The organism is Streptomyces filipinensis (assembly GCF_014649495.1).
GTDB lineage: Bacteria > Actinomycetota > Actinomycetes > Streptomycetales > Streptomycetaceae > Streptomyces > Streptomyces filipinensis.
Genome location: NZ_BMTD01000007.1, coordinates 282,765 through 339,395, shown reverse-complemented (window position 1 = coordinate 339,395; position 56,631 = coordinate 282,765). Strand labels below are relative to the sequence as shown.

The following is a 56,631-nucleotide window of genomic DNA, read 5'->3' as shown; positions in this document are numbered from 1 at the left end:
GGCGACCGGCTTCGGCGCACATGGCGAACTCACCGATGACCAGCGCAAGTCGCTGGCCTACGTGTCCGCCCACCGCGGTACCGCCGATGACGACTTCGCCGCCTCGGACCGGAGCGGCGCGGCTCCGTACATCCTCGCCACCGGGGCACGTGTGCTGCCGCTCGGCGGCTTCACCGGGCAGGCGCCCTTCCCGAGCACGGCCCAGTTCCGGCGGCTGGTCGGCTCCGGCAGGCTCACGTACGGGGTGCTGGGCGGCACCCGCCGCGGCACGGGCGGTGCACCCGGCGCGACCGGTGCGAGCACGGCCACGGGGCAGACCACCGCGTGGGTCGAGTCGTCCTGCCGTCCCATTCCGGCCGCCACCTACGGCGTCCCCACCTCCACCACGGGGCCCGGCGATGCGCGGGCCCCCGAACAGACGCTGTACCAGTGCCGTCCCGGGCGGTGATTCCGGTCCGAACGGTCCGTCACGGGACGTCGCGGCAGCCGGCACCACACCACGGCCTTCTGCCGCGCGGCCCGTTGATGATTAGCTTGCCCCGCCATGACACGACACCCGGCCCGGGTTCAGGAGGACTCCGCACCATGAGCAGCGGCTACACGTACGAGTACAAGGTCGTCACCTTCCGGGAGTCGCTGATCGGCGACGCGCTGGACAGCGACAAGCTGGAGAAGGTCCTGAACAAGCACGCCGAGGACGGCTGGGGCCTGAAGGCCATCACCTCCGCCGACGTCAAGGGCCGTATAGGCCCCGGGGCCGTGGAGGGGCTGCTGCTGACGTTCGAGCGCCCGCGCGGGTGACCCGTGCGGAGCCGGCCGGGCACGGGCCGCGTGCCCGGCCGGCTCGCCGCCGGACGACACCGGCGGACCGCGCACCGGACCGGGCGGCCGGTCCGAAGACACGCCCGGGTGCATGTGAGACCGTGGTGTGAGAAAAACCGCCTGAGGATGCGGCCGACACCATGGGTCTGAGGAATCCGGACAACAAGCACCAGGACGATCCGTTCGGCATCACCTCTGCCGCCGTCGCCCTCGTGGACGGGCACGGCCTGATCCGCTACTGGAGTCAGCGGGCGGAGGACCTCCTCGGGTATCCGGCGGCCAGTGTGCTGGGGCACCCCGCGGCCTCGGTCCTCATGAGCGAGGACTCACCGGCGTCCGCGCTGTCCGCGGCGCGGCGGCTCAGCGAGGGGTGGGAGGGCGTGATCACCGCGCGTCACCGTGCGGGCCACCCCGTCGAGCTTGCCCTGCGGGCGTGTCCGCTGAGCGCCGAGCAGGGCTCGGCATGGCTCGCCGTGGCCTGTGACGTCTCCGACGCGCGCCGGTGGGAGCTCGACCAGGCAGTCGTGCGCGGTCTTCTGGAGGAGTCCCCGATCGGCATCGCCGTGCTCGACAGTGAGCTGCGCTTCCAGTGGGTGAACCAGGCGCTGGTCACCATGGAGGGTCTGCCGGCCCACCTCGGGGCCGACCGCGCCGTCGCACCGACCGGGCCGGGACAGGTACCGTCGGCCGTGGACTGGCAGGCGCGCCAGGCACTGGTGTCGGGTCGGGTGACGCCGGCCGTGGAGCACGTGCCGCCCCCGCACGGCAGGTTCCGCCGGAACGCGCAGGGACACCTCAGACTCCGCTCCTCGTTCCCTCTGAGGGACGTCGGCGGCAGGACGCTCGGTGTGTGTCACACCGCCGTCGACTTCACCGCCCAGGACCGGGCACGCGAGCGGCTCGCCCTGCTGAACGAGGCGGCGCAGCGCATCGGCACCACCCTGGACCTCGACCGTACGGTGCAGGAGCTGGCCGAGGTCCTCGTACCGCAGCTCGCCGAGTTCGTGGCGATCGACCTCTTCCAGGGCGTCCTCGCGGCCCGTGACCTCACCCCCGGACCGGTCACCGGGGGCACGCTCCAGCGGGCGGTGCACCGGTCGATCCGCGAGGAGGCGCCGGAGGCGATCGTGCCCATCGGCGAGCCCACCCAGTACCCGTCGATGTCCCCGCAGCGACGGTGCCTGGCCACGGGCCGGCCGATCCTGGACCCGGTGCTGGAACCGACCACCTGGTGGCTGGCCGGGGATCCGCAGCGCCTGGCGAAGCTCGTCTCCGTCGGTGTGCACACGCACCTGGTGGTGCCGCTGCGGGCCCGGGGCGTGACCATGGGAGTGGTCACGCTGCTGCGCTGGGAGAACCCCAACCCGTTCGACGAGGACGACCTGCTGCTCGTGGAGGAGCTGGTGGCACGCGCCGCGGTGTGCGTGGACAACGCCCGGCGCTTCGTCCGCGAGCACCACGCGGCCCTCGCCCTCCAGACCAGTCTCCTGCCCCCCGTTCTGCCCGATCACTGCGCCGTCGAGGTCGCCTACCGCTATCTGCCGACCGACGCCGAGGCGGGCGTGGGCGGCGACTGGTTCGACGTCATCCCGCTGTCCGGTGCCCGCGTGGCCCTGGTCGTGGGAGACGTCGTCGGCCACGGCATCCACGCGGCGGCCAGCATGGGCCGGCTGCGTGCGGCCGTACAGACGCTCGCCGATCTCGATCTGCCCCCCGACGAGCTCCTCGCCCGCCTCGACGACCTCGTCCTGCGGCTGGCGGACGAGGCGGAGGCAGCCACGGACGGACCGGTGGTGATCGGCGCGACCTGCGTCTACGTCGTCTACGACCCGATCACGCGAAAACTCAGCGTGGCGCGCGCAGGACACCCCACGCCCGCCATCGCGCACCTCAGCGAGCCGGTCGAACTGCCGGACATCCCCGCCGGTCCCCCGCTGGGACTGGGCGGTCTGCCCTTCGAGTCGGCCGAGATCGAGCTGGAGGAGGGCAGCGTCGTCGCGCTCTACACGGACGGCCTGATCGAGGCCTCGGACCGCGATGTCGATGTCGGTTTCGAGCGACTCTGCTTCGCCCTGGCCCACCCCGACCGGCCGCTGGAGGAGATCTGCGACACCATGGTCCGCATTCTCCTGCCGGACCATCCGCACGACGACGTCGCCTTCCTCATCGCCCGGACACGCGCCCTCGCCCCCGACCGCGTGGCCTCCTGGGAGGTGCCCGCGGATCCCCGGGCGGTGCACGAGGCCCGCGACAAGACCGCCTGTCAGCTGGCTGCTTGGGGGCTGGAGGGCATCGCCTTCACCACCGAGCTCATCGTGAGCGAGCTGGTCACCAACGCCATCACGCATGCGGGCGGGCCGATCGGTCTACGTCTGATCCACGAACGGGCGCTCATCTGTGAGGTGTCGGACTCCAGCAACACCTCCCCCCATCTGCGTCGTGCCCACAGCACCGACGAGGGAGGGCGCGGTCTCTTCCTGGTCGCGCAGGTCGCCCAGCGCTGGGGCACGCGGTACACCGCCACGGGCAAGACCATCTGGGCGGAGCAGCAGTTGCCGAGCGGCGGCTCTCGCTGAGTCGACTCCCCGGGCCGGTGGCCGGGTGCGTGCGGTGCTGCTCCGTCCGACCACCGCGTCCGGATTCCCAAGAATTTCCGGTCAGCGGATGATGACAAGTTCCACTTCGGGGCACCCGCAGGGGTAGGAGTGGTTCTTCAACAGGAGGCGCGTCATGATCGCCCTCGGTATCATCCTGCTCATCGTCGGTTTCGTCACAGGTCTGTCGATCCTGTGGACCATCGGGATCATCCTCGTGATCATCGGCGCGGTCTTCTGGATCCTGGGCTCCATGGGGCACGCGGTCGCCGGCCGGCGGCACTACTGGTAGCCCTCAAGCACTCTCCCGGCCGCCGGGGCGGAACCTCCCGGTTCGCGTCCGAGGAGCCACCGGCGGCACGGCGGCGCGCACAGCCCCGTCGGCCCGCCGGCGGACGCGCCCGAGCCCCGGTGGCCCCTGAAGGGTGCGGCCGTGGTCCATGCTGTGGCCCGCCATCACGACGCGGGGCCGCGGAGCGCAGCGGTTTGGCGTCCACGTAGGCCCGGACGCTCTCCGTACGCGGGGCGGCGGGCTGACGCCCCAGTGGGACCTGCCCTCCGACGGCGGCGCCGCGAAGGTGCACCGGTTGGTGGGCGTCCACGTCCCGCCACCCCTGGCCGAGTCGCTGTGGGACAGCGTGGGTTCACTGCCGCTCGGTCAGGGAACGGGACCCGTCGGACCAGTTGCGGATGCGTTCGGTGTGCTCGCGGTTGTTGCAGGCGTCGTCCACCGACGCGTCGGTCCACGGCGCGGCCAGGGGAACGAGTCCGAGTGCCTGCTTGCAGAGGTTGGCGGCGGTGAACGGCCGGCCGGCGACATTGATCCGGCCGTGGTTGGGGTGACTGCCGTCACCGTCGTCCGCGGCGTGGGCCGGGGTGACGACGGCGAAACCGGCCACGGTGAGCGCGGCGAGCGCACTGATCTTCTTCATAGCCTGGTCAACGAGGTCGGATGGGCCCATGTCACGCCGGTCTTCTCGTTCCATCGGGTGATCCCGGTGCTCGCTCGGCCAGGGCCAGGGCGGCCAGGCGGGCCTGGCCGTCGTCGTCGGCGGTTCCGCGGAACCGCCCCCCGCTCGTCGCCGCCCTGCCATGCTGGGGGTCCCGCCGCGCCGAGAGGACTCCATGCCAAAGGACTCTGCTGCCAGAGTGGTGTTGATCGACGAGCGGCCTTGGTACGTCCTCAACGAACTCCTGGCGTTCCTGCTCGAACTCGCCGCCCTGGCGTGTCTGGGCTGGTGGGGATTCGCGGTGGGCGAAGACGCTGCCCTGCGCGTCCTGCTCGGCGTCGGCACCCCCCTGCTGGCGATCGTGCTGTGGTGGTTGTTCGCGGCCCCGAAGGCCCGGCTGCGGCCGTGGCTGCCTCTTGTGCTCGCCGTCAAGACGGTGGTGCTGGGCGGTGGGGTGGCGGCCCTGTACGGCGTCCGGCATCCCGTCGCCGCCGTGGCCATGGCGGTCGTCGTGGTCGTCAACACCACGCTGGCCGAGGTCTTCCGCCGCAGGCCGCCCGGCCCGCGCACAGGCCGGCCGTCCGCGACCCGCTCCCCGACATCGCCGGTTTCCGGCTGAGCGGCCGCGGACGCCGGCCGCCCCGGCCCCTTCCGCGAAGCCGTCAGCAGGTCTGCTGGTACTTCAGATCGCGGATGTAGCGCGCCCATTGGCCGGCGAGCAGCCCCCCACCGGCCCGGGAGCAGGCGAGGTCGCGGGCGTGGGTGCGCGCGTCGTTGAGCTTCGCCAGGCTGTTCAGGTTGACGGTGCCGTCCGCGGAAGCGGTCAGCAACGTCTTGTTGTCGGCGCTGATCGCCACGGACGTGACCGAGTCGGTGTGGTGGCTGCCGACCACGCCGAGGTCGTACGGGTGGAGGGGGTCGGTGACGTCCCAGAGGATCGACGTCCGGTCGGCACTGCCGGACACCAGCGTGTGTCCGTCAGGGCCGAAGGCCAGTCCCAGGACCCAGCTGCTGTGCCGCACGAGGGGCGGGCCGAGATGGTGGGGGTGGGCCCGGTCGGTCGTGTCCCACAGGATGACGCTGGAGTCCAGGCTGCCGGTCGCCAGGGTGTGACCGTCGGGGCTGAAGGCCACGGAGGAGACCCAGTTGGTGTGGCCGGCGAGGGGCGCGCCCAGGGGGTGGGGCCGTTCCAGGTCGTCGATGTTCCACAGTCTGGCCGTACCGTCCCAGCTTCCGGTCGCCAGCGTGTGACCGTCGGGGCTGAAGGCGACCGCGTCCACGCCTGAGCGGTGGCCCGTCAGGGGCCGGCCGATCGGCCGGGGACGCGAGGGGTCCGACGTGTCCCAGAGCGTGATCGCGGCGTCCCCGCCCGCGGTGGCGAGGGTATGGCCGACGGGACTGAAGGCCAGCGCGTCGACTCCGCCGTCGTCGGCGCGGAACTGTCCTATCTTGCGGAGGTGGTGGAGGTCGCCGGCGTCCCAGAGGATCACGGTACGGTCCAGGCTGCCGCTGGCCAGGATCCGGCCGTCGGGGCTGAAGGCCGTCCCGAACACCCTGCCCGCATGACGATCGGTCTTGGGCGTGACACCACTGGGATGCCGCGGGTCGGCCAGGTCCCAGAGGGTCACCTTGCCGTTGCCGGCGCCGGTGGCCGCCGCACGGCCGTCCGGGCGCAGCGCCATGGTCTGCACACCACTGGGATCGCCCCCGACGCGGGAGAGGAGCGGAACGCTTCCGTTGTCGGCTTCGCTCTGCCACAGGATCACCGTGTTGTCGGCGCTCCCGGTGGCGAGCAGGGTGCCGTGCGGGGCGAACGCCACGGCGCCGGTCCAGTTGGAGGCCCCGGTGATGGAACTGGCGGTCATACGGGGAGCGGCGGGTTTCGAGATCTCCCACACGGTCGTGTAGTGGTCGGCCAGTGCCACGTCGATCTGGTGCCGGAAGACCAGCAGTGCCTTCACCGGGGCGTCCCCGGCGGGGATCTGCCCCACCCACGCGGGACGGCTCGGATCGCCGGCGTTCCACAGGTCGACCTTTCCGTCTCCGCCGCCGACGACGAGCGTACGGCCGTCGGGGGTGAAGCCGAGAGCGCTCACCCCTCCCGCGTGGCTGACCGGGTTCTTCAGCCGCCGGGGGTGAGCGCGATCGGTGATGTCCCACAGGGTTGCGGTGTTGTCGAGGCTGCCGGTGACGAGCACGTGCCCGTCGGGCCGGACCGCCATGGACGCCACGTCGGAGTTCTGGGCCGTCAGGGGCGGTCCTACCGGATGGATGTGTCCCGGGTCGCCGGTGTCCCACAGCCAGACCTTGCCGTCCGCCGCACCGGCCGCCAGCGTGCGCCCGTCCGGTGTGAAGTCGAGGGTGTGGACGTTGCCCGGCCCGGTCAGCGGCTCGCCGAGCCGGCGCGGCCGCCCGGGCGAACTGACGTCCCACAGCTGTACGGCGTGCCCGGTCCGGTCGCCGCCGCCCGCCGCGAGGACACGCCCGTCGGGACTGAAGGCCACGGTGAACACGCCGTAGTCGGGCCCTCGCAGTGGCCGGCCGAGCTCCTTGGCGTGCTGCGGGACGCTGGTGTCCCACAGGATGACGGTGCCGTCCTCGCTCGCGGTGGCCAGTGTCCGGCCGCCGGGCGCGAACGCGGCACCGACCACGGCGGCGGAGTGTCCCGTGAGGGTTCTGGCGTAGGGCGTGAACAGACTGCTGAGGAGGTTCGCGGTGGTCGCGGGGGTGTGGTCCAGTCGGTCGGCCGCGATACCGAGCTGCAGAGCCAGCCTGGGATCGTTGGACCGGGCGGAGTCCGCGTCGCGCACCAAGGCCTCCGCGACGGCCGAACGTTGTTGCCGCTGGGCTTCTCTACGGCCCTGTACGGCGAAGCCGGTCGCGAGCAGTGACGCCACCAGCAGCAGGGTCAGTGTGACGACCGTTCCCGTCCGTATCCGGCGGCGCCGACGGTCGGCTCGTACGCTGGCGGCGAAGAACTCGGCGGCGAGCTCGCCGAGTTGGCCGTCGGGATCGCCGGTGTCGCCGAACTGGCCTCGTGCCAGCTCCAGTTGGCTGCCACGGTAGAGACCGCTCGGGTCGCGTCCGTCTCTCGCCCAGGACTCGGCCGCGTCCAGCAGCCTCTGCTGGACCAGGAGGCCGGCGCGGCTGGTGTCGATCCAGCCGCGCAGCCGGTCCCAGGCGCGCAGCAGCGCCTCGTGGGCGATCTGGGCGCTGTCGCCGTCAACGGTGATCAGGCGCGCACCGGCGAGCGCGTCGCGGGCGGCGGCGATGGCGGCCGCCTCGTCCGGCGGGCGCTGGCCGAGCAGGTCGGTGAGATCGAGCCGTCGACGGGTGTCCTCGGTGCTCTCGCTGATCCGGACCATGCGCAGCAGCATCAGCTTGGCGGCTCGCCGGGCGTCCGGGGTCAAGGCGTCGTAGGTGAGGTCGGCCTGTTGGGTGATCGCGTCCCAGATACCGCCGGTCGCGCCGTACCCGGCGAGCGTCAGGGTGCTGCCCTCGCGGCAGCCCCAGGTCAGCCACAGCGCGTAGGCCAGCAGCGGCAGGGTGCCGCCGGCGAACTCGCGGTCGGCCCGCAGATCACGCAGCAGTGTGTCGGCCAGCCCCGTTTCGAGCTCCAGCCCGGCCACTTCGGCGGGTTTCTCGATCGCCTCGCGCAGCTGTTCCGGCGTCATGGGCTCGATGGGGAACTGGCGGTGCTTGAGCACGTCGACCAGCTCGGGGTGGGCCAGACAGGAGGCGTAGAAGTCCGCGCGGATGCCGAGCACGACCAGGGCCGGTGCATCGGCGCCGGCGTCGTCGCTCGTCGCGGCCGCGCAGATCGCGCTGATGAAGCTCCGGCGCTCCTGCTGGTCCTGACAGGCGGTGAACACTTCCTCGAACTGGTCCACCACGAGCAGCAGTCGGCCGCCCGGTACGTCCCGGCCGCCGTGCCGCCGGTGCAGGGCGCGACGTATCAGGCCGGCCGAGCGGGCCGGGTCCGCGCGCAGTTCCGCGATCAGCTCGGCCTTGGTGTGGCCCGTCGGGCCGGCCAGCCGGCCGGCCAGGCCGTGCAGCGGATGTTCGCCGGGGGTGAGGATGAACTGGGGCCAGGTGCCGGCCCCGGGCAGCGGGAGTTCGCCGCGCTTGACGGCGGGCAGCAGGCCGGCGCGCAGCAGTGAGGACTTCCCGGCGCCGGACAGTCCCACCAGGGCGACCGGGCCGTCGCCCTGCGACCAGTCGGCCAGGCTCGTGAGCAGTTCGGCGGTGACCTGGGCCCGGCCGAAGAAGAACCTCGCGTCGTCGGCGGTGAACGGATCGAGGCCCGGGTACGGGCAGACCTGTTCGTCCGGTCGCCCTGGCGGCACTTCGGAGGGCGGCGGTGTGTGCCGGGGTGCGGCGGCCGGGTTGACGGCCAGCACCAGGTCGCCGGCCCGGCCGCTGAGGTGCCGTTCCGGTGCGGGCAGCTGCCGGAGGGGCAGGACGCGGCGCAGATGCCGGTAGGCGCCCTCAAGGGTGAGGCCCGGCGGGCCGCCCGGGTCGCCCTCGCGCAGAAACCGCAGCAGCTCTCCGGTGAAGGCCGTGTACGGCTCGTCCGGCAGGGCCAGGGCCTGTTCGTCCCGCGAGGCGGATGCCAGCACATAGGTGCCGCTGAGGGAGGCCAGCGCGAACGCGTCGGTCGCGGCCGTACCGAAGGAGCCGTGGGCGCGCCCGGCGAAGCAGCAGTCCAGGACCACGACGATGGAGCGTGCCCGGCAGTTGCTGAACGCGTCGCGGACGGCCTGGTAGGGCAGCGCCTTGAAGGCCAGGCCCTCGGCCAGGTCGTCCGTCGCGGCCGTGGCCAGGTACAGCTCGTTGCCGGGGCTGACCAGTCCATGGCCGACGTAGTAGAGCAGCAGGACGTCCTCGGCCTGTCTGGCGGCCGCGACGACGGCGTTGCCGAACTCGATCGGGTCCCTCGGGTCGAGGACCGGCGGGAGAAGGTTCTCCGGCCGCAGCCCGCAGGTGTCGACCAGGGTCCGGCCGAGCTCGTGGAGGGTGGCCGACACGGCGGGCACGTCCGGCAGTCGGGAACCGGGGCGGTGACGCCCGGTGCCGATGAGCAGGGTGCGTGATCCGGGCGAACCGAGCCCGGTCACCGGGTGCGCACCGGGCGGCTCAGCCTGCGTCACCGGAAGTCCGATCACCGGCGGGGTCGAGGGAACGGGACAGTTCAGCGGCGATCCGCTGGACCTCCGTCGCGTCCAGGCCGCTGACGTTGGTGGTGCTGAACTCCACCGATGTCCCGTCCGGCCGGAGCACCTTGACGGTGACGTCGCCGGTACGGCGGCGCAGCCAGGAGATCAGGACGCTCGCGGCGGCCGTCGCCACGCCGCCGGGGCCGAGCGCGACCGTCAGTGCCGCCACGAGTGAGCCCAGCGCACCCGGCTCCGGCTCGGGCAGTTCCAGCCGCACCCGTCCGCGCAGCTCCTCCTCGGCGACAAGCCAGTCACGCAGCGACCGAAGCTCGTCCGCGGACCGGTCGCCGACGACCTCGACCACTAACCGCTCGTCCACTCGGCCCTCCCGTCAGTCCCACCCGCCTACTTGGTCATCCTGGCAGAGGGACCGGTCACCGGAGGAGCGATTGACGCGACTCGATGCGGACCTGCTGCGGACCTGCTCCGTCGGATCCCGTACGCGGGCGACGACGGCGGTGCGCGGGGTGCGTGGGGACGTGGGTGCGCCGTCGGCTCGGGGTGGTCGTGTGCGGGTGGCGCGTCAGCGCCTGGCGGTGGTCACCTCGTCGCGCACCGGCAGCATCACCGCGTCCACCCGCAAGTCCAGGACGCAGCCGGCGCACCCGCCGAAGCGCACCAGATGACGGGTGGCCATGTCCTGGGCCCGGCCCAGCGACTCGGTGCCGACCGCGGCGGCGGTCGGCTCCAGCCGGTCGGGGTGGCCGGCAGGCCGCAGGTCCCGGCGGCCACGGTGATCGTGCCGCGACCGCCGGGAGTCCGGGCGGTGGTGGCCCACCGCGCAGGTGAACGGGGTCGCTCCCGCTGATCAGCGACCGGACCGGTGCGTCCGATCAGCTGCTCGGCCCCGAGTGGACGCGCCTCACGTCAGCGGGAGTGCCTTGACGCCCGGCAGGATGGGAAGGAGGTCGTAGCCCTGCGTGCCGGCGGCGCAGACCGGGGTCGTCTGGGCCGTCGAGGAGACCTTCGTCCCGGTCGAGAAGGGCCCGGCCCCGCCCAGCACCGTCGTGAGGTGGTCGGTGTGCGTGGCCGAGTAGTACACGCACTGGTGCAGGTTGAGGAAGGCCCCGGTGGTCAGGTCCAGGGCCTTCACCGAGGACAGGTTCGGGACGATGACGTAGTTTCCGTCACCGCTGCCGCACCTGACGCTCGTTTCGGGCGTGCTGGAGATGTCGGTCCCGGCCAGGAAGCGGCCGTCCCTGCTGGGTACCACCGTCGTGAAGTAGTTGACGGCGGATGCCGAGTAGTAGGTGCACTGATGCAGGTTCAGATAGCGGCCGCCGCGCAGGTCCAGCGGCTTGACGCCCGACAGGAGAGCGATGAGGCCGAAGTTTCCGTCGCCGCCGCCGCAGGTGGGCGCGCTGTCCTGGGTGTCGGAGACGTTCGTGCCGGCGAGGAAGCGGTTGTCCTGGCTCGGCACGAAGGTGGTGAAGTGGTCGGCCGCCGACGCCGAGTAGTACAGGCACTGCTGCAGGTTCAGATACCTGCCGGCGCGTTGCGGGGCGTCCTGGGCGGGGGCGGTGGTGACCGCGCTGGCGAGGCTCGGCGCGAGCGCCAGCGCGAGGGCGCCGACGGCGGCGGAGAGCCACTTTCTGACGTGTAACTTCTGGCGCACTCTTGTCCCTTTTCTCTGTGAGGTGAAGCGAGGGAACAGGGTTTCCGCGAGACGACGCGCGTCAGCCGGCCCGGGCCGGCTCCGTCAACTGGGCGACGATCGACGCACCGTCCAGCCAGACGTTCTCCCGTGAGATCCGGCCGGCCCGGAACTCGAAGACGTGCAGGATCCGGAAGGAGATCCGCCGGCCGTTGCCCGGGAGGCCCATGAAGGCGGTCGGGACCGTGCCCGTCATCACGTTCTCGATGGTGACGGCGTCCTCGGCGTAGTACGTGTGGGTGCGCTCCTCCTTCTCGGCGCGGAATTCCTTGCACAGCCGGCGGTAGAACTCCAGCGCCGCCGGGATCCCGTGCTTCGGGCCGCCGGGATCGCCCACCACGTCGTGCTCGATGTCGTCGGTGTACATCGCGACCGACCCTTCCGGGTCGCCGCGCTCCTCGGCGGCCATGTGCTGCCGGATGAGAGCTTCCATTTCCTCGGGTGTGGCGGAGCCCATGAGGGCCCCCTCTCTTCTCGCGCCGCACGCCTGACGGCCCGCGGCCCCCGTAGTGAGACAGTGCTACCGTAATGAGAAAGAATTCTCACAACAAGAGGGTATTCTCATGACGCATGGGGGCGCGCGAAGCACGGAGGGCGCGAAGCGCCACGGGGACGGTCGCCGGAACCAGAAGCTGCGCACCCGGCGCGCGCTCATCGACGCCGCGGTCGCCCTGCTGCGGGAAGGCCGGACGGTCACGATCGCGGAGGCCGCGGAGACCGCCCAGGTGTCCACCGCCACGGCGTACCGCTACTTCTCCCGCCCCTCGGACCTGCTGCTGGAAGCCCGCACGCTCATGCGGGCGCCGGACGTCCTGGCCGATCTTCCGGAGGAACCGGCCGAGCGGCTCGACGCGGTCGTCTCCCGGATCGCGGATGTGCAGCTCGGTGACGAGGTCATGTGGCGGGCGTTGCTGCGGGCGAGCATGGACCGCTGGGAGCAGGTCGAGAAGGGCGAGCCGGCCGACGACATCCCCATCCGCAACCGCACCCGCCTGGACCTGACCCGCACCGCCCTGGAACCCCTCGCCGGCGTCCTCCCGCCCGCCGAGCACCGTCGGCTTACCATGGCGGTCAACCTGGTGTACGGGGTGGAGGCGCTGATATCGACCCGCGACGCGTGCGGACTCGACACGGACGAGGCGAAGGAGGTCATGCGCTGGGCGGCCGGCGCGCTCCTGGAGTCCGCACTGCGGCACACGGAGGCATAAGGGGCAGCGGCACCAGCCCCGTGCGGGACCCGCGGCGGCTCTACCCGATCGGCCGGTGCGTCCCTGGTCGCCTCGGCGGACGCGGCGTCTAGGATCCGTGCCCGTGGCAGAGGTCCCGGATGATTTGATCAAGCTGGAACGATCCGCCGAGGAAGAGCGCGCGAAGCTCGCGGGCCTGACCGGTGACGAGTACGACGCCCAGCTGCGCCGCTGGCGCGAGGCGTCCGACGCCGTCCAGGCGGCCATCACCGCACACGCCGAAACCACCGGGGCCAGCCGCTTCGACGTGGAGCAGGCCGTGAAGAAGGCCGTCCGGCATGCCCAGGAGGACCCGGCCGTCGAGTAGCGGCGCGTGACCCGCCGCCGGTCGGGCGGACTCGGGCGGCCGGTGCACGCGTATTCGGCCATACTGGCCCAGAGTGGCACCCCTCCCGGCGACAAGGAGCACGGTATGCCGACGGACCCGGTAGGACGATTCCTGGCAGCCCTCGACCCGGATCACCGGGAGGCGGTCGGCGCCAAGCCGCGCGAGGAGCAGGAAATGCTCGCGGCGGCCTGGGAACGGGAACTGGAAGCGGACGACGAGCTCGACACCCTCGACGAGCTGTCCCCGCCGGCGGCGGAGGCCGAGGCCGCCCGCCGCGTCCTGGACCGCGAAGCCGGCTAGCGGCCCGGGGACTCCGCGTTCCGCCGTGCCTCCTCGCCATCCCCCGTCGCCGGTCCGGTGGCAGCCCGGACGGCGTCAAGTGCCTTCGGCTTTCCCGCCGTTCCCGCGCACGCGCAGGGGTGCCGCGAGCGGGGAGCGCTCGCCGGGGCCGTCGGTGAGGCGGAGGACCTGGCGGTCGGCCTCGGCGGTCTCCCTGTCGCGGCCGTGGTCGCGCGGGAGCGGGGCGCGGGTGGCGGGGAACAGGTGGGGGGCCCGGCCGGTCCACGCCTCCCCGGCCCGGGCCGGCGCGGCGGCCGGGCCGCCGGAGTGGCCGCTCACGACGGTACGGTGCGGCCGACCGCGACGGCACGGTGTGGCCGATGACGACGGCCCGGTGCCGGAGGGCGACCGGTGCGTGTGCCCGGGACTCACTCCTCCGGTATGCCGTCGGTCAGGCCCAGCGCCGTGGACACATGGCGCCAGATGGAGGCGAGCGCGCTGTCCAGGGTGACCGCCGGGTCGCGCAGCATGAGGCGGATGCCGTAGCCGTCGCTCAGGGACAGCACGAGTGTGCAGAGTCCGTCCACGTCGGTCGGCTCGAACTCGCCGGAGGCGATGCCGCGCCGAACCGCGTCGGCCACCCAGGTGTGCAGCTGCGCGTACAGGTCCACGGCGTAGGTCCGGGTGGCCTCGTCGCGCAGCGCCCGGACCCACAGTTCCTGCCAGAGCCGCCAGTCCTGGTGCAGTTCGGGATCGGTCGGCAGCAGGTTGCGCACGATGCGGGCCAGGATCACCGCCGCCGGTGCCGTCCCCGCGTCGCGTTCCACATCGGTGGCGGTGTTGGCGAAGGAGTGGGTCATCGCCTCGGTGAACAGCTTCTCGCGCGTGTCGAAGTGGTAGTGCAGCAAGGCCGTCGACACGCCGGCCCGCTCGGCGACCATGCGCATCCGGATCTTCTCGAAACCGATCTCGGCGATGGCCTCGCACGCCGCGGTCAGGATGCGCTCGCGCGTGTCTGCCGTGCGCACCTTGGTGGACACCCTGCCGCTCCCCTCGTTCGGTGGTCGTACGCCATGACCATCTTCCCTCAGCTTTCCCTCACCGCGGCCCCGCCGGCGCCGCCGTCTCACGCTGCGGCGGTCCGTCGTACGTGTGGAAGCCGCGCCCGGACTTCCGCCCCAGCAGTCCGGCCTCCACCATCCGGGACAGCAGGGGCGGCGGCGAGTACTGCGGTTCGCGGAACTCCGCGTACAGCGACTCGGCGATGGCCCGTGTGGTGTCCAGGCCGATCAGGTCCGCCAGGGCCAGCGGTCCCAGGGGGTGCGCGCAGCCGAGGACCATGCCGCGGTCGACGTCCGCCACGCTCGCGCTGCCCGACTCCACCATGCGGACGGCGGCCAGCAGATAGGGCACGAGCAGCGCGTTGACGATGAACCCGGCCCTGTCCCGGGTGCGGACGACCTCCTTGCCGAGGGTGCCGGTCACGAACTGCTCGGCCCGCGTCGCGGTGGTGGGCGAGGTGAGCAGCGACGGGACGAGTTCGACCAGGTTCAGGACCGGTACGGGGTTGAAGAAGTGCACGCCGATGACGCGGTCGGGGCGGCTGGTCGCGGAGGCCAGCCGGATGACCGGGATGGCGGAGGTGTTCGTCGCGAGGACGGTGTTCTCGCCCGTGACCAGGGGGTCGAGGCGGGTGAAGACGTCGGCTTTGAGGCGCTCGTCCTCCGCCACCGCCTCGATCACCAGGTCGCGGTCGTGCAGCGCCGCCAGCTCGTCGACGACGGTGATCAGATCGGCGGCGGCCTCGCGCCGTTCGGCGGTGAGCCGGCCGTGGGCGGTGGCCCGGTCGAGGGAGCGGGTGATACGCAGGCGGCCCGCGCGGGCCGCCTGCGCGTCGCGTTCCACGACCGTGACCGGCAGGCCGGCCCGCGCACAGACCTCGGCGATGCCCGCACCCATCAGGCCGCAGCCGACGACTCCGACGCGTTCGATGCCGCTCATGCGAGGTCCCCTTCGGTCCGTGTCAGCCGTCGTCATCAGGCGGTGGGCAGGTCCAGGACGCCCGAGCCGCGCTTGATCAGCTCGTTGGCGATGATCAGCCGCTGGATCTCGGAGGTGCCCTCCCAGATCCGGTCCACGCGCAGCTCCCGGTAGAGCCGCTCGACGGCGTACGTACGGTCGTAGCCGCGGCCCCCGTGGATCTGCAGGCACCGGTCGATCACGCGGCCCGAGGCCTCGCTCGCGGCGAGCTTGGCGATGGAGGCCTTGGCGTGCAGCGTCTTGCGGTCGTCGGCGGAGGCCTGGCCGACCTCCCAGGCGACCTGGTGGGTGTACGCGCGGTTGACCGCGATGTCCACGGCACAGTCCGCGAGCATGCCCTGGATCAGCTGGAACGAGGCGATCGGCGCCCCGAACTGCTCGCGCTCCACCGCCCAGTCACGGGCCAGTTCCAGCGCGCGCTCGGCGGCGCCCGTGGTGCGTGCCGCGATCATCAGTCGCTCCTCGGTGAACCAGGAGCGGGTGATGTCGTAGCCCTCGCCGATGCCGCCCAGCACCGCGTCCTCGGCGACCTGGACGTCCGTGAAGGTGAACTCGGGGTGCTCGTAGACGAAGGTGTGCATGAAGCGCGGCACGCGTGTCATCTCGATGCCGGGGGTGTCCTTGTCGACGAGGAACAGCGTCGGTGCGCGCTCGGGTCCCGCGGCGGCCAGGACGATCATGAAGTCGGCGTGGTCGCCGACGGTCACGAACCACTTCTCGCCGTTGAGTACCCAGCCCCGGTCGTTCTTCGTCGCCGTGGTGGCCAGGTTCTGCGGGTCCGAGCCGGCGCCGGGTTCGGTGACGGCGTAGCAGTCGCGGCGTTCGCCCCTGATCACCGGGGTGAGGAAGCGTTCGCGCTGCTCGGGGGTGCAGAACCGGAGCGCGTTGGCGGGCCGCCACACCATGTCCCACAGGGCGCCGGTGAGCCGCCCCAGTTCCTCCTGCACGGTGACCTGCTCGGCGATGGTGAGTCCGGCGCCGCCCCATTCGGCCGGCATGTTGACCGCCTGGAGGCCGGAGTCGAGCACCGCGTCGCGGATCTTGGCGTGGGCGTCGGCGGGCAGGCCGTTGTTCTCCTCGCACTGGTTCTCGTAGGCGGCGATGACGTCGGTGAGGGCGCGGGCGTCGGCCTTGAGCTGTGCCTGGCGCGGGGTGAGACGGAAGTCCATGGAGGTCCTCGCTTTGCGGTGAAGGGGTGGGGTCAGTGCGTGGGCAGGGCCAGGGCGCGGGTGCCGCGCTTGATCAGCTCGTTGGCGATGATCAGCCGCTGGATCTCGGAGGTGCCCTCCCAGATCCGGTCGACGCGCAGCTCGCGGTACATGCGCTCGACGGGGTAGGTGCGGTCGTAGCCACGGCCGCCGAAGATCTGCAGGCAGCGGTCGGCGACCCGGCCGGCGGCCTCGCTGGCGGCGAGCTTGGCGGTGGAGGCCTTGGCGTGCAGCGTCTTGCGGTCGGTGTCCGGCTGATCCGCCTCCCAGGCGACCTGGTGGGTGTACGCGCGGTTGACCGCGATGTCCACGGCGCAGTCCGCGAGCATGCCCTGGATCAGCTGGTACGAGGCGATCGGCGCTCCGAACTGCTCGCGCTCCACCGCCCAGTCACGGGCCAGTTGCAGGGCGCGCTCGGCGGCGCCGACGGTGCGCGCGGCGATCATCAGGCGTTCGTCCGTGAACCATTCCTTGGTCAGCTCGTAGCCGTTGCCGACGCCGCCGAGCACGTCCTCGTCGGCCACGAAGACGTCGGTGAAGGTGAACTCGGGGTGCCCGTTGACCGCGGAGTGCATGAAGTGCGGCAGCCGGGTCATCGCGACTCCGGGGGCGGCCTTGTCCACGAAGAAGAGGGTGGGCAGCCGGTCCGGGCCGGCATCGGCCTGCACCAGCAGGAAGTCGGCGATGTCGCCGCAGGTGACGAACCACTTCTCGCCGTTCAGCAGCCAGCCGCCGTCGGTGCGGGTGGCCGTGGAGGTGCCGGAGGAGGGGTCCGAACCCGCGCCCGGCTCGGTGACGGCGAACGCGTCGAACCTCTCCCCGCGGATCACGGGCAGCAGGTACTTCTCCCGCTGCCGTTCATCGCCGTACGCAAGCACGTTGGCGGGCCGCCAGGGGATGTCCCACAGGCAGTTGGTGACCTTGCCGAACTCCTCCTCCACGATGACCTGGTCGAGGAGGCTGAGACCGGCGCCGCCCCACTCGGCGGGCATGTTGATGGCGTAGACGCCGGCGTCCATGGCGGCCCGGGTCAGTTCGGTGACGAGATCCTGCGGCAGGGGGCCGCCGGCCTGCTCGGACTGGTCCTCGTAGCGCATCAGCAGCCCTGCGTAGGCGGCGGCGCGGCACTTGAGGTCGGCCTGTTCGGGGGTGTAGCGCATGTCCATGGGGCCTTCTTCGGTCGGGTCACGGCGGGTGTGGTCAGGCGAGTACGGCGCGGGAGTCGAGGGCGAGGACCCCGTGCGGGCTGACGAGCAGCGGGTTGACCTCGATCTCGGCGATCTCCGGGTGGGCGGCGGCGAACGCGGTGATCGTCTCGATGGCCGCCGCGGCCGCGGCGACGTCGACGGGGGGTCTGCCGCGCACCCCGTCGAGCAGGGCGGCGGTGCGCAGCCCGCGCAGCAGCCGCAGGGCGCGGTCGGCGGTCACAGGGGCCAGGGTGAAGGCGACGTCGTGGAGGGCTTCGGCCAGCACTCCGCCCAGGCCCACCATCGCGACGGGGCCGAAACGGGGGTCGCGGTTGACGCCGACGATCAGCTCGATGCCGTCGGTCAGGTCCGCCATGGCCTCCACGGAGTAGGAGGGGGCGCCGAGGCGGGCGTGCATCTCCCGGAAGGCGGCCAGGAGTTCGTCGGGTCCGGCCAGGCCGAGTGCCACTCCGCCGGCGTCGGACTTGTGCAGCAGGTGGAGGGCCTTGAGGACGTACGGTCCGGTGAACTCCCCCGTGGCGGCCAGCAGTTCGGCCTCGTCGTGGACCTCCCGGGCGGCGGGGAAGGGGAGTCCGGCCGCTTCGAGGGCGCCGCGGGTCTGCAGGTAGCCGCTCTCGCGCAGGGGGGCGGCGGGGCGGGGAAGGGGGCGCACGCCGGTGTGCGCGGCGCGGGGTGCCGTGGCGGCGAGGGCGCGGGCGGCGTCCTCGGTGGCGGAGAAGACCGGGATGCCGGCGGCGGCGAGGGTGCGGCAGCTGGGCGAGGCGGGGTACATGGACTGCACCACGAGCGGCTTGGCGCTGGCGCGGTGGAGGTCGGCGATGCGGCGCGCGGCGGCCTGTTCGCCGTCCGCGAGGACCGTGCCGCCTCCGCCGAGCCCTCCCTCGGCGGCCGCGTACCCGCCGAAGTAGCCGGTCATGAGGACGGCGTCGGCCTCCTCGGCCGCCAGCAGCGCGGCGACGGTCTCGGCGTAGGAGCCCGGGTCCTGCTCGCCCATCCCGGCGAGGTCCACCGGATTGGCGACGGCCGACTGCTCCCACAGGACCGTCCGCAGCCGGTCCCGTGTCGGCGGGTGCAGTTCGGGGACGGTCAGGCCGGCCGACTCGACGGCGTCGGCGGCGATGACGCCGTGGCCGCCGCCGTCGGTGAGGACGGCGACCCGGCGGCCGGCCGCGCGTCGTGCGCCGTGCGACGCGGCGAGGACGACGGTGAGTTCACGCGGGGTGGCGACCAGTTCCGCTCCGGCGTCCCGGCAGGCCGCGCTCACCACGTCGGCGGAGGTGGTCAGCGCCCCGGTGTGGGACCGGGCGCTGCGGGCGGAGGCGTCGCCGCGTCCGGCGGTGAGCAGGACCACGGGTTTGCCCGCCACGGCGGCCGCCTCGGCGAAGGCGCGTCCGTCGGCGAAGTCCTCGGCGTAGACCGCGATGGCGTGGGTGCCCTCGTGCCGGGCGCAGTCGGTGAGCAGGTCGACCAGGGTGACGTCGGCCTGGTTGCCCAGCGAGACGAAGCGGGAGAAGCCGAGACCGTGCGGGCGGAAGCGGAGCTGGAGTTCCAGGGCGAGGTTGCCGCTCTGGCTGAGCAGTGCGACACCGCCGGGCGTGAAGGTGTCGGAGGCCAGGAAGAGATCCGTGGTGTTGTCGGCCAGCCCCAGGCAGTTCGGTCCGACCATCACGGCACCCGCGGCGCGGACGCGTGCGGCGACGGCGCGCTGGCGGGTGCGTCCCGCGTCGCCGGTCTCCGCGAAGCCGGCGGTGATGGCGACGATGGCCCGGGCGCCGCAGGCGAGGGCCTCGTCGACGGCGTCCTCGAAGCCGGCGGCGGGTACGGAGACCACCGCCAGGTCGACGGGTTCGCCGATCGCGCTGAGGCTGGGGGCGGCGGTGCGGCCGAGGACCGTGCCGCCGCGCCGGTTGACCAGGTGGAGGGGGCGGCGGCCGTTCGCGCGCAGGGCTTGTGCGGCGATGGCGTGGCCGTACTTGGCGGGGTCGTCGCTGGCTCCGACGACGGCGACGGAGACGGGGTCGAAGAGTGCCGACAGGTCGCGTCCCATGTCATTTCACCAGTCGCAGCGCGGAGTTGGGGCAGGCTGCCACGGCGGCTTCGGCGGCGCCCGCGCCCTGGGCCGGCACGTCGCTCAGGAGCACCTGGGCATACCCCCACTCGTCGAGGTCGATCAGCTCGGGCGCGGGTTCCTGGCAGAGGCCGTAGCCCTGGCAGCGGGTGGAGTCCAGCAGGAGTTTCACGGTGGGGGTCCTTTCGGGAGCGCGGGCTTCGGGGCGTGACGGGGCGGGGAGTCGAGGGGTCAGGGCACGGTCACCGTGAACCGGCGGCCGTCGTCGGCCACCACGTGGGTGCACGCCGGGCAGCCGGAGCCGTGCCGGGCGCCGATGCGGTCGGGGAAGTGGGTGAGGAGGGTGGCGACGATGCGGGCGGCCGCGTCGAGGAGCCCGCAGGCCCCGCGGCCGGGCAGCTGCCGCGACCAGCGGTCCAGCTTCTCGGCCGGGTCCTCGCCCGCCTCGCCGCGGGCGACGGCCGTGAGGGCGCCGGCCAGCGCACCGGTTCCGGAGACGCACACCCCGCACTGCCGGGCGCTCTGTGCCGCGAGGTAGGCCGTGGCCTCGGCGGCGGTGGCCACCGGGCAGTCCTGTGGGCGCAGGAAGTGCAGCGCCCCGCAGCCGAGCGCCGCGCCGGCGGCCTTCAGCCGGTCGTGGTCGAGCGGCAGGTCCGTCCAGCCGGGGCCGTACAGCCCGCCGAAGAGGCCGCCGAGGAGGACCGCCTCGGCCGTGCCGTGTCCGCACAGGTCGGCGAGGGCCTTCAGACGGGTGCCGGCGGGTGCCTCGACGAGTGCGGCGTCGGTGCCGCCTGGTCCCGAGAGCGTGACCAGATGGGCGGCGGCGACGGCCGCCGCGGCGTCGGGGCACGCGTGCATCAGCGCGATCCGGGCCAGTGTCTCCACGTTGGCGACGAGCGTGGGGGCGCCGCCGACCCCTGCCTCGAAGGGGCGCGGTGGCTTCGCCGTGGGCAGCGCCGGACCGCCGTCGATGCGTCGTACGACCGCGGACTCCTCCCCCGCCACGTAGGCGGGGTGCGTCCTCACGACGTCGACGCGTAGGGCGGTGGGGCGCTCGGCGAGGGCGTTACGGACGGCCTGCTCGGTGAGGGGGTCCGAGAGGTAGACGCAGCCGTGTCCGGCACCGGTCAGGGCCTCGGCCAGCCGCAGGCCGTCCAGGACCAGGTGCGGTCGGTGGCGCAGCAGCCACCGGTCCTTGACCGACCCGGGCTCGCCCTCCTCGCCGTTGGCGACGACGACGGGCCGGCCGGGTGCGTCGCGGACGGCGCGCAGCTTCACGGCGGCGGGGAAGCCGGCACCGCCGCGGCCCCGCAGTCCGAGGCCGGCGATCCGGTCGAGCAGCCGGTCCCGCGAGGAAAGCGGGGTGTACCCGCCTGTGGCGAGGTAGCGGGCGAGGTCCTCGGCCCCTCGGTGCGGCTCGGCGCCGAACACCGGTGAGACGAGCAGGCCGGGCTGTCCTTCGGGGAGGAGGGAGTGGACGCCGGTCATACGGTGCTCCTGGGCTCGGTGTGGCCGCGGTGGGCGGGACGGCCGCGGGCGCTCAGGCGGGCCAGCGCCTCTTCCAGGTCCCGCCGCTGCGCGGCCGTTCGGGCGTAGGCGGTGCCGGGCAGGCCGATCAGCATGCGGTGGTGGTCGAGGACGACCTCGCCGGCCACCAGCGCCGGCCGGGGGTCGGTCGCGGCGGGTCCCGCCGCGGCCTCGACGACCAGGTCGGTGACTTCGCGGAGGTAGCGCAGCCAGCCGCCCTGGGTTCCGCGCAGCACCAGCCGCTGGACGCGGTGGCGCTCGGCGGCGACCAGTGCCGGGGGCGGGTGGCCGTCGGCGGGGGCTCGGAGGGCGGCCACCGCGGCGGGCAGTTCCTGTTCGGGCTCCGGCGTGAGGCCGAGCCATACCAGACTTCGGCGTGCGCTCATGCGTGCCTCCTGGGTCGCACCGTGTCCGGACGGCCCGGAACGGGGTGGCGCGGCGAGGGCGGGATGGGGAGGGAGGTGCTCCGGCGCCCGGGTGAGGGGGGCCGGGAAGCGGGTGCGGGGTGCAGGCGCCGGGGCCGTGCACGCGGGGACAGCGGGTGTCCGGATCGGTGCGAGGTGACTGGCCGGAGCCGTGCACCGCCCGAACCTGGATGTCCGGAATCGGACGCCTAGGGGCGCGGATCGGGATGCGCGGGTGGGTCCGGGAACGCGCTGCGGGTCCGGGCCCTCCGCCTGCCACGACACTAACTAACTAATTAGTCAGCCCACAAGTCTTGACTTGGCACCACCCCGGACGCAATCTGACTAACCAATTAGTCAGCCGGATCCCGGCAGGTCAAAAGGCCTGGACCTGCCCATTTCCCCGGCATTGCCTCACCGCCCATCGCCGCCGCCGCGGCGCGGAGGAGGATCCCATGCACCCCACGCCCACCCGGCCGGCCGCCGGCACCGCCGATACGCCGGAGCCGCCCCCCGAGCATCCCGGGGAAGCGCTGCCGGCCCGCTACTACACGGATCCGGCCATCGCCGAGGCCGAGACCGAGCACATCTTCGCCCGGTCCTGGCAGCTCGTCTGCCACGAGTCCGACCTCCCCGGCCCCGGTGCCCGGCTGACCGCCACGGCCGCGGGCCGGGAGGTCCTGGTGGTCCCGACCGAGGACGGCGGCCTCGCCGCCCACCTCAACGTCTGCCGGCACCGAGGCACCCGCCTGGTCACCGCACCCGAGCCGGCCGGCAAGGCGATCCGCTGCCCGTACCACGGCTGGACCTACAAGCTGGACGGACGCCTCGTCGGCGCGCCCGAGGCACGGCGGATCCCCTGCCTGGACAAGCCCCGGCTCGGCCTGCACCCGGTGAACGTGGAGTCGTTCCTGGGCTTCGTCTTCGTCAACCTCGACATGGAGGCGACGCCACTCGCCGAATCCTGCAAGGGCCTCGCCGAGGCCGTGGGCCGCTACGCCGGGGCGGACCTCGTCCCCGTCGGCAAGCACCGCATCCACGACCTGTCCGGCGGCGAGCAGCAGAACGCCAACTGGAAGGTGATCGTCGACAACTACCTGGAGGGGTACCACGTCCCCGTGGCCCACCCCGCGCTCATGCGGCTGCTCGACTACCAGGCGTACACGGTGGACGTGCAGGAGCACTACGTCCTGTTCGAGTCACCGCTGCGCGACAAGCCCTCCTCGAACTGGACCGAGCGGCTCTACCAGCGGCTGGCGGCCCCGATGCCGGGACTGGCCGAGGCCGACCGGCGGGTGTGGCGGTACGCCGTGATCTACCCGAACACGCTCATCGACTTCTACCCTGACCACGTGCTCGCGTGGACCGCCCTGCCCACCGCCCAGGACCGGGCGGCGATCCCCGGCGCCTTCTACACCAAGCACGGGGAGAGCGTCCGCACCCGGCTGGCCCGGCGGCTGAACATCCACATCGGCTGGGTCACCAACGACGAGGACGCCGAGCTGGTGGAGCGGGTACAGGCCGGGCTGACCACGCCCGGTTTCGAACCGGGGCCGCTGTCGCAGCGCGAGGCCGCCGTGGGCTGGTTCGCCCGCCGGGTCCGGGACGACCTGGAGGGCCGCACGCCGTGACGTGCTCCCGCGCGCCCTACGCCGTACGTCTCCGGACGGGCTTACCCCTCCCCCGCTGACACACGCTCGCACCCTCCCCAGACCGGTCTTCCCTACGGAGTCAGGGCCTCCGTGAGCCGACCAGCCGGTCCAGCCCTGGAGTTGTGCCGTTCCTCGACGGAGAGGACGTTCCGTGTCCCCCGAGGTACCCCCACCCACCCGACGCGCCATGCTGCGGGCCGGCGCCTGCGGACTGCTGGGCGCCGCGGCCGGCGGCTGCGGGTTCATGCCCGCCAGGATGCCCGACGCCAAGCAGCTCGCCCCGGTCCCGGCGCGCGTCGACGGCGATCTCGTCTACTTCAACTGGGCCGACTACGTCGACCCGGCCGTGTTCAAGGGCTTCGAGAAGGAGTACGGCGTCAGGGTCGTCCAGTCGAACTTCGACTCGATGGAGGGCATGGTCGCCAAGCTCAACGCCGGCAACCGCTACGACGTCATCTTCCCCTCCGCCAAGTGGGCGCAGCGCCTGGCCCACGCGGGCCGGCTGCACCGGATAGACCACTCCCAGCTCCCCAACGCGCACGCGATATTCGGCACGTACACCTACTTCGCCGATCCCTGGTACGACCCGGGCTCCGCGCACACCGTCCCGTTCACCGCGTACAAGACCGGCATCGGCTGGCGCCGCGACCGGATCGGCGAACTCGCCGGTTCCTGGCGGGACCTGTGGAGCGACAAGGCCCGCGGCAAGGTCTTCCTGCTGGACGACCGCGACGAGGTGCTCGGCATGGGCGCCCTGGAACTCGGCCTGAACGTCAGCACCGGCGACCCCGGTGACCTCGACCGCATCACCTCCCTGCTGAGCACCCTTCGCCCGCGGCTGCGCGGCTTCTCCAGCGACAGCTACAACAACCTGCTCAACGGCAACGCGGTCATCACCCAGGCGTGGAGCGGCGACATGGCCGCCATGCTCAACCAGGCCAAGGACCCCTCGGTGTTCGGCTTCGCGGCCCCCAAGGAGGGCACGCCGATCAATTCCGACTGCTACGCGATCCCCTGGAACGCCCCGCACCCGGGCACCGCGATGCTGTTCATCGACTACATGCTGCGGCCGGAGAACGTGAAGAAGAACATCGAGTACATCGGCTATCCGATGCCGGTGGCCGGCTCCGAGAAGACCTACGCCGAGCTGGTCAAGCCCTTCCCCGAGTGCCTCGTCACCGAGGAGGAGCTGAAGGGGGACCTGTTCTTCCGCAACGGCAGCCGCACGGCGGAGGACGCCCGCGACACCGCCTGGACCCATGTGAAGGCGGGCTGACATGGCACTGCTCCCCCGTTCCTCGCGCACCCGCCGGCGCGGCGCCGACGGTGACCGCATGTGGACCTGGCTGATGCTGCCCGGCACCCTGTGGATGACCGGGTTCCTGATCGCCTCGCTGGTCCTCGTCGCCGTCCTCGCGGTCGGCACCACCGACGACCTCGGCAACCCGCGCTTCGGCTTCGACCTGGCCGGCGTGCGCGCCCTCGCCGACCCCGCCTACACCGAGGTCCTGGCCCGCTCGCTCGGCTACGCCCTGCTGACCTGTGTGATCTGCCTGCTGATCGCCTACCCGGTGGCGTACACCATCGCCCTGCACGGCGGACGGTACAAACACGCGCTGATCGCGGCCGTCGTCGTCCCGTTCTTCGCCAACTACCTGGTCCGCATGTACGGCTGGTCGGTGGTCCTCTCCGACGACGGACCGGTGCTGCGCGCCCTGCGCGCCGTCGGACTGGCCGACGGCGGCACGAAGATCCTCAACACGGGGGCGGGTGTGGTCGCCGGGCTCGTCTACGGGTTCGTCGTCTTCATGATCATCCCGTTGTACGCGGCCCTGGAACGCCTGGACGTCTCCCTCATCGAGGCCGGCCGCGACCTGTACGGCGGCCCCGTCCGCACCTTCTTCTTCGTCACCCTGCCCGCCACCCGGCAGGGCGCGGCGGCCGGGCTCGTCCTGGTCTTCCTGCCCGCCATGGGCGACTTCGTCAGCGCGCAGCTCATGGGAGGCCCGGACCAGATCATGATCGGCAATCTCATCCAGGACAAGTTCTTCCAGGGCCAGAACTGGCCGCTGGGCTCCGCGCTCACCATGCTGCTGATGCTGGTGCTGCTGGTCGGGATGTTCGGCTATCTGCGGCGCACCCGCAAGGACGAGGCGGAGGCCCGCCGATGACCCTGCTACGCCTGCCCTCCTCCACCGCTCCCGCGCGCCCGGCGGCCCGGACCCGCACCCGTCGCGGGCGCGCCGACCGCAGACCGCGGATCCTGATCGCCCTCACCGGGCTGTTCTTCGCCCTGCTCTACCTGCCCATCGCCGTGGTGGCCCTGTTCTCCTTCAACTCCAAGAAGTCGCTGACCGTGTTCGGCGGGTTCAGCCTGCGCTGGTACCGCGCCTTCGTCCACGACGACGTACTGATCTCGTCCCTGGGGACCAGTCTGCGCATCTCCCTGGTGGCGATGGCCGGTTCGGTCGTCCTCGGCGTGGCGCTCGCGCTCGGTCTGGTGCGCTGCCGCACCCGGCTCGGTTCGCTGGCGGGCCTGATCATGCTGGTGCCGCTGGTCACGCCGGAGATCGTCACGGGCGTGGCCTCGATGCTGCTGTTCAAGGGCCTGGGCGTGGCCCTGTCGACCGGCACGGTGATGCTCTCGGAGATCACCTTCTCCATCTCCTACGTCACCGTCATCCTGCGCTCCCGGGTGGCGGCGCTGAACCCGGAGGTGGAGGAGGCCGCGATGGACCTGGGCGCCACCCGCTGGCAGGCGGTCCGCCTGGTGACCCTGCCGGCCCTGCTGCCCGCCGTGCTCGCCTCGGCCGTGCTGATCTTCGCGCTCGTCTTCGACGACTTCGTCCTCGCCTACTTCACCACCGGTGTCGACCCCCAGCCGCTGTCGGTGCGGATCTACTCCGCGATCCGCTTCGGGCTGCAGCCCACCATCAACGCCGTCGGCACGCTGATGCTCGCGGGATCCATCTGCCTGATCGCGCTGGCCCTGTTCATCCCGCGCCTCTTCGGCCGCCGCGGCGGCCTCGACATCCTCTCCGGAGAGTGATCCATGGACGCGACCCCCGCCGTCCGGCTCGACGGCGTCTCCAAGCAGTTCGGGGACTCCTACGCCGTCCACCGTCTCGACCTCGACATCGAGGCCGGCCACTTCTTCTCCCTGCTGGGCCCCTCCGGCTGCGGCAAGACCACCTCCCTGCGCATGATCGGCGGGTTCAGCGACCCGACCGAGGGTGCGGTGCTGCTCGCCGGTGAGGACGTGACGGCGCTGCCGCCGAACAAGCGCAACGTCAACACCGTCTTCCAGAGCTACGCGCTGTTCGACCATCTGAGCGTCGCCGACAACGTCGGCTTCGGCCTCAAGCGCACGGGCGTCGCCAAGGCCGAGCTCCGCCAGCGGGTCGGCGAGATGCTGGAGCTGGTCCAGCTCTCCGGCCTCGCCGACCGCAAGCCCCGTACCCTCTCCGGCGGCCAGCGCCAGCGCGTCGCCCTCGCCCGAGCGCTCGTCAACCGTCCGGCCGTACTGCTCCTGGACGAGCCGCTGGCCGCCCTGGACCTGAAGCTGCGCCGGCAGATGCAGGTCGAACTCAAGCAGATCCAGCGCGAGGTCGGCATCACGTTCGTCTTCGTCACCCACGACCAGGACGAGGCGCTGACCATGTCCGACCGGATCGCCGTGATGAACGAGGGCCGCATCGAGCAGTGCGGCACCCCCGAGGACGTCTACGAGCATCCGGCCAGCCGGTTCGTGGCGTCCTTCATGGGCACCTCGAACCTGATGGGCGGCACCTACCGGGGCGGTCAGGTCGCCCTGGACGGCGGTCCCGCCCTGCCGGTCGGCGCACGGCCCGGCATCGCGGACGGCACCGCCGTCAGCGTCTCCGTACGCCCCGAGAAGATCTGGCTGTCGGACTTCGAACCGGGCATGTCGATGCTGAGCGGAGTGATCCGCGAGACCGTCTACAGCGGCCCGACCACCACGTACCTGATCGAGCTCGCCCCCGGCGTCACGCTGTCCGTGCTGGAGCAGAACACGGCCCGCGCCCGCATGGAGGACCGCTGGAGCGGTGGCGAGACGGTGGAGTTCGGCTGGCGGCCCGAACACTGCCTGGTCCTGGCCTGACACCCCGTACAGGAGAGCGAAACCGATGCATCACGACGTGATCGTGCTCGGGGCGGGGCTCGCCGGCCTCGCCGCCGCCCGGGACCTCGCCGCCGCGGGCACCGACGTACTCGTCCTGGAGGCGCGGGACCGCGTCGGCGGCCGGGTCGAGCAGACCCGCACCCCCGACGGCCGCACCGTGCAGCTGGGCGGCGAGGTGGTCGGCCACGCCCACACCGCCTATCTGCGGCTGGCCGGGGAGCTCGGCCTGGAACTCGTGCCCAGCTACGTCGCCGAACCCGGCCGCATGACCCGTGCCACCCCGGAGGGTCTCTCGGCGGGCGACCCGCCGCACTGGTTCGGCCCCGGCGACATGGCCCAGCACCAGCAGCTGAGCAAGGAGTTCGGCGAACTCGCCGCCACGGTCGACCCCGACGCCCCCTGGTCGCATCCCGCGGCGGACGCCCTGGACCGGCTGTCCGTGGCCGGCTGGCTGCGCTCCCGCCACGCCGCGCCGGCGGTGGTACGGCTGTGGGACATCGGCCAACTGGCCCTGGCGGGCGGATCGTACGAGCGGATCTCGCTGCTGGCCGCGCTGCGCAAGAGCGCGGCGGTCCCGGGCACCGGCGACTACGACTACGACGCCTGGGAGGGGCTGCGGCTGGCGGCGGGCTCTGCCACCCTCGCCGAGGTCATGGGCCATGAGCTGGGCCCGCGCATCCGCCTCGGCTCGCCTGTCGCCGCGCTGGACGTCCGCCCCGGACACTGCGCCGTGCGGCTGGTCACGGGTGAGGTCCTCACCGCGGCGGCCGTGGTGAGCGCCCTGCCGGTGGGACCGCTGCGGTCGGTCGCCGTCACCGGTGTGAGCGACGCCCGCCTGGCCTCGCTGCACCGGCAGCGGCAGGCGACGGCCGCGAAGTTCGCCGCCGTGTACGACGGTCCCTTCTGGCGCGCCGACGGCCTGAACGGCCTGTCCGAGACGGAAGGGGTCCTGGGCAGCACCTGGCCGCAGAACGAGGGCGTGCTGTCGGCGCTGATCCCGCCCGAGCGCTACGGCGTGCTGCTGGGCACCCCGCCCCATCTGCGCACGCCGGAGCTGCTCGCCGAGATGGCCGCGCTGTTCGGCGACGAGGCACTGCGGCCGGCCGCCTGTCATCTGCGGCTGTGGGGCACCGACCCGTGGACCCAGGGCTATGTCACCCAGTGGCCGCCGGGCGAGGTGATGGCGGTCGGCCCGCTGCACGGCACGCATGAACCACCGTTCTACGTCTGCGGCTCCGACCAGTGGGTCGCCGGATACATGGAAGGCGCGGTCCGCACCGGCCGCGCCGCCGCCGAGGAGGCACTGCGCCGTGGCTGACACCGACCGCCTCACCACGCTGCTGAACCACATCGGCGGCCAGGACGTCCCGGCCGCCTCCGGGGCCACCCTGCGACTGATCGCCCCCGCGAGCGGACTCCAGCACGGGCTGGCCCCGCTCTCCGGGGGCGAGGACGTGGACGCGGCCTGCCGGGCGGCTCAACGGGCCTTCGACGGCTGGTCGGCCACGACGCCCGCACAGCGGCAGACGGCCCTGCTGCGTATCGCCGACTCCCTGGAGCGGCAGGCCGACGCGGTGGCGGACGCCGAGGTGACCGACACGGGCAAGCCCCGGGTGCTGTTCCTCATGGACGAACTGCCCGCGGTCGTGGACGTGCTGCGGTACTTCGCCGGGACCGCCCGGAATCTGCCGGGCGCCGCTGCGACCGAGTACACGCCGGGCCGCACCTCCGTGCTGCGCCGCGAGCCGGTCGGTGTCTGCGCCCAGATCACCCCGTGGAACTATCCGCTGATGATGGCCGTGTGGAAGATCGCTCCGGCTCTCGCCGCCGGGAACACGGTCGTGCTCAAACCGTCCGACACCACGCCGACCTCAGCCGTGCTCCTGGCCCGGCTGGCCTCCGAGCACCTGCCGGCCGGTGTGCTCAACGTCGTGTGCGGCGACCGTGACACCGGGCGCTCGCTGGTGTCCCATCCGTTCGTCCGGCTGGTGGCCGTCACGGGCAGTGTGCGCGCCGGGCAGGAGATCGCCACCGCGGCGGCGGCCGATCTCAAGCGGCTGCACCTGGAACTCGGCGGCAACGCACCGGTGCTGGTCCACAAGGACGCCGATCTCGACGACGCGGTCGCGCAGTTGTCCTCGCTGGCCTTCTACAACGCGGGGCAGGACTGCACGGCGGCCACCAGGATCCTCGTCGACGGCCGGATCCACGACACCTTTCTGGCCGCCTTCGCCGAACAAGCCGCGGGGCGCCGGCCCGGAGGCCCCGACGACGAACGCGCCGACTTCGGTCCTCTCGCGAGTCCGGCTCAACTCACCTCCGTCACAGACCTGTTGGCCCGCCTTCCGCGTCACGCCGAGGTGGTCGCCGGCGGCAGACCCCTGGAGCGCCCCGGCTGTTTCCACGCCGCGACGGTCATCGCCGGGGTCCGGCAGGAGGACGAGATCGTGCAGAGCGAGGTGTTCGGGCCGGTCGTCACCGTCCAGCCCTTCACCGACGAGGCCGAGGCGTTCCGGCTGGCGAACGGGGTTCCCCAGGGGCTGGCCGCGAGTGTCTGGACCCGCGACCACGACCGGGCCATGCGCGCGAGCCGGGCGCTGCGCACCGGCATCGTCTGGGTCAACACCCACGGCACGACGGTCTCGGAGATGCCGCACGGGGGCGTGGGCCACTCCGGTTACGGCAGCGATCTCTCCCTCGCCGGACTGCTGGACTACACGCAGGTCAAGCACGTCATGCTGTGACGCCTGCCGCGCCGCCCTCCAGGACCTGCTTGAGGGCGGCGAGTTCGGTGTCGACCAGGTCGGTCTGCTGCTTGAACTCGGTGTCGGTGAGCGACGGCGGCCGATGGAAGGTGATCATGAACTCGGCGCCCTCGCCGTTGGGGACCACGCGGGCCGGCACCTGCCAGGAGGCGGTGTCGTCGACGTAGTCGTGATCGAGGATGCCGTACTCCGCACGGGCACGCAGGCGCAGCCTGGCGGGGCCGAGCGGGGTGGACATGAGCCACCAGTCGGGGTCGTCGGTGGGCTCGATGGCGCGGACGTTGCCCACGGCCCACCGGGGCCAGTTCGCGGGGTCGGCGAGGAAGGCGAAGACCTGCCGCCAAGGGCGGTCGATGCCGACGGTCTTGGTCACGGAGGGGCTGATGCTCATGGTGCGCTTCTCTCAGGGTGTGTCGGGCGGCGCCGCGGGGTGGGCCTCGCCGACCAGACGCCGGATCCACTCCTCCAGCTGCCGGCGCTGACGGGGGTCGAGCGAGCCGAAGTAGTGGGCGTCGTTGCGGTCGGCCAGCTCCGCCAGTACCGGGACGAGGGCCTGCCCCCGGCCGGTCAGCACGAGCCGGACCGTGCGCCGGGAGGCGGGGTCGGGTTCGCGGCGGAGGAGGTCCTTGGCCGCGAGGCGGTCGACCAGGCGGGAGACGGCGCCGGGATCGATGTCCATGTGGGCGGCCACGGCCTTGGTGGTGTCATGGCCGTGGAACACGCTGACCATCACCCCCCATTGGGAGACGGTGACGTCATGCCGGCCGAGTTCGGCCTCGAACCGGCTGTGGACCTCGTCGGACAGGCGACGGAGCCAGTAGCCGAGGTGGTCGTGGAGTCCGCTGGGCGTGGTCACTCGTCCATCTTCATTGCCGCGACAACTCTTGTCAAGACAACAATTATGAGCCCCAGGGAGAGGCCGGTCCCGTGACCGCTCCGGCTACCGGACGGCCGCGGCGGGCGGGCGCTCGCGCAGGGCGCCGTAGGCGACGAAGTACGCGGGCAGCCGGCGGACCCATCGCGACCCGGTGAGCAGGCGGGCCACGTGCCGGGCCCGGTCCGCGCTCCCGAGGGGCGGGCGGCCCTGCAGGACAGGTGCGATGAAGCGGGCGTGGGCCGCCCGCTGGAGCGCCTGCGTGGCGACCGTGGTGGGACGGCGACGGCGCTGCACCCGGTGGACGTCACGCGGACTCACGCTTCCCCGCCGCAGCGGCTCGGCGAGGTAGCGGGCGGCGGCGACGGCGTCCTGCACCGCGAGGTTGATCCCGATACCGAAGACCGGGGACATGGCGTGCGCGGCGTCGCCGATGCACAGCAGGCCGGGGCGGTGCCAGCGGCGCAGCCGGTCCAGGCGTACATCGAGCAGTTTCACCTCGTCCCACGAGCGCACGGCGTGCACACGGTCGGCCGCCCATGGCGCGGCGGCGGCGAACTCGGCCAGGAAACGGTCAAGGCCGGCGGCGCGGCGCTGCGCGTTCGTGCCCTTGGGGATGAGTCCGGCGCACTGCCAGTAGTCGCCGCGGTCGATCATCGCCGTCAGGAAGCGGTCACCGGCCGCGCCGACGAGTCCCTGCGGATCGCCTTCCTCGCGCGGCAGCCGGAACCACCAGGCGTCCATCGGGCAGGTGAAGCCGTGCAGCCCCAGTTCCGGGCAGGCACGGGCCAGCGACCCCCGGCCGTCGCAGGCGACGGTGAGGACGGCACGCAACGCGCCGGTGCGGCCGTCACCGGTGCGGTAGCGCACTCCGGTCACCCGGCCGGATTCGACCAGGAAGCCGGTCGCCTCGGTGCTCATGCGCAGATGGAAGCAGGGCTCGCGCCGGGCCTCGTCCGCGAGCAGGTCCAGCAGGTCCCACTGGGGCACCATGGCCACGTAGTCGTAGGGACCGCGCAGCACCGTGAGGTCCGCGACCGTGACCGCAGAGCGACCCCTTCCGATCGGCAGCTGGACGGTGCGTACGCGACGCTGCGGCAGCCGGGCGAAACGCTCCCCCAGACCCAGCTCGTCCAGCAGCGCCAGGGTGGAGGGGTGGACGGTGTCACCGCGGAAGTCACGCAGGAAGTCGCCGTGCTTCTCCAGGACCGTCACATCGACACCGGCCCTGGCCAGCAGCAGGGCGAGCACCATGCCCGCCGGGCCGCCGCCCACCACACAGCAGGTGGTCTCTTCCATGACAGTCCCGCCCTTCACGAGAGCAGTAATTCATCCCCTGGTGAATACTGTACTCCCGCGGGCCTGGCGCCCGGGCAGCCCGGAACGAGACACGTGCCGGGTCAGGCGGCCGTCGCCCCGCCGTCCTCTCCCGCGTCGCGGTGGATCGGCGTCCCGGAGCCGGTCAGCGGCGCGCCCGTGCCGCCCCGCCGGGCGGCGACGATCTCCGCCACGATCGACAGGGCGGTCTCCTCCGGAGTCCGGGCGCCCAGGTCGAGGCCGATCGGCGAGCGCAGGCGGGCCAGTTCCGGTCCGGCCAGGCCCTCCGCCCGCAGCCGCCGGTCGCGGTCCTCGTGGGTGCGGCGCGAGCCCATCGCGCCGATGAACGCCGCCGGCCTGCGCAGGGCCTCCTTCAGCAGGGGAACGTCGAACTTCGCGTCGTGGGTGAGGACGCACAGGACCGTACGGGCGTCGGTCCCGGTACGCCGCAGGTACCGGTGCGGCCAGTCGACCACGATCTCGTCGGCGTCGGGGAAACGCGCCCGCGTGGCGAAGACGGGACGGGCGTCGCACACGGTCACGTGATAGCCGAGGAACTTCCCGGCCCGCGCCAGCGCCGCCGCGAAGTCGACGGCGCCGAAGACGATCATGCGGGGCGGGGGCACGTTCGACTCGACCAGCAGGCTCAGGCCGCCGGGGCAGTGCGGGCCTCCCTGGGACTCCGTCGGCGGGGACCCCCGTCTCGCTCCGCTCGCCGAGATGTCCACCGTGCCCGTACGGCCCACCTCCAGCAGGGCCCGGGCCTCGGCCGCCGCCGTACGGTCCAGGTCCGGATCGCCGCCGAGGCCGCCTTCGTACGTGCCGTCGGGCCTGACCAGCAGCGCGTGCCCGAGGAGTCCGGCCGGACCGCGGGCGACCCGGACGAGGGCCGTCGGCTCGTCCCGCGCGGCGGCCGACAGAGCCGACGCCAGGACGGTACCGGCCGCTGCGGCCACCGGCGTGATCAGCACCTCGATCGTCCCGCCGCAGGTCAGCCCCACGGCGAAGGCATCCTCGTCGCTGTAGCCGAACCGTTCGAGCACGCTGTGACCGGTCCGCAGCGCCTCGCGGCACAGGTCGTACACCGCGCCCTCGACACAGCCGCCGGACACCGAGCCGATGACGGTGCCCGCGCCGTCCACGGCGAGGGCGGCGCCGGGGCCGCGTGGCGCACTGCCGCCGACGGCCACCACCGTGGCCACGGCGAACTCCCGGCCCTCCGCGGCCCACTGGTGCAGCTCCTCGGCGAGGTCAAGCATCCGGCGCCCCCGCGGCGGCCGACAGGACGCGGTCGGGGCGGATGGGCAGGCCGCGGTGGCGTACGCCGGTCGCGTGCCAGACGGCGTTGGCGACGGCGGCCGCCGCGCCGACGATGCCGATCTCGCCGATGCCCTTGATGCCGACCGGGTCGGCGGGGTCGGCGTCGTCGATCCAGTCGGCCTCGACGCGGGGTACGTCGGCGTGCGTCGCCACGTGGTAGCCCGCGAGGTCGGCGCCGACGTGGCCGCCCGAGGCGCGGTCCCGGACGGCCTCCTCGTGCAGGGCCATGGAGATGCCCCAGATCATGCCGCCCCGGAGCTGGTTGCGTGCGGTGAGCGGGTTGACGATCCGGCCCGCCGCGAAGACGCCGAGCATGCGCCGCACGCGCACCTCGCCGGTGGCCGTGTCCACCGCGACCTCGGCGAACTGCGCGCCGAACGAGTGCCGTTCGGCGGGGGTGAGGGCGCCGATGGCGGCCGTGGTGTCGGACCGTACCGTGATGCCCTCCGGGGGCATGTCGGTATCGAGGGCCAGCCGTTCGCGCAGTTCGCCGGCCGCGGCCGTGACGGCCCAGGACCAGGAGCGGGTACCCATCGAACCGCCCGCGATCATCGCCGGCCCGAAGTCGCTGTCGCCGATGCGCACCCGGACACGCTCCACGGACACCCGGAGCGCGTCCGCGGCGACCAGGGTGAGGGCGGTACGGGCCCCGGTGCCGATGTCGGCCGCGGAGATCCGGACGGTGAACGTGCCGTCCGGGTGGGCGGTCGCCGACGCGGTGGACGGTGCGGCGCCCGAGGGGAAGGAGGCCGCCGCCGTACCCGTGCCGAGCAGCCAGCGGCCGTCCCGGCGCAGTCCGGGGCGCGGGTCCCGGTCCGCCCAGCCGAACCGGCGGGCGCCCTCCCGGAAGCAGGCGGCCAGGTTGCGGCCGGCGAACGGCAGGCCGGAGACCGGGCCCTTGTCGGGTTCGTTGCGCAGGCGCAGCTCGATCGGGTCGATCCCGCACTTCTCGGCGAGTTCGTCGAGGGCCGCCTCCAGCGCGAAGGACCCGGGCGCCTCACCCGGGGCGCGCATCCACGTCGGCGTCGGCACGTCGAGCCGTACGACGCGGTTGGCGGTGTGGTGGGCGTCGGCGTCGTACATCACCCGGGCCACCCCGGCGCTCGGTTCGACGAACTCGTGCACGGTGGAGGTGACGCTGACCGAGCGGTGCTCCAGTGCGCGCAGGCGTCCGTCGGCGTCGGCGCCGAGCCTGACGCGCTGTGCGGTGGGGCTGCGGTAGCCGGCCAGCGAGAACATCTGACGGCGCGTCATGACCACGCGCACGGGCCGCTGCAGCACGGTCGCGGCCATCACCGCGGCCACCTGGTGGGCCCGGACGCCCTTGCTGCCGAAGCCGCCGCCGACGTGTTCGGAGCGTACGCGCACCGAGGCCGGGTCCAGCGAGAAGAGGTTCGCGAGTTCGCCGACGACCCAGGTGGCTCCCTGGTTGGAGTCGATCACCTCCAGCCGGCCGCCGTCCCAGCGGGCGGTCGCCGCGTGCGGTTCCATCGGGTTGTGGTGCTCTTCGGGCGTGGTGTACTCGGCGTCCACGACGACGGCCGAGGAGACCAGTGCGGCGTCGAGATCGCCCTTCTCCGTCACCCCGGGCATGTGGCCGTCCACCGGGTAGGCGTCCGGGCGTCCGCCCGTGAAGTCGATGTCGTGGGGCTCCTGTTCGTAGTGCACCACGAGTGTTTCGGCGGCCTCCCTGGCCTGCTCGGACGTCTCGGCGACGACCAGGGCCACCGGCCAGCCCAGGTGGGGCACCCGGTCGTGCTGGAAGACCGCGCAGGTCGGGTCCGGAGGCGTGCCCAGCAGACCGGTGTAGTCGGTGTCGACACGCGGGGCGTTGCGGTGGTCCAGGACGGCGAGGACTCCCGGCATGGCGAGGACCGGGTCGGTGTCGAGGGCGCGGATGCGGCCCCGGGCGACCGTGGACAGCACCAGCCAGCCGTACGCGAGGCCGGCGAACGGCACCTCGCCCGCGTAGCGCGCCGCTCCGGTGACCTTGTCCCTGCCCTCCACCCGGGTGTGGGCGGTGCCGACGGAGGGCGCGTGGGTCCCTGTTCCGGGGGCGACGGTGGTCATCGGGCGGCCTCCTCGGCGAGTTCGGACAGGACGGCCACCACGAGGTTGCGCATGAGGTCCACCTTGTATCCGTTGTGCGGCAGCGGCCGGGCCGCCGCCAGCTCGGCGTCCGCCGCGGCGGCGTAGGTCGCGGCGTCGGCCGGCGCACCGGTCAGCACGTGTTCCGCGGCGACGGCCCGCCACGGACGCGAGGCGACGGCGCCGAGGGCCAGGCGCGCGTCGTGGACGACACCGTCCCGGACGTCGAGCGCGGCGGCGACCGAGCCGATGGCGAAGGCGTACGAGGCCCGCTCGCGCACCTTGCGGTAGCGGGAGACGGCGGCGACCGGGGCGGGCGGCAGGGTGACGCCGGTGATCAGCGCGCCCGGCGGCAGGGCGGTCTCGCGGTGCGGGGTGTCACCGACGGGCAGGTAGAACGAGGCGAGCGGCGACTCCCCCGGCCCGTCGGCCGTCTCGAAGTGGACGACGGCGTCGAAGGCGGTCAGGGCCACGGCCATGTCCGAGGGGTGTACGGCCACACAGTGGCCGGACGCGCCCAGGATCGCGTGGTTGTGGTGCTCGCCCTCGATGGCGGGGCAACCGCTGCCGGGGACGCGCTTGTTGCACGGCTTGGTGACGTCGGTGAAGTAGCCGCAGCGGGTGCGCTGCAGCAGGTTCCCGCCGACCGTGGCCATGTTGCGCAGCTGCCCCGACGCACCGGCCAGCACCGCCTGGGCCAGGGCGGGGTAACGGCGCCGGATCGCGGGGTGGGCGGCCAGGTCGCCGTTGGTGACGGTGGCGCCGATGCGCAGCCCGCCCTCCGGCGTCGGCTCGATGTGGTCGAGCGGGAGTTCCCGGATGTCGATGAGCCGGGCGGGCCGCTCGACACCGGTCTTCATCAGGTCGACGAGGTTGGTGCCGCCGCCGAGGAAGCGGGTGTCCGGATCGGCGCCGAGCAGCGCCACGGCACCGGCGACGTCGGCGGCCCGCTGGTAGTCGAACTCCCTCATGCCACGGCCTCCTCGGCCTCCGCGGCGGGCGTGACGCGTCGCTCGGCGGCCGCTTCCCCGGCGGCCCGGGCGACCGCCTCGACGATGGAGACGTACGCGCCGCAGCGGCACAGATTGCCGCTCATCCGCTCCCGGATCTCGTCGGCGGTCAGGGGTGGGGGTCCCGCTTCGGGGCGGACGTCGTCGGTGACGGCGCTCGGCCAGCCCGCCGCGTGTTCCTCGATCATCCCGATCGCCGCACAGATCTGTCCCGGCGTGCAGTAACCGCACTGGTAGCCGTCCAGGTCGAGGAACGCCTGCTGCACGGGGTGCAACCGGTCCCCGTCGGCCACGCCTTCGATGGTGGTGATCTCGCGGCCCTCGGCCGCCACGGCCAGTTGCAGGCAGGCGACGGCCCGGCGGCCGTCCAGCAGGACCGTACAGGCACCGCACTGTCCCTGGTCACAGCCCTTCTTGGTGCCGGTCAGATCGAGGCGCTCGCGCAGGGCGTCGAGCAGGGTGGTGCGGTGGTCGACGGGCAGTGTGTGCTTCTCTCCGTTGATCTCCAAGGTGATGACACTGGACGTCGATGAGGCCATGAGCTGCTTCTTTCGCGTGGACGGGCCGGTGCCGCGGCGAGCGGCGAAGCGAAGGTGCGAGGTACGGGGACCGAGCAGTGGCGGCCGGCGACTGCCGCGGGGCGGCGTTCGCGGCTATGGTGAGCACAAACGGACAGCTGTCCGCTACCTGGAAAACGTAACGGACAGTTGTCCGCTTAGCAAGGGCGAGGTTCGGTCACGACCCTCGAGGAGGACGAGTGCCGCAGCAGAAGGCATCACCCCGGCGCTCGGACGCACAGCGCAACCGCGAGCGCATCCTGGACGTGGCGATCACCGAACTGTCGCGCTGCGCGGACGCCCCGCTCAGCACGATCGCCAAGAAGGCCGGTGTCGGACAGGGCACCTTCTACCGGAACTTCCCCAACCGGGAATCGCTCGTGCTGGAGATCTACCGCCACGAGATGCAGCAGGTGGCCGAAGCCGCGGCTCATCTGCTCGGGACGCGGTCACCCGAGGATGCCCTGCGGGCCTGGATGGACCGGCTCTCCGAGTTCGCCATGACCAAGGCCGGACTGGCCGAGGCGATCCGGCAGGCCACCAGTGCACCGGGCGGCCCCGGCAAGCCACCCCCCACGCCGGTGACGTCCGCGGCGGAAGTCCTGCTCCGCGCCAACGAGGAGGCCGGCACCATCCGGCCCGGGGTCACCGTGGACGACTTCATGCTCGCCATCGCCGGCCTCTGGCAGCTCGACCCGCACGACGACTGGCGGCCACGCGCCACCCGGCTCCTCGACCTGGTCATGGACGGCCTGCGCACCGGGGCGCCCGGCATCTGAGCGCGGCCCCGGCGACCGGGGGACGGCCCCCAGGTCCCGGCATCGGCGTGGGCGAACGGGCTGTGCCGGCTGCCGAGGAGATCGTCTCGCGTCCGTGCGAAGGGCGGACGGGGAGCGCCGAACGGCGCCCCCCGCGCGGGTCAGCGGTCGGCGGTGCCCGCCGCGTCCCGGTCGGCCGCGGCGGCCGCGGATTCGGCCGCGTCCACCTTCTTCCGCATCTCCGCCAGTCGCGCGGACCCGGCGGACGGCGCCGTGCCGGACGCGGCGCCGGTCGTGGCCTTCGGGGCGGCGCCCTCGTGGGGCGCGCAGCCCGCGGTGAGCGCCACCGCCAGCGCGGTGGCCGCCGTGAGCAGGAGGGCCGGGCGCCGGGCCGGCATCAGCTCGCCGCCTTCCCGTTACCGTTGGCCGCACACCACGTCTTGACGGCGGCGAGGTCCTTCTGGCGCTGCTCCAGGCTGGTCCGCAGCGACTTGCGGAAGTCCAGCCGGTTCTGGAGGTAGCCGGCGATCTCCGTGTGGCCCGCCTTCTTCGCGTTGTCGACCCGCTTCTGCAGCCGCGCCACGGAGCCGCGTGTTCCGGCTCCGGCGCCGAGCCGCTTCAGGGCCCGTGCGATCCGGCGATCGATCTTCGGGACCCGCTTGCACAGCGCGTGGGCCCCGTCGCCGGCCGGCTTCGCGGCGGGTGTGCTGTCGGCCGCGGATGCGGCCCCCGCCGTGCCCGCGAGGACCGCTGTCACGGCGAGCCCCGCGAGCAGCGTGCGGGTCGGTCGTCGTACGTACATCTGCCTCTCCGTTCACTTGTGGCGGACGGTCAGGTCGTCCGTCCGTCGGGAGGGAGGCTAGGGAGCGTCTTTGGGGAAACTCTGTGACCGGTCTGCCCCGGCTGTGCCGATGAGCCAGTCCCGCCGTCCGGGCAGCCCGCCGCCGTCCGACGGCAGCCGTACGGCGAAGCGGGCGCCGACGCCGTCCGGTCCGTCCGTCACCGTGACGCTCCCGCGGTGCAGCGCCGCCTGCTGGGCGACGAGGGTCAGGCCGAGCCCGGAGCCGGCGCTCTCCGGGCCCCGCCGGAACCGCTCGAAGATCCGGGACCGGGCGTCGGGCGGCACACCGGGTCCATGGTCGTCGACGGTGACCAGGGCCTGCTCGGCGGTCGCATTGACGCCCACCCGGACCCATGCCCGGCCCCGCGTGTCCCGCCCGTGGGCCAGGGCGTTGCCGAGCAGGTTGTCCAGCAGCAGCCTGAGGCCCGGCTCCCAGCCGTGCACGATGAGTCCGGGGGCGGTGTCCAGGACGATCCCGGCGTCCGGGTCCCGGCGCCGGGCCTCGGCGACGGCCGCCTCGGCCACGTCGGCGAGGTCGACGGGGCGGAACGCCTCCGCCTCCACCAGGTCCCCGCGGCCCAGCTCGCGCAGCATCACCAACAGGCCGAGCAGCCGGGCGTGTTCGCGCCGCAGATCGTCGACGACCTCGGCGCGCTCGGACGCGGGCAGGCCCGGGTGGTCGGCGAGGATGTCGAGGTTGGTGCCCATGCTCATCAGCGGGGTGCGCAGTTCGTGCGCCGCCGCGGCGGAGAAGGAGCGGGCGGTGTCCAGGGCCTCGGCGGTGCGGGCGGCCTGTTCGTCGTAGCGGGCGAGGACGGTCCGCAGGGTGGCGGCGAGCTCGTCGACCTCCGTCACCCCGGTGCGCCGGTCGGCCGGCCGGGCACTGCTGGTGCGCGGGTCGAGGCCGGCGGTACGGCGGGTGAGGCGCCGCAGCGGGGCTCCGGCACCGGCGGCCAGGCCCCAGGCGAGCAGTCCGGACAGGGGTGCGGCGAGGATCGCGGTGAGGAGCACGCGGCGCCGCACGAGCCGGAGTCGGGTGCGGTCGGCGGTGTCGGGCGAGAAGACCCAGAGGGTGGCGGTGGTGCCCCGGACGGGCCGCGCCAGGACCCGCCAGCTACGGCCGCCGTCGCGGACGGTGACCGGGCCGGCGGCCCGCGGCGGCAGGGTCACGGCAGGCCCGGGCTGGGGGCCGCCGCTGAAGTCGGCGTCCGGTCCGACGACGCGTACGCCGACGTCGAGGGCCGCGCTGAACAGCTTGCGTTCCCTGGTGTCGGCGGCCTTGGGCCGGCCGTTCTCCGAGGCCCGCAGCAGCGAGCGGGCGTCCGGGGCGAGGGCCGCGGCCCGCGCGCGCAGCTGCTGGTCCTCGGCCCGGTGCAGGTCACGGGCGACCAGGTCCAGCAGCAGCCAGCCGCAGGCCAGGACCAGCAGCGGGACGGTGCAGCCGACGGCGAGTCCGACCCGGGTCGAGAGTCTCACGGCGTGTCCCTGGCCTCCCTGAGCACGAAGCCGACTCCGCGCACGGTGTGGATCAGCCGGGTGCCGCCGTCCGCTTCGAGCTTGCGGCGCAGATAGCTGACGAAGGTGTCGACGGCGTCGGTGCGCACGTCGAAGTCGTAGCCCCACACGCGTTCCAGGAGCTGGTCGCGGGTCAGGACGAGCCCGGCGTTGCGGGTGAGCACCTCCAGGAGTTCGAACTCGCGACGGGTCAGCTCCAGCGGGCGGCCGGCCCGCTCGGCCGTGCGCGCCGCCGGGTCGACGACCAGGTCCGCGACCCGGAGCACCGCCCGGTCGGAGGGTGGCCGGCGACGCAGCAGCGCATGCAGCCGCAGCACCAGTTCCTGCAGGGCGAACGGCTTGACCAGGTAGTCGTCGCCGCCCGCCTGGAGTCCGGCGATACGGTCGGCCGTCTCGTCGAGGGCGGAGAGCATCAGCACCGGCAGGTCCCGGCCCGAGTCCCGCAGCCGGGTGCACACCTCGATGCCGCTCATGCCCGGCATCGACACGTCGAGCACCAGGACGTCCGGCGGTGTCCGCTCGATCACGGTGAGCGCGTCCGGTCCGTCGGCTGCGGTCCGCACCGCGAAGCCGTTCAGCCTCAGCCCACGCTCCAACGACCGCCGGATCGCCGCGTCGTCATCGACGACCAGCACCGCACCGGGGCACGCGTCCTCCCTCATGCGCCCTCCTCATCGCCGGTCAGGGTACGTGCCTTCACGGGACCCGCGGGAGGGGGGGCGGCCGGGGTGGTGCGGCCGGCCCGGCAGGGGCGTTCACGCGGGGCCCGGTGTCAGTTCCCGTTCGGCGGCCGACCGGAAGCTGCGGGGCGGCCGGCCGGTGAGGCGCTGGACGGTGTCGTGCCCTGCTCGCGGCCACCCGGGCCGACCTCGTCGCACACCTGGCCGGCGACCGGGGTCCGGCCCGGGAGGAGCTGCGGGACCGGCTTGCGGGGTTCACCGCCAGACTCCTCGGCCCCGACGCGGCACCGCGACCGGCCGGTGCGGGCTGGTCGCGCACCGGCCGGCGCGTGTCGCGCCGTCCCGCAGGGCGTGGCCCCGCAGCGTCAGAACCTGGGGCCGGGGAACTGGACCTGGACGAGTTCGGCGGCCTCCTCCTCGGTCTCGACGGAGGGCGGGGACCCGGCCAGCGGCCGGTTGGCGGTTTCCCGCATGCACAGGACGGCGACCACGCCGACGACGGCGGCGGCCGTGGCGTAGTAGGCCGGCACGAGCGTGGTGCCGAAGGCGCCGATCAGGGCGGTGATCACCAGTGGAGTCGTGCCGCCGAAGAGCGACGTGGAGAGGTTGTAGGCGACCGACAGGGAGCCGTAGCGGACCTGGGTGGGGAAGATCGCCGGGAGCGCCGCCGACATCGTGCCGAGCATCGCCACCAGGGAGAGCCCCATCAGCAGCAGGCCGAGGGTGACGAGGAGGACGTCGCCCTGCCGGATGAGCAGGAAGGACGGCACGGACAGGAGGAGGAAGCCGAGCATCCCCGTCATCAGCAGCGGCTTGCGCCCGAACCGGTCCGAGAGCCGGCCGACCTGGTTGATGACGCACATCTGGAGGACCATCACGATGAGCAGGATCAGCAGTCCGTGGTCGGTCCCGTAGCCGAGTTCGCCGGACAGGTACGTCGGCATGTACGACAGCAGCATGTAGTCGGTGATGTTGTACGCGGCGACGAGCGCGAGGCAGAGCAGCAGCGGCCGCCAGTGCCGGGTGAATATCCTGCCGAGGTCGGCGGTGGCCGAGGTCTCCACCGTGTCGGCGGCCTCACTCGCCTTGACGTGACCGCCCTCCAGCTTCTGGAAGGCGGGCGTCTCGTCCAGCTTGAGCCGCAGGTAGAGGCCGATGAAGCCGAGCGGGGCCGCGACCAGGAAGGGGATCCGCCACCCCCAGTGCAGCATCTGGTCCTCGCCGAGGAAGCCGCTGAGGAGGACCACGAGTCCGGAGGCTCCGACGTATCCGGCGAGTGTGCCGAGCTCCAGGAAGCTGCCGAAGAAGCCGCGCCGCTTGTCGGGCGCGTACTCCGCGATGAACGTCGAGGCACCCCCGTACTCCCCACCGGTCGAGAACCCCTGCACCAGCCGGAAGAAGATCAGCAGACCCGGGGCCCAGAGGCCGATGGCCGTGTGCGAGGGGATGAGGCCGATGGCGAAGGTGCCCACCGCCATCATGATCATGGTGACGGAGAGGATGGCCTTGCGGCCGACCTTGTCGCCGAGCGGCCCGAAGACCATGCCGCCGACGGGGCGTACGAGGAAGGCCACCGCGAAGGTGGCGAACGAGCTGAGCAGCTGGGCGGTCTCGCTCCCCGAGGGAAAGAAGACCTTCCCGATGGTCGAGGCGAGATAGCTGTAGATGCCGAAGTCGTACCACTCCATCGCGTTGCCGAGCGCGGCGGCCTTGGTGGCGCGTCTGACCGCCGTCTCGTCGGTCACGGTGATGTCGCTGCGGCGCAGCTTCGGGTGACGTCGCTTCTCGATCGCGCGGAACAGCACCCGGTGGCGCCGGACCGCCGCGGGATCCACCGACTCGTCCGGGTCGGTCGCCGCCATGACGGAATGTCCTTTCGTCGGTCGTGTTCCCCACGCCTGCACAGTTCTCGCGCGCTCAAACGTCCCCTCGGGGTCCGGGAGGTGTGGTCACGCCTCGGCACGGGAACTTGGTTCGACCGGGTGCGGCCCCGGTGGTCCGGGGGCCGGCCCGGTGAGAGGAGCCCCTGTGACAGCATCAGCCGCGAGTGGTCGGGGCGCGGACCCCCGGCGGGACGGGTACGAACCGGATCCGCACCGGTGGCGGGCCCTGTGGGTGACCCTGGTGGCCGGCTTCATGAGCCTGCTGGACGTGACGATCGTGGCGGTCGCCCTGCCCACCGTCCAACGGGACCTGCACGCCTCCCCGGCACAGGTCCAGTGGGTGGTCTCCGGATACGCCCTCACCTTCGCCCTCGCGCTGGTCACCGCCGGCCGGCTCGGCGACGCCCTGGACCGGCGCCGTATCTTCCTGCTCGCCCTCGGCGGCTTCGTGATCTTCAGCGCGGCGTGTGGAGCGGCCCCCGACATCACGCTGCTGGTGGCGGCCCGCCTGGCCCAGGGCCTGGCGGCCGGCTTCATGGCGCCCCAGAACTCCGCGCTGATCCAGCAGATGTTCCGGGGCGCCGAACGCGGCCGGGCCTTCGGATTCTTCGGCACCACCGTGGGCGTCTCGTCCGCCGCCGGGCCCTTGACCGGCGGCGCCGTCCTGGCCCTCGCCTCCGGCGACCAGGGCTGGCGGTGGATCTTCTACGTCAACGTCCCCATCGGCATCCTCGCCGTCCTGCTCGGCCGTCGTCTGCTGCCGCGCACCCGGCGGTCCGGGCGGGGCCGGGTGGACGTGCCCGGCGTGCTGCTGCTCGGCCTCGGCGTGCTGGCGCTGATGTACCCGCTGGTCCAGGCGGACTCCGGCGGCCTCGGCGGTCTGTGGTGGCTGTTCCCCGTCGGCGGCGCGGTGCTCGCCGTCTTCACCTGGTGGCAGCGCCGCCTTGTCGCCCGCGGTAGACAGCCGCTGCTCGACCCGCGCCTGTTCACCACCGTGCGCGGCTACGCCGTGGGCGCCGGCGTGGGCACGCTGTACTTCATCGGCTTCAGCGGCGTCTGGCTGGTCTTCGCCCTCTTCTACCAGCACGGCCTCGGCTACTCCCCGCTCCGCTCCGGCCTCGCGGTGACCCCGTTCGCCCTCGGCTCGGCCGGCGCGGCCGTGGTCGCCGGCCGGCTGGTGGACAGGTTCGGCCGCCTGCTCACCGTGTGCGGGCTCACGGCTGTGATCGCCGGCCTGGGCGGAACCGCGCTGCTGCTCCGCTTCGCCCCGCTCACCACCGCCTGGTGGGTGGCCGCCCCCGTCCTGTTCCTCGGCGGCATCGGCAGCGGCTTCGTCGTCTCTCCCAACATCACCATGACCCTGCGGGACGTGCCCGTGCGCATGGCGGGCGCGGCGGGCGGCGCCCTGCAGACCGGGCAGCGGCTCGGTGCGGCGGTGGGGACGGCCGCGCTGCCCGGCCTCTTCTACCTGGTGCTCGGCAACGGCGGCGACTATCGCGCCGCCCTCGTCACCGCGCTGGGCGCCGCCCTCGTCGGCATGGCGGCGTCGCTGGCCCTGGCGACGTTCGACCGGCAGCGCGACCGGCACACGCGCTCACGGCACCGGACGTGCCCCGACGAGGTCGCCAACGACCCGGTACACACCCGGCAGACCTGAGCCCCGCCCCCGTCCGTCCCGTCACGGCCGCCGGGAGGGGCAGGCGGCCCGGACCGGGGGCCCGTGAAGAAACCGCCGGCGCCCCGCACGGTGGGGCCGAGGTCACGGTGGTCACTCCGGATCGCATCGCCGACGACAGGCCGCTCGCCCTGGTGGCCTGGGCCTCCGGCGGGATCGGACACGCACTGGCCAGGCAGTTCGCCGAGCACGACGTCGACCTGTGGATCAACGCGGAGGACGACCGTCTGGAACACGCGGCGCACCGGCTGCGTGAGACGGGCGTCCAGGTCCGCGCGGTACCGGCCGATCTCCGCGGCGCGGCGACGTCGCCCGGCGGGCCTTCGACGCGATCATGCAGGCGGGCCCAGGACCGGGGCCGGCCGTGGTCAGTACACGTCCCGCACATAGCGCTTGTCGGCGGCGAGTTGCTTGACGTAGGCCGCCGCCTCCGCCTCGTCCAGGCCGCCGTGGACGACGGCGATGTCCCGCAGGGCCCGGTCCACGTCCTTGGCCATGCGGGAGGCGTCGCCGCAGACGTAGAAGTGGGCGCCGTCCCTGAGCCAGGACCAGAGCAGCGGACCGTGTTCGCGCATGCGGTCCTGGACGTAGACCTTGGCTCGCTGGTCGCGGGAGAAGGCGGTGTCCAGGCGGGTGAGCGTGCGCTCGGCCAGGAACCCGGTCAGCTCCTCCTCGTGGTAGAAGTCCGTCGCGCGGTGCTGTTCGCCGAAGAACAGCCAGTTCGGGGCGCGGTGGCCACGGGCCCGGCGTTCCTCCAGGAATCCGATGAAGGGCGCGACGCCGGTACCGGGGCCCACCATCACCGCGGGTGTGGCCGGGTCGGAGGGCGGGCGGAAGTGCGGGGCCCGCTGGACACGGACCGGCACCGGTGTACCCGGCTCGGCGTCGGCGAGGAAGGGGGAGCACACGCCCTGGCGGGGGCGGCCGGCCAGGTTCTCGTAGCGGATGACGGAGACCGTCAGCGACACCAGGTGGGGGTCCGTCAGCGGGCTGGAGGATATGGAGTACAGGCGGGGTTGCAGCCGGCCGAGCACGTCGGCCCAGTCCTGGGCCCCGGCCCGGATGCCGAACTCGGTGGCCACGTCGACGGCCTGGCGTCCCCAGGACCACTGAGCCAGCCCGCCCTTGTTGTCCGGCCGCAGCAGCTTCCGCAGCTCGCGCGGGTCGCGGGCGCGGCCGGCGACGAAGCGCAGCAGGTCGGGAGTGATGCGGGTGATGTCCAGGTGACGCAGCAGGGCCTCGGCGAACGGCACGTCCCCCGCGCTCCTGGTCCGCACGGTGGCGTCCGCGTCCAGACCGGTGACGGCCAGCCACTCCGCCACGAGCTCGGGCCGGTTGACCGGGTGCACCGCCAGGGCGTCACCGGCCTCGTAGGCGAGCGGTGTGTCACTGTCCCGCGTGTCGAAGGTGAAGCGCCTCACTTCCTTGCCCGCGCCGGGCATGCTGAGCAGGCGGTTGCCGGTGAGGCGGGCGGTGACGGGGGCGGGACGGTTCGGCCGGGGCGGCGTGGCGCACGCGGGGGCCGGGGCGGCGGAAGGGGCGGGGGACGGTTGCTCGGTGGGCTCCAACGCGGTGCGAATCTGCTCCAGCCAGGCCCCGGCGGCGGTCTCGTAGTCCGGTTCGCAGTCGGTGCGCGGTGCCAGCCGTACGGCGTCCAGCTCCTCCAAGCGCCGGTCGAGACGCCGGCCGTGGCCGCAGAAGTCGTCGTAGGAGGAGTCGCCGAAGGCCAGGACGGCGTACCGCCTCCCCTCCAGGCGGGGCGCCTCGGGCGCGGCGAGGGCGTCCCAGAATCCGGCGCCGTTGTCCGGGGCGTCGCCGTCGCCGAAGGTGCTCGTGATCAGCAGCAGGTCGGCGTCGGACGGCAGCGCGGCGGGGTCCGCCTCCTCCATGGGCAGGAGGGCGGCGGGATGGCCGTCCGCGCTGAGGCGCTCCACCGCGGTGGTCGCGAACTCCTCCGCGTTCCCGGTCTGTGACGCCCAGAGGATCACGACCTGGCGGCGCGGGGCGTCCGGGGACGGAGCGGACGATGGCGGGGATGCGGCGTGACTGTGCGCGGGGGGACGCGGCGCCTCGGTCCTGGAGTACATCCCGGCCAGTACGCCGTTCACCCACAGGGCGTGCTCCGGGCTGAACGGGGCGTCCGGCGGCAGCACGGGTACGCCCGGGAAACCGGCGGGGATGCCGGCGAGGAAGCCGGTCAGATAGCGGCGTTCGTGTTCGGCCAGGACCGGTGGCGGGGCGGGTTCCAGGCCGAACCGGTCGGCGGCGGACGGGTGGAGAGCCGACGGGGCGGGAAGCGCGGCGGGTGACGCGGTGGGGCCCTCCGCCGCCGGGGTCGTGGCCACGGCGCCCGCCACGGCCGGTGCCCGTACCGTCACCGGGGTGGCCACCTTGGTCAGCGACACCGCGCACACCTTGAACTCGGGCTGGAACGACAGCGGGTCGACGGCGTCGCTGGTCACCGCGTTGACGCTCAGATACTCACCGAACAGGTCGTTCCAGTGGAACGGCGCGAAACAGCAGCCCGGCCGCACCCGGTCCGTGACGAGCGCCGGCAGCACGGCACGTCCGCGCCGTGATGCGACCTCCACCGAGTCCCCGTCGGTGAGGCCGAGCCGGGCCGCGTCCTGCGGGTGCACCTCCACGAAGGGGCCGGGGTCGAGCTTGTTGAGCTTGGCCACCCTGGCCGTCTTGGTCAGGGTGTGCCACTGGTGCTGGAGGCGGCCGGTGTTGAGGACGTACGGGTAGTCGTCGTCGGGCATCTCCGCCGGCGGGATGTGCGGGCGGGCGTGGAAGACCGCGCGTCCGCTTGCCGTCGGGAAGGCCGGCGAGCCGTCCGCACCGACGTACCGGACGGGGTTGCGGTCCGGGCCGTCGGCGTCGGCCGCCGGCCACTGCACGGGCGTCTCGCGCAGCCGCTCGTAGCTCACACCGCGCAGGTCCCAGCCGGTCGCCGGGTTCCAGGCACGCTTGATCTCCTCGAAGACCTCCTCGGCGCTGTCGTACGAGAAGCCCTTGTCGTAGCCCATCGCGCGGGCCACGGCGGCGATGATCCGCCAGTCCGCCGTCGCCTCGCCGGGCGGGTCGGCGGCCGGCTGGGCCAGGGTGAGGTTGCGTTCGCTGTTGATCAGGACGCCCTCGGTCTCGGTCCACAGGGCGCCGGGCAGGACCACATCGGCGTACGCGTTCGTCTCCGTCTCCGCGAACACGTCCTGGGTGACGACGAACTCTGCCGCCTCCAGGCCCTCGATGACCGTCCTGCGGTGGGCGACGGAGGCGACCGGGTTGGTGCAGATGATCCAGCAGGCCTTGATGTCGCCGTCGGCCATCCTGCGGAACATCTCGATCGTGCCCTTGCCGACCCCGTCCGCGCGTATGCTGCCGGGCTCCAGCTCCCACAGCTCCTCGACGAACGCCCGCTCCTCGCCGACGAGCACCGACCGCTGGCCCGGCAGCCCGGGTCCCATGTAGCCCATCTCGCGGCCGCCCATGGCGTTGGGCTGGCCGGTGAGGGAGAAGGGCCCGCTGCCGGGCCGGCAGATGGCGCCGGTGGCGAGATGCAGATTGACCAGGGCGTTGGTGTTCCAGGTGCCGTGCGTGGACTGGTTGAGGCCCATGGTCCAGCAGCTGGTCCACTCCCCCGCCTCGCCGATCAGCCGGGCCGCCTCGCGGATGTCGTCCTCGGCGAGGCCGGTGATCTCGGCGACGGCGGCGGGCGGGTAGTCGGCGAGGAACGCGGGCATCTCGTCCCAGCCCTCGGTGTGACGGGCGATGAAGTCGGCGTCCGTGTGGCCGTTCTCGTGCAGCAGGCGCAACAGCCCGTTCAGCAGGGCCAGATCGGTGCCCGGCTTGATCTGCAGGAAGAGGTCGGCCTTCTCGGCGGTGGCGGTGCGGCGGGGATCGACGACGATCAGCCTGGCCCCCGCCGACTTCACCCGGTCCATCATGCGCAGGAAGAGGATCGGGTGGCAGTCGGCCATGTTGGAGCCGATCACGAAGAAGAGATCCGCCTTGTCGAGGTCCTGATACGACCCCGGAGGCCCGTCGGCCCCCAGCGACAGCTTGTAACCGGTCCCCGCGGCGGCCATGCACAACCGCGAGTTCGACTCTGTCTGGTTGGTCCGCACGAACCCCTTGGCCAGCTTGTTCGCCAGGTACTGCGCCTCCAGGCTCATCTGACCGGAGACGTAGAAGGCGATCGCGTCCGGCCCGTGTTCGTCGACGATGGCCCGCAGCCGGCGGGCCGTCTCGGTGATCGCCGCGTCCACGCCGGCCGGGACCGGCTCCTCGCCCCTCTCGGGCCGGACCAGGGCCGTGGTCAGCCGGCCCGGGGCGGCGAGCATGTCCGCGGTCGTCGCGCCCTTGGTGCACAGCCGGCCGAAGTTCGCCGGGTGCTGCTTGTCCCCCGACGCCTTCAGGACCGTACGCCGCCCGTCAGGCCCCCTGCCGACGTCGAGGACCAGGCCGCAGCCCACCCCGCAGTACGAGCAGACCGTCCGCACCCTCGTCGTGCCCTCGCTCCGCGAGCCCGGCGCGGCCACGGGCGCCTCCCCTCTTGCTGTGCTCGACCTGATCCCGCCTTCCGTGACCGTACGAACCGCTCATTACGTGGGTGTCTCCACCCCTGATCATCAGGGGTTACGCGCACCGCACAGGGCACGGAAGGCGGGTGTGAGCAGGGGCTCGGCTCGCGGGGGGTGGGGGTGGGCGAGTCAGTGGCGGTGGCCGCGGCCGTGGAGGCCGCGGTGACCGTCGAGACCGTGGTGGCGGCCGTCGAGACCGTGGTGACCGTCGAGGCCGCGGTGGTCGGCGACATGGCGCCGGGCGGCTCCGTCGCGGCGGTCGGTGGCCTCGTCATGGCGGTCGTGGCCCCAGGAGACGGAGTCGACGAAGCGGCCGCGTGCGTCGCGCAGGGTGGCGGTGTCGGAGTCGACGTCCCACACACGGGTGCGGCGATCCTGGTAGAGGTCCGTCCTGGTGTCCCGGCCGGCACCGGTGTGCACACGGACGGTGGCCCGGCCGGCGAGCCGCGTGCGAGAGAAGGTGTAGGTGTGGCCGTCCCGGTCGGTCAGCGTCCAGTTCTCCAGGCTGACGGGCCGGCGGGAGTCGTTCGTGATGTCCACCCACTGCTCGTTCAGAGAGCGGGGGGCACGGTCGTCGCGGACCTGCCGGTCGTGCCGCACGCCGCTGATGAACACCACGGCGTGCGGACGGACCGGCCGGTGTCCGGCAGCCGCTGCCGGGAGCGTCACGGCACCCACCAGGGCGGTGGCAGCGGCTGCGACGGCGGTCGTACGACGTACGGAAGAAGAAGCGGACACGAGGTCCCCCTTCACAGGGATTGCGCACAGGCGGCCGGTCGGCCGCACTCCCCACACCCTGCAGCCCCTGCCCGCTGATCCACGGGAAGCGCGCACGGCATGACGAATCCCGCAGCAATCCTTGACCGTCGCATGAAATCACCATTTGACACCGGAACAAGAGGGATCAGCTGGTACGTCCGGTGACGGCGTCGTTCACGGTGCCGAAGTCGGCCGCACCCCTCATCGCGTCGTAGGTGCCCGCGTCCAGCAGTTCGGCGGCAGCCCGCTGGACGGTTCCGTACGCGGTCTGCGCGAGCGCCGTGCCCACGCTGACACGGCGGACACCGACCGCCTCGAACGCCTTCACCGGTGGCGCGCCCGGACCCGTCATGACGTTGACCGGCAGGGGGCTGCGGCGGACCAGTTCGGCCACCGTGTCCAGGTCGACGAGGCCGGGGACGAACAGGCTGTCGGCGCCCGCGTCGGCGTACGCCGCGGCCCGGGTCAGCACATGCTCCACGCGGTCCTGCGCGGCACCGATGCCGAACAGGAACACATCCGTGCGCGCGTTGATCCACAGACCGGGCAACCCCGCTTCCTCGGCGGCGGCACGGGCCGCACGCACGCGCGAGGCCTGGGCGGGCACGTCGTACAGCGGGCCGCCCGGAGCCTGTGAGTCCTCAAGGTTGACACCGACCGCGCCGGCCGCGATCACCGCGCGGACGGTGGCCGCGACGTCGTCGGCGGCGGGTCCGTAACCGCCCTCGATGTCAGCGCTCACCGGCACGTCGACCACGTCGGCGATCCGCCGTACGGCCGCGGCCATCTCCTCCCGTGCCAGGCCGTGGCCGTCGGGTCGTCCGGCCGACCAGGCGACGCCTCCGCTGGTCGTCGCGATCGCCCGGGCACCCGCCTGGGCGATGAGCGCCGCGCTCGCGGCGTCCCACGCGTTGGGCAGCACCAGTGCGCGCCCGTCGGAGGGTGCGTGCAGTGCACGCAGGAGGTCGGCCCGTTCTCGCTGGGCGGTCTGCATGTTCGATCCCTTCGGTACGGATGGCTGTCGGGTCGGTTCGGTCAGGCGGGCACCGTGGGCAGCTGCGCCACGGCCAGGTGGGTCGCGGCGAAGGCACGCCAGGGGCGCCACGCGGCGGCCCCGGCGCTGTCCTCGCCCGGTGTCCGTGTGATGTCGCGCGCCACGGCCGGGAAGGCGTCGTCGTAGCCCAGTCGCAGCGCGATCCGGTGTGCGGTGTCCTCGGTGACGCCGGGGACCGATCCCACGGCACGCACGAAGTCCGCCAGGGGTGAGGCGCCGTCGAGCAGCGTCTCGTCCTGTACGACGGCGCGGGCCAGGGCGCCGAGCGTCTCCGCCGTGTCCCGCGGGAGTCCGGCGCCCCGCAGGTCGGCCGCGGCCACTGTCGCGGCGGACGGGAAGAGGTGGGTCAGGCCGTGGCCGAGCCCGGGAACCGGCTGTCCGGCGGCCCCGACCAACGCGGCCATCTGCTCCCGCGCCCGCGGCCGGGCGGCGTGCTGGGCGAGCACGGCGTCCACGGCGATCTCGAAGGCTCCCCAGGCGCCGGGCACCCGCAGCCCCGGGCGGGCCGCGATCAGCGGGCCGATCAGCGGATCACCGGCGAGGGCGGCCTGTGCCGGGGCGATGTCCGCGGCCACGCCGAAGATCCGGCCGACCCGCTCGACGACATGGATCAACCCTTCCCAGAACGGCAGATGGGCCCGCAGCAGCAGATGGTCCGCCCCGCCCGCGCGCACCTCCAGCAGCCCGGCCTCGCCGTCCAGGCTGATGGTGCGCCGGTACCCGCCCGCCCGCACCGACTCCACGCCGGGCACGGCCCGTTCGGCCAGGACCGCCAGCAGCGCCGGCCAGTGCAGTGGCGGCGCGAACGGCAGCCGCATCACCAGCCCGCCGTCCGCCACGAGCCGGTCCGCGCGCCGCCGCCGGCTGCGCAGTTCCAGCGGCGCGGCCCGGAACACCAACCGCATGTCCCGGTTGAACTGCCGTACGCTGCCGAATCCGGAGGCGAACGCCACGTCGGCCACCGGCAGATCCGTGTCGTCCAGCAGGCGGCGCGCGAAGTGCGCGCGGCGCGAGCGGGCGAGCTGGTCCGGGGTCACCCCGAGGTGCTGGGTGAACAGCCGCCGCAGATGCCGGGGCGACACGGCGAGCCGGGCGCCCAGCGCGGCCTCGGTACCCGTGTCCAGCGCTCCCGCGATGATCAACTGCACGGCCCTGCAGAGCAGTTCGGGCGCGTCCGCGGCGATCGGTCCGGCGACCCGGTACGGCCGGCACCGCAGACACGCCCGGAAGCCGTGGGCCTCGGCCACCGCCGGGTGTGCGAACGTGCGCACGTTCTCCGCCCGCGGCTTCGTCCCGCAGCCCGACCGGCAGTAGATGCCGGTGGTGACCACGGCCGAGTAAGTCGTCATGTCCCTGTTCTAGGCGATCGACCGGTCCCGGTGCTGGCCAGATTCGGACAGGACCGTGGCCGGCTCACCCTGGGCACCCGGGCAGGTCAGCTGGTGATCATGCTCGCGACCAGGTTGAGGGTGGTGGCCAGGATGCCGGTGCCGAACACATAGGACAGCAGTGTGTGCCGCAGCGCCATCGCGCGGATCACCGGGCTGGAGACGGCGGTGTCGGAGACCTGGTAGGTCATGCCGAGGTTGTAGCTGAAGTAGAGGAAGTCCCGGTAGGTGGGCGGCAGATCGGAGTTGAAGTCGATCCCGCCGGCGGAGGCGTCGTAGTAGATGTGGGCGTAGCGAGCGGCGTACATCAGGTGCAGCGCCGCCCATGCCAGGAACACACCGGCGAGCGCGGTCAGCGCGGCGGCGTGACCGGTCCGTGAACCGTTCAGGAGGAGCAGCAGCACGATCCCGACCAGGCCGCCCAGCGAGGTGGCCACGACCACCAGCTCTTCCAGGACGGGCCGCAGATCCTCACGCCGGGCGTTGCGGTGCGTCGCGGCGGCGTCCATCGGCCACAGCACCAGCCAGCCGGCCACGACGCATACGGCTTCCGTCGTCGCGGTGCCGGAAAGGATGCCCATCTCGCGGCGGGTCGCCGAGCCGACGACGGCACCGACCGCGGTTCCGACGACCACCGCGCAGGCCAGCCTGGGGACCGCGGACAGCGGCAGCCACTTGCTCATGCGACAGCACCGTAGTGGAGTAGCCGTGCCTGGCCGAACCCGCACCGCGCGCCGGGGCGCTCGTTGCCGCCGGCCGTGCGCCGTGGTCCAGTATGGGCCCATGACGACCGTCGTGGCCTTTCACGCCCATCCGGACGACGAGGTGTTGCTGACGGGTGGCACGCTCGCCCGCGCAGCGGCCGAGGGGCACCGCGTGGTGATCGTGGTCGCCACGGACGGCCTCATGGACGCCGCGCCGGACGGAGAGGCGCCTCGCCTGGCCGAACTACGCGCCGCTGCCGCGGTGTTGGGCGTGCGGCGCGTGGTGCATCTGGGTTATGCGAACAGCGGCCACGGCGCGATCCTCTATCCGGATCCGCCGGACCGGGCACGCTTCGTCCGGGCGGACACGGAGGAAGCGGCCGGACGGCTGGCCACGGTCCTCCGCGAGGAAGGCGCGGGCCTGCTCCTCAGCTACGACGCACGCGGCGGATACGGCCACCGCGACCATGTGAAGGTGCATCAGGTCGGCCGGCGTGCGGCCGAGCTCGCCGGGGTGCCCCGTGTGCTGGAGGCGACCATGCCCCGCGAGGTGGTGCAGCGCCTGGTGGGGCTGGTGCACCTGCTGCGGATCCCCTTCCGGTACGACCCGGACGTGGTGGGCACGTCCTACACGGCGCGCGCGTCCATCACGCACACCGTCGATGTCCGGCGCTTCGCCGCGCGGAAGCGGGCGGCTCTGGCCGCCCACCGTTCGCAGCTGGGCACGGGGCGGCTCGCGCCCGTGATGAGGGTGCTGGTGCGTCTGCCCGTGCCTGTCTTCGGGTGGCTGCTCGGCCGGGAATGGTTCGTCGAGGCCCGCGCGGCGACGGGGTCCGATGCCGTCGCGGGCCTCTTCCGGCCCACCTCGTAGGGTCGGGACGCGGGCGCGTCTACATCCGTTCCGGTGCCGAGACGCCGAGCAGGCGCAGCCCGTTGCGCAGGACCAGCCTGCTCGCATCCGTCAGCCACAGCCGGGCCCGGGTACGGTCGTCCGGGACCTCACCGGCCCGCGGCAGGATGCGGCAGGCATCGTAGAAGCGGTGGTACGTGCCGGCCAGCGCCTCCAGGTAGTGCGCCACCCGGTGTGGCTCACGCAGGGTGGCCGCGGTGGCCACGACCTGCGGGAACTCGGCCAGGGTGGCCAGCAGGTCGACCTCCCGCCCATGGCTGAGCAGGGCGGGGTCGAAGTCCTCCCGGGCACCCTTCCCGATGCCTTCCTCCGTCGCCTTGCGCAGGACGGCGCACAGCCGGGTGTGCGCGTACTGGACGTAGTGGACCGGGTTGTCGTTCGACTGCCGGGTCAGCAGGTCGATGTCGAGGTCGATCGTCGAGTCCACGCTGGCCCGGGCGAGCGCGTACCGCGCGGCGTCGACGCCGACCGCCTCGGTCAGGTCGTCCAGGGTGAGGACCGTGCCCGCCCGTTTGCTCATCCGGACCGGTGTGCCGTCCTTGACCAGGTTGACCAGCTGGCCGATCAGGATCTCCAGGTGCCGGTCCGGATCGTCACCGAAACAGGCCGCCATGGCCCGCATCCGGCCCACGTATCCGGCGTGGTCGGCGCCGAGCATGATGACGACCCGTTCGAAGCCCCGGGACCGCTTGTTCAGGTAGTACGCGCAGTCCGCGGTGAAGTACGTCCAGGAGCCGTCGCTCTTGACCAGGACCCGGTCCTTGTCGTCACCGAAGTCCGTGGTGCGCAGCCAGAGCGCGCCGTCCTCCTCGAAGACGTGGCCGCCGTCACGCAGACGGCTGACGGCGGCGTCCAGGTCGCCCCGGTCGTGCAGGTCCTTCTCGTTGAAGTAGGTGTCGAAGCGGGTGCCGAACGCGGCGAGCGATGTCTTGATCTCGTCGAACATCAGCTCCGTGCCCACCTCCCGGAACACGGCGAACGCCTCGGTCCCGGACAGCCCCAGGGCGTCGGGCCGCCGACGCAGTACGGCGGCCGCGATGTCCTCGATGTAGCCGCCGCTGTAGCCGTCCTCGGGCACCGGCGCGCCGTGCGCCGCGGCGAGCAGGGAGCGGACGAAGCGGTCGATCTGTCCACCGGCGTCGTTGAAGTAGTACTCCCGTGACACCTCGGCGCCGGCGGCCTCAAGCAGCCGGGCCAGGACGTCCCCCACGACCGCCCAGCGGGCTCCGCCGATGTGGACGGGGCCGGTGGGGTTGGCGGAGACGAACTCCAGGTTGAGCCGCAGGCCGCCCAGCCGGTCGGTGCGGCCGTAGGTGTCGCCGGCCAGGACGATGTCCCGGGCCAGGGCGCCGATCGCCGCGGCCTCCAGCGTGATGTTCAGAAAACCGGGGCCGGCGACCTCGGCCTTCGCGACTCCGGCCGCCGCGCTCACCAGCGGCGCCAGCGTCTCGGCGACGGCGCGGGCGGACAGGCCCGCGGACTTGGCGAGTTGCAGGGCGACGTTGGTCGAGTAGTCACCGTGTCCGCGGTGCCGCGGGCGCTCCACGCGGATCTCCTCGGGCACCTGTGCCGAGATGTGTCCTGACTGGATGGCCGTGTGGATGCCGTCGGAGATGACGGCCGCGAGGTCTGCTGGAGTCACGGCGCCGACGCTAGCGGAGCCGTCGCCGTCCGTGACATCGGTTTTTCGCAGCGCCTCGACACCGTCGCACCGCTCGCCGCCGGTGTCGCCGGCTCCCTGGGCGGTGCGCAACCGGTGCTCACCAGCCGGTGACACGTTCCCAGAACGCCTCGATCGCCGGTGCCGGGCGGGCCGGGCGGGTGCCGTCGACGGTGTGGTAGCCGCGGTGCTGGGCGGCCGTGGCGCAGGCGTGGTTGGGAAGGACGCGCAGACGGGTGCCCACCGGCAGGCGGGGCAGCGCGGCGCCGTCGCGGGCCGTGAGGGTGCCGTGCTCCTGGCTCGCGGCCGTCATGACCAGGCCCGGGATGAGGCGGCCGGCGAGGTCGGTGACCAGGCCGTAGCCCTGGTCCTGCGCCTGGGCGGCGGTCCCGCGGTCGCGTGACATGGCCATCCAGCCGCCGTCGGTCATGATCCATCCGTGCTCGGGACGGTGACCGATGACCGTCACGACCACCGACAGGGCGATGTCCTCGACCCGGCAGACCCCGAGGCCGGCCATGACGAGGTCGAAGAAGACGTAGTTCCCGGCGCGCAGTTCGGTGACGCCGGTGAGGTCGTCGGCGGCGTGGGCGGTGGGGGTGGAGCCCACGCTGACGGTGTTCACGGGCAGGCCGGCCGCGCGCAGCCGTTCGGCGGCGGCGACGGCGGTGTCACGTTCGTTCTTCGCCGCGAGGCACTGGTCCTCGGCGGTGCGGGCGAAGTAGGACTCGCCCGCGTGGGTCAGGACGCCGTCCAGGCAGCCGTCGTCGTGCAGGACACGGCCGATCTCGACAAGCGCGGGATCACCGGGCCTGATCCCGCCGCGGTGGCCGTCGCAGTCGATCTCGATCTGGGCGGGCAGGGGGATGCCCGCCCGGCGGGAGGCTTCGGTGACGAACGCCGCCTGTTCGGCGCTGTCCAGCAGGACGCGCAGGGTGACGCCGCGGCG

52 protein-coding genes (2 of these 52 running past the window's edge) are annotated in these 56,631 nt (G+C 72.9%); 18 read left to right on the top strand and 34 right to left on the bottom strand.

Annotation, left to right across the window (positions count from 1 at the left end):
• From IE244_RS42050 to IE244_RS18740, 4 genes are all read left to right on the top strand, one after another.
• Positions 1-448 carry the 3' portion of a mannosyltransferase YkcB-related protein gene (locus tag IE244_RS42050; protein ID WP_229854195.1) on the top strand. Its footprint begins 47 nt before the window's first position, so 448 of the gene's 495 nt are visible here — the last part of the coding sequence; its start codon lies beyond the left edge, outside the window; the stop codon is at positions 446-448.
• A gap of 137 nt (positions 449-585) precedes the next feature.
• Positions 586-801: a DUF4177 domain-containing protein gene (locus IE244_RS18750; RefSeq protein WP_031168938.1), complete on the top strand. Its 216-nt coding sequence runs from the start codon at positions 586-588 to the stop codon at positions 799-801.
• A gap of 161 nt (positions 802-962) precedes the next feature.
• Positions 963-3,398, top strand: a complete 2,436-nt coding sequence (locus tag IE244_RS18745; protein ID WP_191874664.1) for a SpoIIE family protein phosphatase — start codon at positions 963-965, stop codon at positions 3,396-3,398.
• 154 nt (positions 3,399-3,552) lie between these two features.
• Entirely contained in the window at positions 3,553-3,708 is a 156-nt protein-coding gene (locus IE244_RS18740; protein ID WP_167349468.1) for a DUF6131 family protein, read from the top strand.
• A 352-nt stretch (positions 3,709-4,060) separates the two neighbouring features.
• Here IE244_RS18740 and IE244_RS18735 read toward each other — a convergent pair whose 3' ends face one another.
• Positions 4,061-4,348: a hypothetical protein gene (locus IE244_RS18735; protein ID WP_191874663.1), complete on the bottom strand. Its 288-nt coding sequence runs from the start codon at positions 4,346-4,348 to the stop codon at positions 4,061-4,063.
• Positions 4,349-4,574: 226 nt separating this feature from the next.
• Between IE244_RS18735 and IE244_RS18730 the strand changes: the two genes are divergently transcribed.
• Positions 4,575-4,985 (top strand): YrdB family protein, encoded by a 411-nt coding sequence (locus tag IE244_RS18730; RefSeq protein ID WP_229854206.1) that lies wholly within the window; start codon positions 4,575-4,577, stop codon positions 4,983-4,985.
• A 43-nt stretch (positions 4,986-5,028) separates the two neighbouring features.
• On the opposite strand, the gene IE244_RS18725 is transcribed toward IE244_RS18730, so the two are convergent.
• The 5 genes from IE244_RS18725 to IE244_RS18705 form a co-directional block, all read right to left on the bottom strand.
• On the bottom strand, positions 5,029-9,516 hold the full coding sequence (locus IE244_RS18725) for a caspase, EACC1-associated type (protein WP_229854194.1): 4,488 nt from the start codon (positions 9,514-9,516) through the stop codon (positions 5,029-5,031).
• Positions 9,503-9,901 (bottom strand): effector-associated constant component EACC1, encoded by a 399-nt coding sequence (locus tag IE244_RS18720; RefSeq protein WP_229854193.1) that lies wholly within the window; start codon positions 9,899-9,901, stop codon positions 9,503-9,505. The genes IE244_RS18725 and IE244_RS18720 overlap by 14 nt, the downstream gene beginning before the upstream one ends.
• 204 nt (positions 9,902-10,105) lie before the next feature.
• Positions 10,106-10,360: a hypothetical protein gene (locus IE244_RS18715; protein WP_191874661.1), complete on the bottom strand. Its 255-nt coding sequence runs from the start codon at positions 10,358-10,360 to the stop codon at positions 10,106-10,108.
• Positions 10,361-10,444: 84 nt separating this feature from the next.
• A complete protein-coding gene (locus IE244_RS18710; protein ID WP_191874660.1) occupies positions 10,445-11,197 on the bottom strand; it encodes a hypothetical protein in 753 nt (250 codons plus the stop codon).
• 61 nt (positions 11,198-11,258) lie between these two features.
• Positions 11,259-11,669: a nuclear transport factor 2 family protein gene (locus tag IE244_RS18705; RefSeq protein WP_229854192.1), complete on the bottom strand. Its 411-nt coding sequence runs from the start codon at positions 11,667-11,669 to the stop codon at positions 11,259-11,261.
• A gap of 130 nt (positions 11,670-11,799) precedes the next feature.
• On the opposite strand from IE244_RS18705, the gene IE244_RS18700 reads away from it, so the two are divergent.
• The 3 genes from IE244_RS18700 to IE244_RS18690 all read left to right on the top strand — a co-directional run bounded on the left by IE244_RS18700 (position 11,800) and on the right by IE244_RS18690 (position 13,111).
• Positions 11,800-12,444 carry a TetR/AcrR family transcriptional regulator gene (locus tag IE244_RS18700; protein WP_191874658.1) on the top strand — a complete coding sequence of 215 codons (645 nt, stop codon included), beginning with the start codon at positions 11,800-11,802 and terminating at the stop codon, positions 12,442-12,444.
• 103 nt (positions 12,445-12,547) lie between these two features.
• Positions 12,548-12,790, top strand: coding sequence for a hypothetical protein (locus IE244_RS18695; protein WP_229854191.1), 243 nt, complete (start codon positions 12,548-12,550; stop codon positions 12,788-12,790).
• A 105-nt stretch (positions 12,791-12,895) separates the two neighbouring features.
• On the top strand, positions 12,896-13,111 hold the full coding sequence (locus IE244_RS18690) for a hypothetical protein (protein ID WP_191874657.1): 216 nt from the start codon (positions 12,896-12,898) through the stop codon (positions 13,109-13,111).
• A gap of 75 nt (positions 13,112-13,186) precedes the next feature.
• Here the strand turns inward: IE244_RS18690 and IE244_RS18685 are convergent, their stop codons facing one another.
• The 9 genes from IE244_RS18685 to IE244_RS18645 form a co-directional block, all read right to left on the bottom strand.
• Entirely contained in the window at positions 13,187-13,429 is a 243-nt protein-coding gene (locus IE244_RS18685; protein WP_191874656.1) for a hypothetical protein, read from the bottom strand.
• A gap of 89 nt (positions 13,430-13,518) precedes the next feature.
• Positions 13,519-14,130 carry a TetR/AcrR family transcriptional regulator gene (locus IE244_RS18680; RefSeq protein WP_191874655.1) on the bottom strand — a complete coding sequence of 204 codons (612 nt, stop codon included), beginning with the start codon at positions 14,128-14,130 and terminating at the stop codon, positions 13,519-13,521.
• 58 nt (positions 14,131-14,188) lie between these two features.
• Positions 14,189-15,091 carry a 3-hydroxybutyryl-CoA dehydrogenase gene (locus IE244_RS18675; protein ID WP_191874654.1) on the bottom strand — a complete coding sequence of 301 codons (903 nt, stop codon included), beginning with the start codon at positions 15,089-15,091 and terminating at the stop codon, positions 14,189-14,191.
• A gap of 35 nt (positions 15,092-15,126) precedes the next feature.
• On the bottom strand, positions 15,127-16,299 hold the full coding sequence (locus tag IE244_RS18670; RefSeq protein ID WP_191874653.1) for an acyl-CoA dehydrogenase family protein: 1,173 nt from the start codon (positions 16,297-16,299) through the stop codon (positions 15,127-15,129).
• Between the two features lie 32 nt (positions 16,300-16,331).
• Entirely contained in the window at positions 16,332-17,504 is a 1,173-nt protein-coding gene (locus IE244_RS18665; protein ID WP_191874652.1) for an acyl-CoA dehydrogenase family protein, read from the bottom strand.
• 34 nt (positions 17,505-17,538) lie between these two features.
• Entirely contained in the window at positions 17,539-19,593 is a 2,055-nt protein-coding gene (locus IE244_RS18660) for an acetate--CoA ligase family protein (RefSeq protein ID WP_191874651.1), read from the bottom strand.
• Between the two features lies 1 nt (position 19,594).
• Positions 19,595-19,786, bottom strand: a complete 192-nt coding sequence (locus IE244_RS18655) for a ferredoxin (protein WP_191874650.1) — start codon at positions 19,784-19,786, stop codon at positions 19,595-19,597.
• 59 nt (positions 19,787-19,845) lie between these two features.
• Complete coding sequence (locus IE244_RS18650) at positions 19,846-21,102, bottom strand: NADH-ubiquinone oxidoreductase-F iron-sulfur binding region domain-containing protein (RefSeq protein WP_191874649.1); 1,257 nt, start codon at positions 21,100-21,102, stop codon at positions 19,846-19,848.
• Positions 21,099-21,527, bottom strand: a complete 429-nt coding sequence (locus IE244_RS18645; protein ID WP_191874648.1) for a hypothetical protein — start codon at positions 21,525-21,527, stop codon at positions 21,099-21,101. The genes IE244_RS18650 and IE244_RS18645 overlap by 4 nt, the downstream gene beginning before the upstream one ends.
• A gap of 473 nt (positions 21,528-22,000) precedes the next feature.
• Here IE244_RS18645 and IE244_RS18640 point away from each other — a divergent pair, with 473 nt between their 5' ends.
• From IE244_RS18640 to IE244_RS18610, 7 genes are all read left to right on the top strand, one after another.
• Positions 22,001-23,176 carry an aromatic ring-hydroxylating oxygenase subunit alpha gene (locus IE244_RS18640; RefSeq protein ID WP_191874647.1) on the top strand — a complete coding sequence of 392 codons (1,176 nt, stop codon included), beginning with the start codon at positions 22,001-22,003 and terminating at the stop codon, positions 23,174-23,176.
• Between the two features lie 172 nt (positions 23,177-23,348).
• On the top strand, positions 23,349-24,473 hold the full coding sequence (locus IE244_RS18635; protein ID WP_229854190.1) for a polyamine ABC transporter substrate-binding protein: 1,125 nt from the start codon (positions 23,349-23,351) through the stop codon (positions 24,471-24,473).
• Between the two features lies 1 nt (position 24,474).
• On the top strand, positions 24,475-25,368 hold the full coding sequence (locus IE244_RS18630) for an ABC transporter permease (RefSeq protein ID WP_191874646.1): 894 nt from the start codon (positions 24,475-24,477) through the stop codon (positions 25,366-25,368).
• On the top strand, positions 25,365-26,246 hold the full coding sequence (locus IE244_RS18625; protein WP_191874645.1) for an ABC transporter permease: 882 nt from the start codon (positions 25,365-25,367) through the stop codon (positions 26,244-26,246). Before IE244_RS18630 ends, IE244_RS18625 begins: the two co-directional genes overlap by 4 nt.
• 3 nt (positions 26,247-26,249) lie before the next feature.
• Positions 26,250-27,320, top strand: a complete 1,071-nt coding sequence (locus tag IE244_RS18620) for an ABC transporter ATP-binding protein (RefSeq protein WP_191874644.1) — start codon at positions 26,250-26,252, stop codon at positions 27,318-27,320.
• Between the two features lie 25 nt (positions 27,321-27,345).
• On the top strand, positions 27,346-28,659 hold the full coding sequence (locus tag IE244_RS18615; RefSeq protein WP_191874643.1) for a flavin monoamine oxidase family protein: 1,314 nt from the start codon (positions 27,346-27,348) through the stop codon (positions 28,657-28,659).
• Positions 28,652-30,085, top strand: a complete 1,434-nt coding sequence (locus tag IE244_RS18610) for an aminobutyraldehyde dehydrogenase (RefSeq protein WP_229854189.1) — start codon at positions 28,652-28,654, stop codon at positions 30,083-30,085. Before IE244_RS18615 ends, IE244_RS18610 begins: the two co-directional genes overlap by 8 nt.
• Here IE244_RS18610 and IE244_RS18605 read toward each other — a convergent pair.
• The 7 genes from IE244_RS18605 to IE244_RS18575 form a co-directional block, all read right to left on the bottom strand.
• Positions 30,075-30,497 carry an SRPBCC family protein gene (locus IE244_RS18605; RefSeq protein ID WP_191874641.1) on the bottom strand — a complete coding sequence of 141 codons (423 nt, stop codon included), beginning with the start codon at positions 30,495-30,497 and terminating at the stop codon, positions 30,075-30,077. The two genes, IE244_RS18610 and IE244_RS18605, sit on opposite strands and share 11 nt — an antisense overlap.
• Positions 30,498-30,509: 12 nt before the next feature.
• Positions 30,510-30,962 carry a MarR family winged helix-turn-helix transcriptional regulator gene (locus IE244_RS18600; protein ID WP_191874640.1) on the bottom strand — a complete coding sequence of 151 codons (453 nt, stop codon included), beginning with the start codon at positions 30,960-30,962 and terminating at the stop codon, positions 30,510-30,512.
• 84 nt (positions 30,963-31,046) lie between these two features.
• A complete protein-coding gene (locus IE244_RS18595) occupies positions 31,047-32,279 on the bottom strand; it encodes an FAD-dependent oxidoreductase (RefSeq protein ID WP_191874639.1) in 1,233 nt (410 codons plus the stop codon).
• A 101-nt stretch (positions 32,280-32,380) separates the two neighbouring features.
• Complete coding sequence (locus IE244_RS18590) at positions 32,381-33,556, bottom strand: XdhC family protein (RefSeq protein WP_191874638.1); 1,176 nt, start codon at positions 33,554-33,556, stop codon at positions 32,381-32,383.
• Positions 33,549-35,687, bottom strand: coding sequence for a xanthine dehydrogenase family protein molybdopterin-binding subunit (locus tag IE244_RS18585; RefSeq protein ID WP_191874637.1), 2,139 nt, complete (start codon positions 35,685-35,687; stop codon positions 33,549-33,551). Before IE244_RS18585 ends, IE244_RS18590 begins: the two co-directional genes overlap by 8 nt.
• Positions 35,684-36,676 carry an FAD binding domain-containing protein gene (locus IE244_RS18580; RefSeq protein ID WP_191874636.1) on the bottom strand — a complete coding sequence of 331 codons (993 nt, stop codon included), beginning with the start codon at positions 36,674-36,676 and terminating at the stop codon, positions 35,684-35,686. Before IE244_RS18580 ends, IE244_RS18585 begins: the two co-directional genes overlap by 4 nt.
• The gene (locus IE244_RS18575) at positions 36,673-37,254 is read right to left on the bottom strand and encodes a 2Fe-2S iron-sulfur cluster-binding protein (protein ID WP_191874635.1); all 582 of its coding nucleotides are present in this window, start codon (positions 37,252-37,254) and stop codon (positions 36,673-36,675) included. Before IE244_RS18575 ends, IE244_RS18580 begins: the two co-directional genes overlap by 4 nt.
• A gap of 218 nt (positions 37,255-37,472) precedes the next feature.
• Between IE244_RS18575 and IE244_RS18570 the strand changes: the two genes are divergently transcribed.
• Positions 37,473-38,051 (top strand): TetR/AcrR family transcriptional regulator, encoded by a 579-nt coding sequence (locus IE244_RS18570; protein ID WP_191874634.1) that lies wholly within the window; start codon positions 37,473-37,475, stop codon positions 38,049-38,051.
• Between the two features lie 140 nt (positions 38,052-38,191).
• Here the strand turns inward: IE244_RS18570 and IE244_RS18565 are convergent, their stop codons facing one another.
• From IE244_RS18565 to proP, 5 genes are all read right to left on the bottom strand, one after another.
• Positions 38,192-38,428, bottom strand: coding sequence for a hypothetical protein (locus IE244_RS18565; protein ID WP_191874633.1), 237 nt, complete (start codon positions 38,426-38,428; stop codon positions 38,192-38,194).
• Entirely contained in the window at positions 38,428-38,832 is a 405-nt protein-coding gene (locus IE244_RS18560) for a hypothetical protein (protein WP_191874632.1), read from the bottom strand. Before IE244_RS18560 ends, IE244_RS18565 begins: the two co-directional genes overlap by 1 nt.
• A gap of 57 nt (positions 38,833-38,889) precedes the next feature.
• Positions 38,890-40,347 (bottom strand): sensor histidine kinase, encoded by a 1,458-nt coding sequence (locus IE244_RS18555; RefSeq protein WP_191874631.1) that lies wholly within the window; start codon positions 40,345-40,347, stop codon positions 38,890-38,892.
• On the bottom strand, positions 40,344-41,048 hold the full coding sequence (locus IE244_RS18550) for a response regulator transcription factor (protein ID WP_191874630.1): 705 nt from the start codon (positions 41,046-41,048) through the stop codon (positions 40,344-40,346). The genes IE244_RS18555 and IE244_RS18550 overlap by 4 nt, the downstream gene beginning before the upstream one ends.
• 383 nt (positions 41,049-41,431) lie before the next feature.
• Entirely contained in the window at positions 41,432-42,928 is a 1,497-nt protein-coding gene (gene proP, locus IE244_RS18545; protein WP_191874629.1) for a glycine betaine/L-proline transporter ProP, read from the bottom strand.
• A gap of 166 nt (positions 42,929-43,094) precedes the next feature.
• Between proP and IE244_RS18540 the strand changes: the two genes are divergently transcribed.
• Complete coding sequence (locus IE244_RS18540; protein WP_191874628.1) at positions 43,095-44,606, top strand: MFS transporter; 1,512 nt, start codon at positions 43,095-43,097, stop codon at positions 44,604-44,606.
• 386 nt (positions 44,607-44,992) lie between these two features.
• Here the strand turns inward: IE244_RS18540 and IE244_RS18535 are convergent, their stop codons facing one another.
• The 5 genes from IE244_RS18535 to IE244_RS18515 all read right to left on the bottom strand — a co-directional run bounded on the left by IE244_RS18535 (position 44,993) and on the right by IE244_RS18515 (position 53,091).
• On the bottom strand, positions 44,993-49,165 hold the full coding sequence (locus IE244_RS18535; RefSeq protein WP_191874627.1) for a bifunctional nitrate reductase/sulfite reductase flavoprotein subunit alpha: 4,173 nt from the start codon (positions 49,163-49,165) through the stop codon (positions 44,993-44,995).
• Positions 49,166-49,336: 171 nt separating this feature from the next.
• On the bottom strand, positions 49,337-49,945 hold the full coding sequence (locus IE244_RS18530; RefSeq protein ID WP_191874626.1) for a lamin tail domain-containing protein: 609 nt from the start codon (positions 49,943-49,945) through the stop codon (positions 49,337-49,339).
• 166 nt (positions 49,946-50,111) lie between these two features.
• Positions 50,112-50,960 carry an isocitrate lyase/PEP mutase family protein gene (locus IE244_RS18525; protein ID WP_191874625.1) on the bottom strand — a complete coding sequence of 283 codons (849 nt, stop codon included), beginning with the start codon at positions 50,958-50,960 and terminating at the stop codon, positions 50,112-50,114.
• 41 nt (positions 50,961-51,001) lie between these two features.
• Positions 51,002-52,369 carry a bifunctional transcriptional activator/DNA repair enzyme AdaA gene (locus tag IE244_RS18520; RefSeq protein ID WP_191874624.1) on the bottom strand — a complete coding sequence of 456 codons (1,368 nt, stop codon included), beginning with the start codon at positions 52,367-52,369 and terminating at the stop codon, positions 51,002-51,004.
• 86 nt (positions 52,370-52,455) lie between these two features.
• Positions 52,456-53,091, bottom strand: coding sequence for a DUF1345 domain-containing protein (locus IE244_RS18515; protein ID WP_191874623.1), 636 nt, complete (start codon positions 53,089-53,091; stop codon positions 52,456-52,458).
• A gap of 100 nt (positions 53,092-53,191) precedes the next feature.
• On the opposite strand from IE244_RS18515, the gene IE244_RS18510 reads away from it, so the two are divergent.
• Positions 53,192-53,983, top strand: a complete 792-nt coding sequence (locus tag IE244_RS18510; RefSeq protein WP_191874622.1) for a PIG-L deacetylase family protein — start codon at positions 53,192-53,194, stop codon at positions 53,981-53,983.
• Positions 53,984-54,002: 19 nt separating this feature from the next.
• On the opposite strand, the gene argS is transcribed toward IE244_RS18510, so the two are convergent.
• Together argS and IE244_RS18500 are read right to left on the bottom strand one after the other, a co-directional pair.
• Positions 54,003-55,664: an arginine--tRNA ligase gene (gene argS, locus IE244_RS18505; RefSeq protein ID WP_191874621.1), complete on the bottom strand. Its 1,662-nt coding sequence runs from the start codon at positions 55,662-55,664 to the stop codon at positions 54,003-54,005.
• A 118-nt stretch (positions 55,665-55,782) separates the two neighbouring features.
• Positions 55,783-56,631 carry the 3' portion of a DSD1 family PLP-dependent enzyme gene (locus IE244_RS18500; protein WP_268252896.1) on the bottom strand. Its footprint extends 303 nt past the window's final position, so only the last 849 of its 1,152 coding nucleotides appear in the window; its start codon lies off the right edge, out of view; the stop codon is at positions 55,783-55,785.

Coding starts and splice junctions, on each gene's coding strand:
- IE244_RS18750 (WP_031168938.1), top strand. CDS start 586: ATGAGCAGCGGCTACACGTACGAGTACAAGGTCGTCACCTTCCGGGAG.
- IE244_RS18745 (WP_191874664.1), top strand. CDS start 963: ATGGGTCTGAGGAATCCGGACAACAAGCACCAGGACGATCCGTTCGGC.
- IE244_RS18740 (WP_167349468.1), top strand. CDS start 3,553: ATGATCGCCCTCGGTATCATCCTGCTCATCGTCGGTTTCGTCACAGGT.
- IE244_RS18735 (WP_191874663.1), bottom strand. CDS start 4,348: ATGAAGAAGATCAGTGCGCTCGCCGCGCTCACCGTGGCCGGTTTCGCC.
- IE244_RS18705 (WP_229854192.1), bottom strand. CDS start 11,669: ATGGAAGCTCTCATCCGGCAGCACATGGCCGCCGAGGAGCGCGGCGAC.
- IE244_RS18700 (WP_191874658.1), top strand. CDS start 11,800: ATGACGCATGGGGGCGCGCGAAGCACGGAGGGCGCGAAGCGCCACGGG.
- IE244_RS18690 (WP_191874657.1), top strand. CDS start 12,896: ATGCCGACGGACCCGGTAGGACGATTCCTGGCAGCCCTCGACCCGGAT.
- IE244_RS18675 (WP_191874654.1), bottom strand. CDS start 15,091: ATGAGCGGCATCGAACGCGTCGGAGTCGTCGGCTGCGGCCTGATGGGT.
- IE244_RS18670 (WP_191874653.1), bottom strand. CDS start 16,299: ATGGACTTCCGTCTCACCCCGCGCCAGGCACAGCTCAAGGCCGACGCC.
- IE244_RS18665 (WP_191874652.1), bottom strand. CDS start 17,504: ATGGACATGCGCTACACCCCCGAACAGGCCGACCTCAAGTGCCGCGCC.
- IE244_RS18660 (WP_191874651.1), bottom strand. CDS start 19,593: ATGGGACGCGACCTGTCGGCACTCTTCGACCCCGTCTCCGTCGCCGTC.
- IE244_RS18650 (WP_191874649.1), bottom strand. CDS start 21,102: ATGACCGGCGTCCACTCCCTCCTCCCCGAAGGACAGCCCGGCCTGCTC.
- IE244_RS18645 (WP_191874648.1), bottom strand. CDS start 21,527: ATGAGCGCACGCCGAAGTCTGGTATGGCTCGGCCTCACGCCGGAGCCC.
- IE244_RS18640 (WP_191874647.1), top strand. CDS start 22,001: ATGCACCCCACGCCCACCCGGCCGGCCGCCGGCACCGCCGATACGCCG.
- IE244_RS18630 (WP_191874646.1), top strand. CDS start 24,475: ATGGCACTGCTCCCCCGTTCCTCGCGCACCCGCCGGCGCGGCGCCGAC.
- IE244_RS18625 (WP_191874645.1), top strand. CDS start 25,365: ATGACCCTGCTACGCCTGCCCTCCTCCACCGCTCCCGCGCGCCCGGCG.
- IE244_RS18620 (WP_191874644.1), top strand. CDS start 26,250: ATGGACGCGACCCCCGCCGTCCGGCTCGACGGCGTCTCCAAGCAGTTC.
- IE244_RS18615 (WP_191874643.1), top strand. CDS start 27,346: ATGCATCACGACGTGATCGTGCTCGGGGCGGGGCTCGCCGGCCTCGCC.
- IE244_RS18605 (WP_191874641.1), bottom strand. CDS start 30,497: ATGAGCATCAGCCCCTCCGTGACCAAGACCGTCGGCATCGACCGCCCT.
- IE244_RS18595 (WP_191874639.1), bottom strand. CDS start 32,279: ATGGAAGAGACCACCTGCTGTGTGGTGGGCGGCGGCCCGGCGGGCATG.
- IE244_RS18590 (WP_191874638.1), bottom strand. CDS start 33,556: ATGCTTGACCTCGCCGAGGAGCTGCACCAGTGGGCCGCGGAGGGCCGG.
- IE244_RS18585 (WP_191874637.1), bottom strand. CDS start 35,687: ATGACCACCGTCGCCCCCGGAACAGGGACCCACGCGCCCTCCGTCGGC.
- IE244_RS18580 (WP_191874636.1), bottom strand. CDS start 36,676: ATGAGGGAGTTCGACTACCAGCGGGCCGCCGACGTCGCCGGTGCCGTG.
- IE244_RS18575 (WP_191874635.1), bottom strand. CDS start 37,254: ATGGCCTCATCGACGTCCAGTGTCATCACCTTGGAGATCAACGGAGAG.
- IE244_RS18565 (WP_191874633.1), bottom strand. CDS start 38,428: ATGCCGGCCCGGCGCCCGGCCCTCCTGCTCACGGCGGCCACCGCGCTG.
- IE244_RS18560 (WP_191874632.1), bottom strand. CDS start 38,832: ATGTACGTACGACGACCGACCCGCACGCTGCTCGCGGGGCTCGCCGTG.
- IE244_RS18550 (WP_191874630.1), bottom strand. CDS start 41,048: ATGAGGGAGGACGCGTGCCCCGGTGCGGTGCTGGTCGTCGATGACGAC.
- proP (WP_191874629.1), bottom strand. CDS start 42,928: ATGGCGGCGACCGACCCGGACGAGTCGGTGGATCCCGCGGCGGTCCGG.
- IE244_RS18525 (WP_191874625.1), bottom strand. CDS start 50,960: ATGCAGACCGCCCAGCGAGAACGGGCCGACCTCCTGCGTGCACTGCAC.
- IE244_RS18520 (WP_191874624.1), bottom strand. CDS start 52,369: ATGACGACTTACTCGGCCGTGGTCACCACCGGCATCTACTGCCGGTCG.
- IE244_RS18515 (WP_191874623.1), bottom strand. CDS start 53,091: ATGAGCAAGTGGCTGCCGCTGTCCGCGGTCCCCAGGCTGGCCTGCGCG.
- IE244_RS18510 (WP_191874622.1), top strand. CDS start 53,192: ATGACGACCGTCGTGGCCTTTCACGCCCATCCGGACGACGAGGTGTTG.